This window comes from Moraxella sp. FZLJ2109 (genome assembly GCF_024296965.1).
GTDB lineage: Bacteria > Pseudomonadota > Gammaproteobacteria > Pseudomonadales > Moraxellaceae > Moraxella.
Genome location: NZ_CP101112.1, coordinates 1,671,875 through 1,729,545, shown reverse-complemented (window position 1 = coordinate 1,729,545; position 57,671 = coordinate 1,671,875). Strand labels below are relative to the sequence as shown.

53 protein-coding genes and 1 tRNA gene (2 of these 54 running past the window's edge) are annotated in these 57,671 nt (G+C 45.4%); 26 read left to right on the top strand and 28 right to left on the bottom strand.

Features of this window, described 5'->3' with window-relative positions; translation table 11 throughout:
* From NKU06_RS08365 to NKU06_RS08355, 3 genes are all read left to right on the top strand, one after another.
* Nucleotides 1–70: the 3' end of a YajQ family cyclic di-GMP-binding protein gene (locus tag NKU06_RS08365; RefSeq protein ID WP_254729984.1), read on the top strand. Its footprint begins 419 nt before the window's first position; 70 of the gene's 489 nt are visible here — the last part of the coding sequence; its start codon lies off the left edge, out of view; it ends in the stop codon at nt 68–70.
* 319 nt (nt 71–389) lie between these two features.
* Nucleotides 390–465, top strand: a tRNA-Glu gene (locus NKU06_RS08360).
* A gap of 111 nt (nt 466–576) precedes the next feature.
* On the top strand, nt 577–1,368 hold the full coding sequence (locus NKU06_RS08355) for an NRDE family protein (RefSeq protein WP_253223265.1): 792 nt from the start codon (nt 577–579) through the stop codon (nt 1,366–1,368).
* 4 nt (nt 1,369–1,372) lie between these two features.
* Here NKU06_RS08355 and NKU06_RS08350 read toward each other — a convergent pair whose 3' ends face one another.
* Together NKU06_RS08350 and NKU06_RS08345 are read right to left on the bottom strand one after the other, a co-directional pair.
* Nucleotides 1,373–2,446: a type I glyceraldehyde-3-phosphate dehydrogenase gene (locus NKU06_RS08350; RefSeq protein ID WP_371928005.1), complete on the bottom strand. Its 1,074-nt coding sequence runs from the start codon at nt 2,444–2,446 to the stop codon at nt 1,373–1,375.
* On the bottom strand, nt 2,439–4,301 hold the full coding sequence (locus tag NKU06_RS08345; protein ID WP_254729980.1) for a helix-turn-helix domain-containing protein: 1,863 nt from the start codon (nt 4,299–4,301) through the stop codon (nt 2,439–2,441). Before NKU06_RS08345 ends, NKU06_RS08350 begins: the two co-directional genes overlap by 8 nt.
* Before the next feature lie 238 nt (nt 4,302–4,539).
* On the opposite strand from NKU06_RS08345, the gene NKU06_RS08340 reads away from it, so the two are divergent.
* Nucleotides 4,540–4,971, top strand: coding sequence for a hypothetical protein (locus NKU06_RS08340; RefSeq protein WP_254729978.1), 432 nt, complete (start codon nt 4,540–4,542; stop codon nt 4,969–4,971).
* A 64-nt stretch (nt 4,972–5,035) separates the two neighbouring features.
* Here NKU06_RS08340 and tkt read toward each other — a convergent pair whose 3' ends face one another.
* Nucleotides 5,036–7,054 (bottom strand): transketolase, encoded by a 2,019-nt coding sequence (gene tkt, locus NKU06_RS08335; RefSeq protein ID WP_254729976.1) that lies wholly within the window; start codon nt 7,052–7,054, stop codon nt 5,036–5,038.
* Nucleotides 7,055–7,475: 421 nt separating this feature from the next.
* On the bottom strand, nt 7,476–8,747 hold the full coding sequence (gene serS / locus NKU06_RS08330) for a serine--tRNA ligase (protein WP_254729974.1): 1,272 nt from the start codon (nt 8,745–8,747) through the stop codon (nt 7,476–7,478).
* A gap of 269 nt (nt 8,748–9,016) precedes the next feature.
* Between serS and NKU06_RS08325 the strand changes: the two genes are divergently transcribed.
* Nucleotides 9,017–9,676 carry a YcxB family protein gene (locus NKU06_RS08325; protein WP_078253414.1) on the top strand — a complete coding sequence of 220 codons (660 nt, stop codon included), beginning with the start codon at nt 9,017–9,019 and terminating at the stop codon, nt 9,674–9,676.
* A 55-nt stretch (nt 9,677–9,731) separates the two neighbouring features.
* On the opposite strand, the gene NKU06_RS08320 is transcribed toward NKU06_RS08325, so the two are convergent.
* The 3 genes from NKU06_RS08320 to guaB form a co-directional block, all read right to left on the bottom strand.
* Nucleotides 9,732–10,823, bottom strand: a complete 1,092-nt coding sequence (locus tag NKU06_RS08320) for a WG repeat-containing protein (protein ID WP_254729972.1) — start codon at nt 10,821–10,823, stop codon at nt 9,732–9,734.
* Nucleotides 10,824–10,930: 107 nt separating this feature from the next.
* Entirely contained in the window at nt 10,931–11,584 is a 654-nt protein-coding gene (locus NKU06_RS08315) for an IS1595 family transposase (protein WP_254728721.1), read from the bottom strand.
* 68 nt (nt 11,585–11,652) lie between these two features.
* The gene (guaB, locus tag NKU06_RS08310) at nt 11,653–13,125 is read right to left on the bottom strand and encodes an IMP dehydrogenase (protein ID WP_078318128.1); all 1,473 of its coding nucleotides are present in this window, start codon (nt 13,123–13,125) and stop codon (nt 11,653–11,655) included.
* A 214-nt stretch (nt 13,126–13,339) separates the two neighbouring features.
* Here guaB and NKU06_RS08305 point away from each other — a divergent pair, with 214 nt between their 5' ends.
* On the top strand, nt 13,340–14,137 hold the full coding sequence (locus tag NKU06_RS08305) for a DsbC family protein (protein ID WP_254729970.1): 798 nt from the start codon (nt 13,340–13,342) through the stop codon (nt 14,135–14,137).
* Between the two features lie 314 nt (nt 14,138–14,451).
* Nucleotides 14,452–15,753 (top strand): homoserine dehydrogenase, encoded by a 1,302-nt coding sequence (locus NKU06_RS08300; RefSeq protein WP_254729968.1) that lies wholly within the window; start codon nt 14,452–14,454, stop codon nt 15,751–15,753.
* 199 nt (nt 15,754–15,952) lie between these two features.
* Here NKU06_RS08300 and cysS read toward each other — a convergent pair whose 3' ends face one another.
* From cysS to NKU06_RS08280, 4 genes are all read right to left on the bottom strand, one after another.
* Nucleotides 15,953–17,404 carry a cysteine--tRNA ligase gene (cysS, locus tag NKU06_RS08295; protein ID WP_254729966.1) on the bottom strand — a complete coding sequence of 484 codons (1,452 nt, stop codon included), beginning with the start codon at nt 17,402–17,404 and terminating at the stop codon, nt 15,953–15,955.
* Nucleotides 17,405–17,629: 225 nt separating this feature from the next.
* The gene (locus NKU06_RS08290) at nt 17,630–18,343 is read right to left on the bottom strand and encodes a phosphoribosyltransferase (RefSeq protein ID WP_254729964.1); all 714 of its coding nucleotides are present in this window, start codon (nt 18,341–18,343) and stop codon (nt 17,630–17,632) included.
* Between the two features lie 102 nt (nt 18,344–18,445).
* Nucleotides 18,446–21,022 carry an ATP-dependent chaperone ClpB gene (clpB, locus tag NKU06_RS08285; RefSeq protein WP_254729962.1) on the bottom strand — a complete coding sequence of 859 codons (2,577 nt, stop codon included), beginning with the start codon at nt 21,020–21,022 and terminating at the stop codon, nt 18,446–18,448.
* A 223-nt stretch (nt 21,023–21,245) separates the two neighbouring features.
* A complete protein-coding gene (locus tag NKU06_RS08280) occupies nt 21,246–21,818 on the bottom strand; it encodes a hypothetical protein (protein WP_253223253.1) in 573 nt (190 codons plus the stop codon).
* Nucleotides 21,819–21,991: 173 nt separating this feature from the next.
* Between NKU06_RS08280 and NKU06_RS08275 the strand changes: the two genes are divergently transcribed.
* The gene (locus NKU06_RS08275; protein WP_253223252.1) at nt 21,992–22,399 is read left to right on the top strand and encodes a helix-turn-helix domain-containing protein; all 408 of its coding nucleotides are present in this window, start codon (nt 21,992–21,994) and stop codon (nt 22,397–22,399) included.
* Between the two features lie 42 nt (nt 22,400–22,441).
* Here the strand turns inward: NKU06_RS08275 and dsbD are convergent, their stop codons facing one another.
* The 9 genes from dsbD to NKU06_RS08230 form a co-directional block, all read right to left on the bottom strand.
* Nucleotides 22,442–24,385 carry a protein-disulfide reductase DsbD gene (gene dsbD / locus NKU06_RS08270; protein ID WP_254729960.1) on the bottom strand — a complete coding sequence of 648 codons (1,944 nt, stop codon included), beginning with the start codon at nt 24,383–24,385 and terminating at the stop codon, nt 22,442–22,444.
* Nucleotides 24,386–24,768: 383 nt separating this feature from the next.
* Nucleotides 24,769–24,891 (bottom strand): cytochrome bd-I oxidase subunit CydX, encoded by a 123-nt coding sequence (cydX, locus tag NKU06_RS08265; protein WP_254729958.1) that lies wholly within the window; start codon nt 24,889–24,891, stop codon nt 24,769–24,771.
* 22 nt (nt 24,892–24,913) lie between these two features.
* Nucleotides 24,914–26,059, bottom strand: coding sequence for a cytochrome d ubiquinol oxidase subunit II (gene cydB / locus NKU06_RS08260; RefSeq protein WP_254729956.1), 1,146 nt, complete (start codon nt 26,057–26,059; stop codon nt 24,914–24,916).
* Nucleotide 26,060: 1 nt separating this feature from the next.
* On the bottom strand, nt 26,061–27,665 hold the full coding sequence (locus NKU06_RS08255) for a cytochrome ubiquinol oxidase subunit I (RefSeq protein ID WP_254729954.1): 1,605 nt from the start codon (nt 27,663–27,665) through the stop codon (nt 26,061–26,063).
* A gap of 134 nt (nt 27,666–27,799) precedes the next feature.
* Nucleotides 27,800–28,000 carry a hypothetical protein gene (locus tag NKU06_RS08250; RefSeq protein WP_253223247.1) on the bottom strand — a complete coding sequence of 67 codons (201 nt, stop codon included), beginning with the start codon at nt 27,998–28,000 and terminating at the stop codon, nt 27,800–27,802.
* Nucleotides 28,001–28,059: 59 nt separating this feature from the next.
* The gene (locus NKU06_RS08245; protein ID WP_254729952.1) at nt 28,060–28,797 is read right to left on the bottom strand and encodes a rhomboid family intramembrane serine protease; all 738 of its coding nucleotides are present in this window, start codon (nt 28,795–28,797) and stop codon (nt 28,060–28,062) included.
* A 152-nt stretch (nt 28,798–28,949) separates the two neighbouring features.
* Entirely contained in the window at nt 28,950–29,783 is an 834-nt protein-coding gene (locus NKU06_RS08240; protein WP_254729950.1) for an ion transporter, read from the bottom strand.
* Nucleotides 29,784–29,969: 186 nt separating this feature from the next.
* Complete coding sequence (locus tag NKU06_RS08235) at nt 29,970–30,512, bottom strand: NADPH-dependent FMN reductase (RefSeq protein ID WP_254729948.1); 543 nt, start codon at nt 30,510–30,512, stop codon at nt 29,970–29,972.
* Between the two features lie 454 nt (nt 30,513–30,966).
* On the bottom strand, nt 30,967–31,395 hold the full coding sequence (locus NKU06_RS08230; RefSeq protein ID WP_253223243.1) for a DoxX family protein: 429 nt from the start codon (nt 31,393–31,395) through the stop codon (nt 30,967–30,969).
* Between the two features lie 266 nt (nt 31,396–31,661).
* Between NKU06_RS08230 and NKU06_RS08225 the strand changes: the two genes are divergently transcribed.
* The 10 genes from NKU06_RS08225 (at nt 31,662) to NKU06_RS08180 (ending at nt 40,204) form a co-directional block, all read left to right on the top strand.
* Entirely contained in the window at nt 31,662–32,534 is an 873-nt protein-coding gene (locus NKU06_RS08225) for a LysR family transcriptional regulator (protein ID WP_253223242.1), read from the top strand.
* A 268-nt stretch (nt 32,535–32,802) separates the two neighbouring features.
* Nucleotides 32,803–33,645: an integrase core domain-containing protein gene (locus tag NKU06_RS08220; RefSeq protein WP_254729032.1), complete on the top strand. Its 843-nt coding sequence runs from the start codon at nt 32,803–32,805 to the stop codon at nt 33,643–33,645.
* A 33-nt stretch (nt 33,646–33,678) separates the two neighbouring features.
* A complete protein-coding gene (locus tag NKU06_RS08215; protein WP_254729946.1) occupies nt 33,679–35,328 on the top strand; it encodes an MFS transporter in 1,650 nt (549 codons plus the stop codon).
* 19 nt (nt 35,329–35,347) lie between these two features.
* Nucleotides 35,348–36,493 carry an HlyD family secretion protein gene (locus tag NKU06_RS08210; protein WP_254729944.1) on the top strand — a complete coding sequence of 382 codons (1,146 nt, stop codon included), beginning with the start codon at nt 35,348–35,350 and terminating at the stop codon, nt 36,491–36,493.
* A gap of 98 nt (nt 36,494–36,591) precedes the next feature.
* Nucleotides 36,592–37,341 carry a YebC/PmpR family DNA-binding transcriptional regulator gene (locus NKU06_RS08205; protein ID WP_253223239.1) on the top strand — a complete coding sequence of 250 codons (750 nt, stop codon included), beginning with the start codon at nt 36,592–36,594 and terminating at the stop codon, nt 37,339–37,341.
* Nucleotides 37,342–37,417: 76 nt separating this feature from the next.
* Entirely contained in the window at nt 37,418–37,654 is a 237-nt protein-coding gene (locus NKU06_RS08200) for a hypothetical protein (protein ID WP_254729942.1), read from the top strand.
* A complete protein-coding gene (locus NKU06_RS08195; RefSeq protein WP_254729940.1) occupies nt 37,641–38,018 on the top strand; it encodes a PIN domain-containing protein in 378 nt (125 codons plus the stop codon). The genes NKU06_RS08200 and NKU06_RS08195 overlap by 14 nt, the downstream gene beginning before the upstream one ends.
* 14 nt (nt 38,019–38,032) lie before the next feature.
* Nucleotides 38,033–39,574, top strand: coding sequence for a threonine ammonia-lyase, biosynthetic (gene ilvA, locus NKU06_RS08190; RefSeq protein WP_254729938.1), 1,542 nt, complete (start codon nt 38,033–38,035; stop codon nt 39,572–39,574).
* 19 nt (nt 39,575–39,593) lie between these two features.
* A complete protein-coding gene (locus tag NKU06_RS08185) occupies nt 39,594–39,809 on the top strand; it encodes a hypothetical protein (RefSeq protein ID WP_254729936.1) in 216 nt (71 codons plus the stop codon).
* On the top strand, nt 39,806–40,204 hold the full coding sequence (locus NKU06_RS08180; protein WP_254729934.1) for an RNA-binding S4 domain-containing protein: 399 nt from the start codon (nt 39,806–39,808) through the stop codon (nt 40,202–40,204). Before NKU06_RS08185 ends, NKU06_RS08180 begins: the two co-directional genes overlap by 4 nt.
* A 112-nt stretch (nt 40,205–40,316) precedes the next feature.
* Here the strand turns inward: NKU06_RS08180 and NKU06_RS08175 are convergent, their stop codons facing one another.
* Entirely contained in the window at nt 40,317–41,906 is a 1,590-nt protein-coding gene (locus NKU06_RS08175) for an inorganic phosphate transporter (protein ID WP_253223233.1), read from the bottom strand.
* A gap of 288 nt (nt 41,907–42,194) precedes the next feature.
* Between NKU06_RS08175 and NKU06_RS08170 the strand changes: the two genes are divergently transcribed.
* The 7 genes from NKU06_RS08170 (at nt 42,195) to NKU06_RS08140 (ending at nt 47,786) form a co-directional block, all read left to right on the top strand.
* Nucleotides 42,195–42,905 carry a hypothetical protein gene (locus tag NKU06_RS08170; protein WP_254729932.1) on the top strand — a complete coding sequence of 237 codons (711 nt, stop codon included), beginning with the start codon at nt 42,195–42,197 and terminating at the stop codon, nt 42,903–42,905.
* A gap of 292 nt (nt 42,906–43,197) precedes the next feature.
* Nucleotides 43,198–44,055 (top strand): bifunctional demethylmenaquinone methyltransferase/2-methoxy-6-polyprenyl-1,4-benzoquinol methylase UbiE, encoded by an 858-nt coding sequence (ubiE, locus tag NKU06_RS08165; protein ID WP_254729930.1) that lies wholly within the window; start codon nt 43,198–43,200, stop codon nt 44,053–44,055.
* 12 nt (nt 44,056–44,067) lie between these two features.
* On the top strand, nt 44,068–44,715 hold the full coding sequence (locus tag NKU06_RS08160) for a hypothetical protein (protein WP_254729928.1): 648 nt from the start codon (nt 44,068–44,070) through the stop codon (nt 44,713–44,715).
* A gap of 34 nt (nt 44,716–44,749) precedes the next feature.
* Nucleotides 44,750–46,390: an AarF/ABC1/UbiB kinase family protein gene (locus NKU06_RS08155; protein WP_254729926.1), complete on the top strand. Its 1,641-nt coding sequence runs from the start codon at nt 44,750–44,752 to the stop codon at nt 46,388–46,390.
* Nucleotides 46,391–46,459: 69 nt separating this feature from the next.
* Nucleotides 46,460–46,966 carry an adenine phosphoribosyltransferase gene (locus tag NKU06_RS08150; RefSeq protein WP_253223228.1) on the top strand — a complete coding sequence of 169 codons (507 nt, stop codon included), beginning with the start codon at nt 46,460–46,462 and terminating at the stop codon, nt 46,964–46,966.
* A 117-nt stretch (nt 46,967–47,083) separates the two neighbouring features.
* Nucleotides 47,084–47,404 (top strand): hypothetical protein, encoded by a 321-nt coding sequence (locus NKU06_RS08145; protein WP_254729924.1) that lies wholly within the window; start codon nt 47,084–47,086, stop codon nt 47,402–47,404.
* A gap of 88 nt (nt 47,405–47,492) precedes the next feature.
* Nucleotides 47,493–47,786 carry a hypothetical protein gene (locus NKU06_RS08140; RefSeq protein WP_254729921.1) on the top strand — a complete coding sequence of 98 codons (294 nt, stop codon included), beginning with the start codon at nt 47,493–47,495 and terminating at the stop codon, nt 47,784–47,786.
* A gap of 384 nt (nt 47,787–48,170) precedes the next feature.
* Here NKU06_RS08140 and NKU06_RS08135 read toward each other — a convergent pair whose 3' ends face one another.
* Nucleotides 48,171–48,461, bottom strand: a complete 291-nt coding sequence (locus NKU06_RS08135; RefSeq protein WP_254729919.1) for a YeaC family protein — start codon at nt 48,459–48,461, stop codon at nt 48,171–48,173.
* A 90-nt stretch (nt 48,462–48,551) separates the two neighbouring features.
* On the bottom strand, nt 48,552–49,526 hold the full coding sequence (locus NKU06_RS08130; RefSeq protein WP_253223224.1) for an NAD(+) kinase: 975 nt from the start codon (nt 49,524–49,526) through the stop codon (nt 48,552–48,554).
* A 247-nt stretch (nt 49,527–49,773) separates the two neighbouring features.
* On the opposite strand from NKU06_RS08130, the gene NKU06_RS08125 reads away from it, so the two are divergent.
* Entirely contained in the window at nt 49,774–50,496 is a 723-nt protein-coding gene (locus NKU06_RS08125; RefSeq protein ID WP_254729913.1) for a Bax inhibitor-1/YccA family protein, read from the top strand.
* 338 nt (nt 50,497–50,834) lie between these two features.
* Here NKU06_RS08125 and NKU06_RS08120 read toward each other — a convergent pair whose 3' ends face one another.
* The 5 genes from NKU06_RS08120 to NKU06_RS08100 all read right to left on the bottom strand — a co-directional run.
* Nucleotides 50,835–51,869, bottom strand: coding sequence for a low specificity L-threonine aldolase (locus tag NKU06_RS08120; RefSeq protein ID WP_254729911.1), 1,035 nt, complete (start codon nt 51,867–51,869; stop codon nt 50,835–50,837).
* Between the two features lie 174 nt (nt 51,870–52,043).
* Nucleotides 52,044–53,384, bottom strand: coding sequence for an NADP-specific glutamate dehydrogenase (gene gdhA / locus NKU06_RS08115; RefSeq protein WP_254729909.1), 1,341 nt, complete (start codon nt 53,382–53,384; stop codon nt 52,044–52,046).
* A 194-nt stretch (nt 53,385–53,578) separates the two neighbouring features.
* On the bottom strand, nt 53,579–55,036 hold the full coding sequence (locus NKU06_RS08110; protein WP_371928043.1) for a C13 family peptidase: 1,458 nt from the start codon (nt 55,034–55,036) through the stop codon (nt 53,579–53,581).
* A 174-nt stretch (nt 55,037–55,210) separates the two neighbouring features.
* A complete protein-coding gene (gene htpG, locus NKU06_RS08105; RefSeq protein ID WP_254729905.1) occupies nt 55,211–57,145 on the bottom strand; it encodes a molecular chaperone HtpG in 1,935 nt (644 codons plus the stop codon).
* A 98-nt stretch (nt 57,146–57,243) separates the two neighbouring features.
* Nucleotides 57,244–57,671 carry the 3' portion of a pyrimidine dimer DNA glycosylase/endonuclease V gene (locus NKU06_RS08100; RefSeq protein ID WP_254729903.1) on the bottom strand. 34 nt of this gene lie beyond the right edge of the window, so the window shows 428 of its 462 coding nt (coding positions 35–462); the start codon falls outside the window, past its right edge; its stop codon occupies nt 57,244–57,246.

Below are 57,671 nucleotides of genomic sequence, written 5' to 3'. Positions count from 1 at the left end.
AGCAGCGATGGCATTTTTAAAAGAAAAATCGTTTGGTGTACCGCTACAATTTAACAATTTTAAAGATTAATTAGCATTACACGACTACAAACCGTTCATTTTAGGCTTAGGCTTCACCCAGCCAAAGGATGAACGGTTTTTTATTGGCTGTAAATTGAGTAAATAAATTTGGTGACGAGAAATCTTCACTTGGTAGAGTGGATAAATTACATAATAAAATATCGATAAATCAATGACTTATAAAAATATTCTGAATTTTTGCGAAATTTTTAGAAAAAATACTTGACCACCATCAAAACTGTGCTATAATGTGCGCACTTTCGGAACAACGGTGAAAGCGCCGAAAGTTGGTAAAGCAAACTTGATTAAGATTGACTTTACAACCTAGTGTCCCATTCGTCTAGAGGCCTAGGACACCGCCCTTTCACGGCGGTAACAGGGGTTCGAATCCCCTATGGGATGCCAATATTCTAAAACGCACTTAAGTTTAACTTAGGTGCGTTTTTCTTTGTGCGTGTTTTACTTTTTATCAAAACCTGCTATACTCAAACCCATCTTTATCAATAATTTTTACCCATGTGTATCGTAGCTTTGGCGTGGCAAGTGTTGCCTGATTTGCCCTTATGTCTGATTTCTAATCGTGATGAATTTTATGCGCGCAAATCATTATCCTTGCACGAGTGGCAATCGGGGATTTTTGCAGGGCAGGATGAACAAGCGCATGGCACTTGGATGGGTGTGACGCGCGCAGGTCGCTGGGCGGTGCTGACCAATCATCGCAATGGCTTGGATAAAACCACTTATGCGACCAGTCGCGGTCATCTAGTGGCGCAATATTTACAAAGTGATGTCAGCCCTATGGCATTTGGCAGAAGTCTTAGTCCAAGCTTTAAGCAGTTTGCAGGGTTTAATCTAATCATCGGTGACAGACAGCAAGCAGTGTATATCAGCAACCGCGGTGATGGCATTGAGCTACTTGCCCACGGCGTCCATGTCGTCAGCAATAACCTTAAGAGCGAACATTGGCACAAATGCGCACATCTGCGACAGCGATTCGTCCAAGAGCTACTGCCCATCGCCCAAAGCACACAATATGAGAAGCTTAATGATTTATCAGACGCCCTATCGCCCATCGCATGGCAATTGTTAGAAGATGACAGGCAATTGCCTGACGACAAACTTCCTAATACAGGCATCGATGACACATGGGAGAAGATGCTATCATCGACTTTTATTGCAAGTAATCACTACGGCACGCGCGTATCAAACCTACTTTTAATGAGCCAAAACTCGCTACATTGGCAAGAAAAATCACAGCACGGCGATGATCGTGGACAGATTGCCCAAGTACAGTTTTCATTGGATTGAAAATTTAGCGATTTGCCAAAATATCACACATATCCAGCAGTCGATTGGCATAACCCCACTCATTATCATACCACGCGAAAATCTTCACAAGCTCGCCTGCTGCCATCAGCTGCGCGCCATCAATCACCAAAGAATGACTGTCGCCAATAAAATCACTCGACACAAGCGGTGCATCAGTATAGCCCATGATGCCTTGTAGCCGCCCTGTGCTTTGGGCTTGCAGACTGCGGCGGATTTGCTCAATCGGTACAGGCTGAGTGAATGTCACCGTCACATCGATGGCAGCGACATTAATGGTCGGCACACGAATCGAATGCCCATTGATTTTGCCTTGCATGGCAGGTAGCACGCGCTCAGTGGCGTTGATGCTACTTGATGTCGTCGGTATGATATTATGCCCACTGGCACGCGCACGGCGCAAATCGCGATGCGCTTGATCGAGCACACTTTGGTCGGCTGTCACCGCATGGATCTCTGTCATCATCACTGAGCGTATGCCAAATTCATTATCCAGCACCGACAACAGCGGCACCAATGCCTGCGTGGTACAAGAGACGCTTGAGATGATCGGCAAATCTCGGTTCAGCTCATCATTATTCACCCCAATCACGATACTGGCGTCAATCTCATCAAATGGCGCAGCACCAACGATCACCTGCGCCGCCCCCGCTCGCCTGTGGCGCGACGCATCGGCATAAGAGCGAAAATGCCCGCTGCACTCAAGCACCACATCGATACCAAGCTCTTGCCACGGTAAATATTCAGGATTTCTTTGGTTTAATAACAAAATATCAAAGGCTTGATTCTCATGACAAATGCACAGCTTTCTTGTACCATCATCGGTATCATCGATGATTTGCGCTGTCGTTGTGCCATCTTGGGATAACTGGCTAAAGCGTCCGTGCGTGCTGTCAAATTGCAATAAATGCAGCAGCACCTGCCAATCGGCGACATCATTAATCGCCACAAGCTCAATCCGATACAGTAAGCGATACCGCGCGACAAAAGCACGCAGCACATTACGACCGATACGCCCAAAGCCATTGATAGCAAGGCGAAGAGTAGGTTTATCACGCATCATCACCCGCCTTATCCGCACCTTGATCGGCTTTGGTATCAATAAAAATCAACGCCAAACGCACTTGGTTATAATTATATTTACTGTCTAATTCTTCGGCAATCGGGCGCAACTTCACCCCATCGACAAACTCCCCTTGGGCATCGAGCTGTTCATACACCGCTTGAATATCAGCCAAGACATCGGCATCAGGCTGATATTTGGCTCGGTCAATCTCTTTGCCCGCCTTGATCACATCATCCAAATGCCCAATCACCGTCGATAGCGCAAGACTGCGCTCAGCTGCGATATTCTCAAGCGTCATGCCTGTCTGTATCAGCCCATAAGTGGCGTTCACGGTGGCAGTCAGTCCATTAGACTGCACAGCGTCTTTTTTGTGCTGCGTGGCTTTGGCTTTGCGCTGGGCGGCGGCTTGTTTTTTGGCTGCCAGATGCTTTTCGTTCAAGGCGATCTTGGCAGGGTCGGTAATACCCCCACAAGCATCGATAAAGGCAGTGTAAATCTGCTCTAGCGCGTCATCATCCAATACACCAAACGCCTGCGCGTGCTCTTGTGACAACTCGATCAATCGCCGATCAATGAACTGCACCCATTCATCCAGTAATAGGCTATTAATCTTCAGCCCTAATAATTTTAGACCATCTAAGGAGCGCAGCCGTGACAACGCCACATAGCCCTGCCCCATCTCAAAGGTCTTGGATAGGTCAATCTCAGCGGCATCAAGCGTCATGCCTTGCGACTTATGCACGGTAATCGCCCACGCAAGGCACAAAGGCACTTGCGTCACGCTCGCCAGCACTTCGCCATCACGCCCTTCGGTCGTCCATTCTTCAGGTTCAGCCAAGACTTCACCGCCGTTATTGAGCTGTACGATCGGATACGCCACTTCATCGATCACCGCTTTGGCGTCTTTGTATTGCTTGCCTGATACACCCATAAATGCCTTGATCTCGCCCATCGTGCCATTATACACACCAAGCAGCGGCATATTTTTGACAAACATCACCTTTGCGCCAATTTTCAGCGTCAGTGTCTCAGGCGCGCGCACGCTTTTGAGCAAGGTTTCGCGCAGTGCTTTCTCGCCAGTACTCACCGCGACGAAGGATTGCGGCGTGGCATCAAGCTGATCGAGCTCTTTTTGATTGATCTTATCAACATCGGTATTGTGCGTGTATAGGCGCGTGCGGTTCATCGCAACCGTATGCATCTGCGTGCCACTTAGCACATCGACCGCCTGCTGAGTGACGGTCTGCGAGCGGATTTGGTTTAGGATATCATTGAGTGATAAGCCGTACTTTTCTCGCTCACCTTGTCCTGCCTGGCGATGCTGTTCGGTCAGATAGCAGATTTGAAAATTACATTCAAGCCAAGCCTTTGACATAAAAGCATATTTTTCTTTGGAAGTTTCGCCTTTTTCACCCACAGGGGGTAGCTGAAAAAAATCACCCGAAAAAATCACCTGCACCCCGCCAAACGGCAGCTCACTTTTGCGAAAATGGCGCATCACTGCATCGATGGCATCCACCTGCTTAAGATGCAACATCGAAATTTCATCAACAATCAATACCTTAGTATTGCGAATACGATCAAGATAATCCTCACGCCCTGCCAGACGCTGCAAATTTACTTTTTCAAAACTATCAGCAATGCCAATACCCGACCACGAATGAATGGTCATGCCGTTCATATGTGTAGCAGCAATGCCTGTACTTGCGGTAATCGCCACAGGAACGCCACGCACACGCAAATAGTCAATGTACTGATTGAGTACATAGGTCTTGCCTGCGCCTGCCTGCCCTGTCAAAAAGACATTTTGCCCTGTTTTTAGGATGGATAATGCGGTGGATTGTTTCATGCTGTGTGTCGATTTGGCAATCAAATAAATTGCTTAGGATAGCATATTTTTGGACTTAATTTGTAGAAATTAGCCATATCTTTTCGCAATAAACCCCAAATAGCTCATGCACAACCATCGAAATGGTTTAAAAATGGGCAAATTTCCATTAATCAATTTTATTATTTGCTAATAAGTTACTTGTATTAATCAATGCAATTATCTATAATAATATAACAAACCCATAAAAGGATTTTTTATGAAATCAGTTACCAAGCTTGCTCTAGCTACAGCCTTATGCAGTGGCATTGCCATGACTTCGACCAGTTATGCAGCATATGATGAAAGTAGCAATACTCAAACCACTTGCTATATTTTTAAAAACAACAAAAATATAGCAAAAAGCAAATGCACTTATGATTTTTCAGGTTATAGTGGTGGTGCTGGCACATGGGGTTCATACACCATTCGCATTCCGCAACATGGCACTTACGAGCTAGGCGTAACCGATAATAACGGTTCATCCAGAACGCTCATTGGCGATTTTAATGAAAAACCAGCCACTTACCAAAGACGCATTAAAAAATCATTAAAGTTGGCAAAAAACAAGGATTATTCTGAAACCACCATGCCATGCATCAAAAATCGTCAAGGCTTAGAGATTTGCTGGATTGACCATTCTATGCTTTAACAAATATAAGAAAAAAAAATCGGGCATATCACTCGATACGCCCGATTTTTATTGGTTTAGCGGATTAGACCAAAGATTTGACCGCATCCACCACAGCTTCGGTCGTGATACCAAAATGCTCGAACAAGTCCTTGGCAGGTGCTGACTCACCAAAGGTCGTCATACCGATGATTTTGCCATCCAGACCAACGAACTTATACCAATAATCGACGATACCCGCTTCAACAGCGACACGGGCACGCACCGATGATGGTAGCACTGATTCGATATAGTCGCTTGATTGCTTGACAAAGATTTCGGCACATGGCATTGATACCACACGCACGCCCACGCCTGCGTCGGTCAGTTGTTTGTGTGCATTCATCGCAAGCTCTACTTCTGAGCCTGTGGCGATGATGATGGCTTGTAGTGCGCCTTGCTCGCTTGCCAAGATGTAGCCGCCTTTTTCGATATTATTGATTTGCTCATCGCTGCGTGCTTGGAATGCCAAGTTTTGACGAGATAGAATCAGTGATGATGGCGCATTGGCGGTTTGTAGGGCTTTTTTCCAAGCGACAGCGGTCTCAACCGTATCGCATGGACGCCATGTGAAGTGATTTGGCGTGTTGCGTAGGCTGGCAACTTGCTCAACTGGCTGATGCGTCGGGCCATCTTCACCCAGACCGATAGAATCATGCGTATAGACATTGATGACACGCTGCTTCATCAGTGCTGACATACGCACCGCATTGCGTGCATATTCCATAAACATCAAGAAGGTCGCTGTATAAGGGATAAATCCGCCATGAAGCGCTACGCCATTAGCGATCGCAGTCATACCAAATTCACGCACGCCATAGTGGACATAGTTACCATCAGCATGATCTTGGACGCCTTTTGCACCCGACCATAGTGTCAAGTTCGAGCCTGCTAGATCAGCTGAGCCGCCTAGGATTTCAGGTAGATTTGGTGCTAGTGCTGCGATGGCATTTTGGCTGGCTTTACGAGTCGCGATGCTTTCACCTTTGTCATTGCAGGCTTTGATGTAGTCGTTCGCCACAGTTTCAAAATCAGTAGGCAACTCACCACTCAAACGACGGCTAAGTTCGGCCGCTTCAGCTGGATAAGCTGCTTGATACTTGGCAAATTGTTCATTCCACGCTGCTTCACGCGCATCACCCGCCTCACGAGCATCCCATGCTTGATAAATCTCATCAGGGATGGCAAATGGCGTACTATCTGCCCAGCCCATCGCTTCACGAGCCAATGCAATCTCATCAGCACCAAGCGGCGCACCGTGGCAGTCTTCTTTGCCTTGCTTATTTGGTGAGCCTAGACCAATGATGGTCTTACAGATGATTAGGCTAGGCTTGGTAGTTTCGGCTTTGGCTTCGATGGTGGCTGCACGAATGGCATCTTGGTCATGACCGTCCACATGAAGCACCTGCCAGCCATACGCTTCAAAACGCTTGGTGGTGTCATCACTGAACCAGCCTTCAACTTCACCATCAATCGAGATGCCGTTGTCATCATAATAAGCAATCAGCTTGCCCAGCCCCAAAGTCCCTGCCAATGAGCACGCTTCATGGCTGACACCTTCCATCAAACAGCCATCACCCAAGAATGCATAGGTGTAGTGGTCGATGATGGCATTGTCCGCTTTGTTAAACTGCGCTGCCAAAGTCTTCTCAGCCAAAGCAAAACCGACCGCATTGGCGATACCCTGACCCAATGGACCTGTGGTAGTCTCGATGCCATCAGCATAGCCATGCTCTGGATGACCTGCAGTTTTTGAATGCAGCTGACGGAACTTTTTGATGTCATCTAGACTAAGATTATAGCCGCTTAGATGCAATAGTGCATAAATCAGCATTGAACCATGACCATTAGATAATACAAAGCGGTCACGGTTTGCCCAGTTGGCATTGTTTGGGTTATGGCTTAGAAATTCACGCCACAACACTTCGGCGATATCCGCCATACCCATTGGCGCACCTGGATGGCCTGAGTTGGCTTGTTGAACCGCATCCATCGCTAGAATACGGATGGCATTGGCATTTGGTCGTTGATTTAATGATTGGGCTTGAACTGATAAAGAAGTCATAAACTCACTCTTGGTTAAAAAATTAGGTTAAAAACAAACATCAAGTAATTTAAAAAAATATTTGTCAGCTTGATAATTTTTAAAATCACCGCTGACTACCACTGCATAAAGGGGTGTATTTATGCACCATAAAGATAACAATATCCGTTCTGCCTCTTGGCACTCTGCCCTCTCTTTTAAAGTCTGCCCAAGCCTCATCCCAATGTGTATCTACATAATTCACTACACAATCTTTATAAGGGACGGGTGTACTGCTGTATAGATGATTTAAGAATCGTTGCTTTTCTGTTAGTGTCATGACAACATAAAAAATCACAACCAAACCACTTACAAACAGTACAGTCTTAAACAGTCTTTGCATTTATCTTTTTAATTCAGCGATACCATTTACTTATCAGAGTTAGATAGTAAGCCTTTGTTTTCAGCAAGATATGACAGTCGCACCGCCCATATAAGGCTGTAGCACAGCAGGGATAGTCACTGAGCCATCAGCGTTTTGATGGTTTTCAAGAATGGCAAGCAGCGTGCGACCGACTGCCAAGCCTGAGCCATTTAGCGTATGCACCAGCTCAGTTTGCTTGCCGTCTTTTAGGCGTGCTGACATACGGCGTGCCTGAAAATCACCGCAGTTTGAGCAGCTTGAGATTTCACGATAAGTATCTTGAGATGGTAGCCACACTTCGATGTCATAGGTCTTGACCGCACTAAAGCCCATATCGCCTGTACATAGCTGCACCACACGGTATGGCAGCTCAAGCGCTTGTAGGATGTATTCAGCTTGTGCAGTCATGTCTTCCAAAGCCTGCATGGATGTATCGGCTTTGACGATTTGTACCATTTCGACTTTTTCGAATTGATGCTGACGAATCAGACCACGAGTATCACGACCTGCTGAGCCTGCTTCAGAGCGGAAACATGGCGTATGTGCAGTCAGCTTAATCGGCAAATCACTTGGAGCTAAGATAGTATCACGCACGCTGTTGGTCAGTGGTACTTCTGATGTTGGAATCAGATAGTATTCTTTGTCGCCACGCAGTTTGAATAGGTCTTCTTCAAACTTCGGCAGCTGACCTGTACCCTGCAAGCTGTCGGCATTGACCATGTATGGCACATACATTTCGGTGTAGCCATACTTGGTGGTGTGTGTATCTAGCATAAACTGAATCAATGCACGATTTAGGCGAGCAACCGCCCCTTTTAGCACGCTAAAACGAGCGCCTGTCAATTTGGCAGCCATCTCAAAATCCAGCATACCAAGCTGTTCAGCAACATCGGTATGATCTTTGATTTCAAAATCAAAGGCTCTTGGCACGCCCCAGCGACGCACTTCAACATTGTCATTTTCATCGTTGCCCACAGGCACGCCATCGGCAGGGATATTTGGGATTTGTAGGCTTGCATTGGTGATGGTTGCTTGTAGATCACGCAGTTCGTTTTCGGCGGTTTTCATCGCTTCAGAGACTGCTTGCATCTGATTCATCAGCTCAGTAGCATCTTCTCCGTTACGCTTGAGCTCACCGACTTTTTTAGCACCTGCATTCTTTTGGGCTTGTAGCTCTTCGGTTTTTACTTGAATGGATTTTCGCTGCTCTTCCACTGACTGCCAAAAAGCGATGTCGAGCTCATAGCCACGAGTTGCCAATTTTGCCTTAAGTTCGTCTAAATTACCACGCAAAAATTTTGGGTCTAGCATATCAAAAATCCTATCAAAGCATTTTGGGTGATTGACAAAGCTAACAGCCCAAAATGTTTTTGTAAAGTTTATACTGTTTTTACTAAGTTTAAAAATTTATGTATGACACATAAATACTTGCCAATGATAGCAAATTTTCCCCAAAATTTCAGCCAATTTCATCATTTCGTGCCAATTTGCCCAAAAAATTTTTGCAAATTCCAAGTTTTGGTTTATTTTTTTGTATAAAATGGTAATATAAGCACAGTCTTTTTATGGAAATGAAAATTATGTCAAAAGCGTTGTACCCTTATACCCTAAAGCCTGTTGCCCTAAACATGACCGAAGCGGAGTTTCGTGCGGCACAGCTTGCCCTGTTTGACAAAAGCTCAAGCCATTATTCTATCAAGTCCATCAAGCCAAAAGAGTGGATTGTGATGGCGATTGCCGTGGCTGCTGCAATTGCTGGTCTTGTGTTTGTCAGTGGCTATTCAACCATTATTTTTTGGTTGATGCTTGTGCTTGTAGGCTTGTATCTACTGGCGCGCACATTGGGTCTAAAATGGTATATGCAAAGAGAATACCAAAAACAAGTCGCTAGCACCGAGATGCCTGAGCAGATGAGTGGCATTCAGCTTGGCGTGCAGTCGCATGGTTTGGTTATGGCAATCCCTGCACCGCAAACCATCATGAACTCACCACAGATGCGTGGTATGCAGATGAAAACCGCACCAACCCAATCAGCGGTGATTGGCTGGGATACAGTAACCAGTTGGGATGAGACGGATGAATTTTTGTTTATGATGTTTGAAATGAAAGGTCAAAAAGGCAGCCAAATCATTCCAAAACGCCTAGATAAGCAAGGTTTGCCAATTGACACCATCAAAAAACACCTAAGCGAAGTCAAACCAAAGGGTTTGGAATCTGTGATGCAAACTGCCAATAGCTGATTTATAAGCTTAAAATAAAAAGCGAGAATGGATGTTCTCGCTTTTTTGTTAAGAATCACTCACATGGCACCAACTTAGCCTGATGATCGATACACGCTACTTCATCAGGGATTGCAGTACTCACTTCTGCCTTGCCATCTCTAAAGGTAAACATCATCATCCCCATCATATTAACACTGTAGCGTGGTACGGTCTCATCTGGGTACTGAAAATCAATCACAGCATTACCATTTTTATCAATAAAACCCCAAACACCATCTTTCATCACGCCTGCCATGCCTTCGCTGAACGAGCGGACTTCTTGATACTGCGGCAGAATTACTTGTTTGCCAGCTTTATCGACAAATCCCCATTGACCAACATTATCACTGACCGCCAACAGCCCTTCGTTAAACCCATCATATCCAGTAAAATTAGCAAGAGTATCGGTAAAGTGCGATAAATCCATTCCATTACCGTTGGTATCAATCATACCCCATGATCCAGTATTATAAATATCATCTAAATTATCATCATAATAATGATATAACAAAATACCTTCTTCGCTAAAGTTGGTCAGATGATCATATTCAAATGGAATAAGAACTTGATTATCACGACTGATGACGCCAAATTTACCATCTTTTTTGACCACGATACCGTGCTTATTTGCAGGATACGCCCATTGTTCACTATATTTATTTTCAGGATCTTGCGTGCTGTCGTACATCAGAGGAATCACCGTCCTACCGGACAAATCGATATATCCCACTTTTTCATCTTGCATCACAGCGATCAGACCTTCACTAGCGATCATATCCACAGCTTCATAGCCTAAGATATCTACGATAACTTCACCTTTGGGATTGATAAGCTCATGCTGAACAACCTGTTGGCTTGTATCATATTTGATAGCATTATAAAGCCCTTTGACAAAACTAAGCCCAGTATCATCATATACACAGTTAATTTCATCATAAGGTAAATCAGGCACTTTGCAGTCTGGATTGCTAGACGATGTGCGTGTAAAGCTTGCAATTAACTGATCTGTCGCATCATCGACCTTTGTGGTTTGTTCGCTTGCATTCATCTCGCTTTGATTACCACAAGCAACCAACAACATCGCCATAGCCAAGCATGACACTTTACCCAACATTGCCAATTTCATAAGCACTCCATCACTCCAATAAGATATAATTGTAATTTAGATTAAAAATACCATTTATCAATCATAGATAAATGGTATTTTATAGAAGGGGCTGTAGTAGATAAGGTCTAAATCCCACACCATTTTCTCAATATTTTAAGCTGATTAGATGGTGTACTGTAGTTAAATCTAAACTCACATTCTTTGATAAAAAGATGGAAGTTTTTCTTGTCAATGCCATTGTATTTTCTAAGTACTCGTTTAGCTTGAGACCAGAAATTTTCAATGCCGTTGATGTGGTTGTGGTCTTTGACAAACTCTTTGGAATGATTGATGCGAAAGTGTTTAAACTCACTCACATCAAGAGCATTATAGCTTCTGTAACTATCTGTGTAAACGATGCTATCTGGCTTGATTTTGCTTGAGATGATAGGCATTAAGGTGCTTTGCTTGGTATCTTTTACCACAACAGTATAAACCTTGCCATTACGCTTCAAAAGACCAAATACAGCTGTTTTACCACCAGCGCCACGACCTCGCTTACCTTTGCGAATGCCACCGAAGTAGCTTTCATCAAGCTCTACTTCACCATCAAACAAAGTGTGAGCTTCAAGGTTGAGATTATATTCTATCACAAGTCTGATTTTGCGGTAAAATAAAGCTGCTGAATTGTGCTGAATGCCAAGCAAATCACTTGCTGTTCTAGCAGTAACTTGTGCAACAAAAAATTCAAGCAGTTTTATTTGAACTTTTTTACTTAATTTACAACGAGTTATCTTCATGTTTGTAGTATAGCATAAGTGCTAATCTACTACAGCCCCTTATAGAAAGCCAAACTTTATATCAAGAATTAATTCTGACGATAGTTCGGTGCTTCTTTGGTGATTTGGACATCGTGGACGTGCGATTCTTTCATACCTGCTGATGTCACTTTGACAAAGGTGGTATTAGCACGCATCTCTTCGATGGTACGGCAGCCTGTGTAGCCCATCGATGATTTTAAGCCACCTGCCAGCTGATTGATGATGCCTGCCACTGGGCCTTTGTATGGTACACGGCCTTCGATACCTTCTGGAACCAGCTTTTCAACACCGTCTTTGGCATCTTGGAAATAACGGTCTGATGAGCCGTTTTGACCACTCATCGCACCTAGCGAGCCCATGCCACGATATGCCTTGTAGTAGCGACCTTGGAATAGCTCAACTTCACCTGGCGCTTCTTCGGTACCTGCCAATAGACTACCCACCATGATGCACGACGCACCTGCTGCGATGGCTTTTGCCATATCGCCTGAGAAGCGGATACCACCATCAGCGATCAATGGGATGCGGTCTTTGAGTGCGGTGGCGACATTGTCAATCGCACTGATTTGCGGTACACCAATACCTGCGATGATACGCGTGGTACAGATAGAGCCAGGGCCGATACCGACTTTGACAGCGTTTGCACCTGCATCCATCAAGGCAAGTGCTGCATCGCCTGTTGCGATATTACCACCGATGACTTGGATGTTTGGATAGTTTTTCTTGATCCATGCCACACGGTCGATAACACCTTTTGAGTGGCCATGTGCTGTATCGACGATGATGACATCGACATTGGCATCAATCAAGGCTTCAACACGTGCTTCGGTATCTGCACCTGTACCGACAGCAGCACCGACACGCAGACGGCCACGGCTGTCTTTGGCGGCATTTGGGTTGTTTTCAGCTTTGGTAAAGTCATTGACGGTGATGAGACCTTTTAGGCGAAAATCATCATCAATCACCACGACTTTTTCGATACGGTGCTTATGAAGTAGCTCTTTGATACGCTCTTGAGACTCGCCTTCTTTGACAGTCACCAGCTTATCTTTTGGTGTCATGACATTTGACACAGGCTGATTCAGGTTGGTCTCAAAGCGTAAATCACGGTGGGTAACGATACCAACGACCTTATTGCTACCTGCTTCTACGACAGGTACACCGCTGATTTTGTGCTCACGAGTGATGCGTAGCAAATCGCCCACAGTGGCATCAGGATTGACAGTGATTGGGTCAGCAACAGTACCTGCTTCAAATTTTTTGACATGGCGGACACGGCGTGCTTGATGAGCGATGTCCATGTTTTTGTGGATGATACCCAGACCGCCAAGCTGAGCCATTGCAATCGCCATCTTAGATTCGGTGACGGTATCCATCGCCGCTGAGATGATTGGCAGATTTAGGTTGATGTCAGTGGTTAGGCGAGTACTTAGGTTGGTTTCTTTTGGTAGGACTTCTGAGTAGGCAGGTAGGAGCAAGACATCATCAAATGTCAAGGCATCGTAGGCAATGCGTAGCATAGGTTATTTCCTTTGTAGTGTGCCAAATTATCCAAAAATCAGATAATTAGGTTGATGAAATAACGCCGTATTGTACCAAAAATTACGGGGTGTTGGCAAGGTTTTTTCAACTTATAAATCACAGCCTGCTTTTATTTGTATCGATTATCGTTAAAAACTGGCATACAACCCAAAACTTTGCCATAATACATAAAACCAATCAATGAGTTATCGTATGAAATTATCTACCCGCTTCTTACTAACAAGTATGCTTATTAGCACCCTATTGCTTACCGCCTGTGGCGATAAAGCACAAACCAAAAGCGAAACAGGCGCACCGACGGCGACAGCGACACCTGCAAGCGACAAGACCGACACTGCTGTCATCAAAGCCCTACAAGATAATTTGGATAAATCTGGTGTCACCATCAAAGTCACCAATGCCATCGCCACACAGATGCCTGATATGTACTGGGTCAGCTTTGATAACGCCCCATCGATGTTCACTGACAAATCAGGCACCTATCTGATTCAAGGGCAGATTGCCAAACTGGGTGATGGCGAGCCTGTGGATATTGGTGCCGACCTATTATCCACCATTGCCAAAGACGCACTTGCCAAAGTCCCAGAATCCGAGCAAATCATCTTCACCGCTCAAGGCGATAAAAAAGCCCACATCTATGTCTTCACCGATCCGACCTGTAATTACTGCCAAAAGCTACACAGCGAGATCGATGCCATCACCGCAGGCGGTGTCGAAGTCCGTTACTTGGCTTGGCCACGTGCCCAAAAAGATGTCCCACTTGCCAAGGCCATTTGGTGTAGCAGCGACCGCCAAGATGCACTGGCTCAAGCCAAACAAGGCAAAGCCATCAACGCACCTGACTGCGACAATCCTGTCGAGCAGCACATGGCATTGGGGCATACACTTGGCGTCAGTGGTACACCAGCAATCTTTACTGCATCAGGTATGCAAATCGGCGGCTATGTACCTGCTGATGAGCTCATTAAATTAGCGATTGATAATCAATAAGCCAATGCTTGATTATCCGCTTAAATTGGCCAAAGCTCATCACTGACTTTAGGCTAGATCTGAGGCTTTGTTTGGTGAGATGTCAAACAAAGCCCTTATTTGTACTATTACAAATTCGGCAATCAAAACGCTTATTCCAAAAGGCTTAAGCGATTCACACCAAATTTCATAAAAAATTAGTAGCACGAAACCATAAGATGTGGTAATTTAGGCAGTTTATTAGGCTTGTTAAGTTAAGCCGCTATTTTTTCGATTTTTGGCTACATTTGTAGCGATTTTACTTTATTTCAAAGATATATCCCACGGGGCTATTTGTGAATAACACGATCAATCTTGCCGTACTTGGCTTAGGCACTGTTGGCACAGGTGTGCTAAATCTACTCAAGGACAACGCCGACGAGCTGTCACGCCGTACCGGTCATCAGCTCAAAATCACCCATGCAGGCACTCGCCGTCAGCGTGATGATATCGACCCTAGCATCAACCAAACTGCCGATTTGATGGCGATTGCTGCTGCTGATGATGTTGATATCGTCATCGAAGTGATTGGTGGTACTGATGTGGCTTATGATGTCATCACCCACGCCATCCGCCACAAAAAACACGTCGTCACCGCCAATAAAGCACTGCTTGCCAAACATGGTAACGAAATCTTTAAGCTTGCCGAAGAAAATGGCGTGCAAGTCCGCTATGAAGCTGCGGTCGCAGGCGGTATCCCAATCATCAAAATCGTGCGTGAAGCACTTGCTGCCAACAAAATCGACTGGCTAGCTGGTATCATTAATGGTACTGGCAACTTTATCATGTCAGAAATGCAGCTTAAGAACCGCAAATTTGGCGATGTCCTAGCAGAAGCACAAGCGCTCGGCTATGCTGAAGCAGATCCGACATTTGATGTCGAAGGTATCGATGCAGCACACAAGCTGTCACTACTGGCATCGATCGCCTTTGGTATTCCTGTGCAGTTTGATAAAGTATATTGCGAAGGCATCACCAAAATCAGCCTACAAGATGTCGTCTATGCCAAAGAGCTTGGCTATACCATCAAGCACTTAGGTTTTGCTATCCGTCGTGACAATGGCGTCGAGCTGCGTGTACATCCGACACTGATTCCAAATCAAGCACTACTTGCCAATGTCAATGGCGTCAAAAATGCCGTGATGGTCGATGCACACCCACTTGGACAGTCGCTATACTATGGCGATGGTGCAGGCGCAGGTGCGACTGCATCGGCAGTGATGGCAGATGTGATGGACTTGGTTCGTGCGATGAGCTCACACAATCACTTTGCTGTACCGCATCTAGCGTTCAAATCTGACCAACTGTCAGACACACGCATCCTACCAAGCGATGAGATGACTTCTGGCTACTATCTACGCCTGACAGTCAAAGATGAAGTCGGCGTACTGGCTGACACCACGCGTATCCTAAGTGATAATGGTATCAATATCGATGCTATCCTACAGCGTGATGCACACAAATCAGGCCTGGTGCCAATCATCATTCTCACCCTGCCTGTGGTCGAAAAACAAATGAACACCGCCATCGAGCAAATCGAAGCCTTGGGTGCGGTGGTCGAGCCTGTGGTACGCATCCGCCTAGAAAGCTTGGAATAATTGCTTGGCTTTAACTGTCGCGAAAACCAAAAAGACGGCCTGATGGTCGTCTTTTAGTTTATGCAATCGAATCAATCCACCGCCAATTAACCGGCAAACAAAAAAGCTTTTGTTTGATCAAAAGCTTTTTTGTTCTATTACATTCCATCTAAATTCTGCTGTCATTGCTGATTTACAAGCATAATTTATCAAGCCATCATCACACCCGACGCCAAGTCGTGCCTGCTCGGCTGTCTTCAAGCTCAATGCCCAGTGCTTTTAGCGCTTCACGGATGGCATCGGCTTTGGCAAAGTCTTTATTGGCTTTGGCTTCGGCACGCTCGCTGATTTTAGCTTCGATATCAGCATCACTTAGCCCATCTTCATCAGCACCGATTTTGGCTTGCAAAAATTCGGTTGGCGCCGCTTGGATGATATTAAGCACACTTGCCAAAGTCTTTAGGATAACCGCTTGATTCATCGCCTCATTGGCATCATCCGCTTTGATGGCACGGTTCAATTTGCCCGCCACATCAAACAGCACACTCACTGCCTTGGCGGTATTAAAGTCATCATTCATCGCTGCTGCAAATGCCTGCCCTGACTCGCTTGCCCATGCTGTATCGCTGATCTGGACATCGCCATAGCTTTCGGCAGATTTGAGCGCTTGGTATAAGCGAGTGAGTGCCGTGTGGCTTTCTTTGAGCGCTGCATCTGAGAAATTGACTGGGCTGCGATAATGACTGGATAATAAGAAAAATCGCACCGTCTCAGCATGGAATTTGGCAATGACATCACGAATGGTAAAGAAATTCCCCAATGATTTGCTCATCTTCTCGCCATCGATATTAATAAAGCCCATGTGCATCCAGTTGTTGGCGTAGGTTTTGCCACTAGCGCCTTCAGATTGGGCGATTTCGTTTTCGTGGTGTGGGAACTGCAAATCATGACCACCGCCATGAATGTCAAAGGTCTCACCAAGACAGCAGGTACTCATCGCACTGCACTCAATGTGCCACCCTGGGCGACCCACACCCCAAGGCGATTGCCAATGTGGTTCAGATGGCTTGGCAGATTTCCACAGCACAAAGTCAAACGGATTATGCTTATCATCTGTCGCACCGACACGCTCTGATGCCCCTGCTTGCATCTCATCGAGTTTACGCTTAGAAAGCTTACCATAACCGCTAAACTTATCCACTGCATAATACACATCACCGCCACTGCCTTGATAGGCAAGGTTTTTGGACATCAATGTATTGATAATCGCCTGCATATCATCGATATGGTCGGTAGCTTTAGGTTCTTGGTCAGGTGATGCACAACCAAGTGCCGACTCATCTTCGTGCATGGCTTTGATAAATCGTGCGGTCAGCTCGCCAATGCTCTCGCCATTTTCATTAGCACGATTGATGATCTTATCATCGATATCCGTGATATTGCGGACAAAATTCACCTCATAACCAATCGCTCTAAGCCAACGCACGATGACATCAAAACCAACCATCACCCGCGCATGACCCATGTGGCAATAATCATAAACTGTCATACCGCAGACATAGATGCCGATTTTACCATCAATCATCGGTACAAACTGGCGTTTGGTCGCCGTCAGCGTATCATACAGTGCAAGGTTTTTTTGGGTGGCGATCAAAGGATTGGTCGTGGTCATGGTCTGCCTTTTGAATGGTTTTTTGGGAAATAAATAAAAGTATCATCATACCAAAAATTCACAAAAATTGCCAAAAAAGCGAGAAATTTTGACAAACTTCGGGATAAAAAATAAGCCGACAAATTTTTTTGGCGACTTATTTTGATAAGCAAAAACTAAGATTGCTAAGGTTTTGACAATGTAAGCTTTCTTGGCTTGATATGCTTGATGGCATACTCATAAGCATCATTGAGATCTTGTCTTAATGAGTGTATCTCGGACTGTGTCAAGACCGTGCCGATGTATTTGCTTGGCAAGGTATCTGGCTTCGGACTCGGTAAATTTTGAGAAGTCATAATGAAATTCTTTTTGCCACCAATGTTCTAAATCTTGACCAGCTTGTTTGCGTAGCTGACCCAAAGTTGCCTTTGTAATAGGTAGTTTAGCAGAATTTGGTTTGCCATTCAAGGTAGAAACTGCAACCACTTTACCGCCATTTAATTCGATAAAACCACGCAAATCTGCCAAAGTACCGCCCTGTGTAATGACATCATCCACAATAAGATATTGTCGATTTGCAACCACCTTTCCATTAAATATCACTCGCTTTAGCAAGCGACCAACGCCATCTGATTGGGTTCTATATGCTTTACTTGCTTGCACAATATCTAAATCAATTTGCAAGCCAAGATTTTGTTGAATAATCGCAGCAAATGCCATTGGAATCTTATTTCTTCCAAGATATTCTTCAGCGTGTACTGGCAACACAAATACATCCTTACTGCTGTGAAGTACATTAAATAATTCTTGCAAGAAATTATCCGTGATGTATTCATCTACCAAAGCCAAAGCCGCACTCGTATCACCCGATTTTGCCAACAAGTATAGTTCATGCGTTGTAATGGTTGCAGCAGTATGAGCAATCAATACATTTGGCAAATCACGCCAATCAGTTCGCATATTATTTTCCAAAACAATTCTTTCAAGGAGCTATTTTAGCATATAAAATCAAAACCAACCGCCTACTATCGTAAACGGTTGGTTGGTTTGTTGGGTTATGAATTAGCTATAACGCAATTTGTTAAACGCAAACTTATCATCCACCCACTCAACGCTGATGACATCGCCTGCGACAAACTCGCCAGACAGTAGCAGCTGTGCCAATGGGTTTTCGATTTCTTGCTGAATGGCTCGCTTGAGTGGTCGCGCGCCAAATACAGGATCATAGCCAATCTCAACCAAATGTGTCATCGCATCATCACTCATCACAAGCCCCAGTTCACGCTCTTTTAGGCGAGCACGCAAGCGATCCAGCTGAATCTCAGCAATGCCTGCCATCTGTGCTTGTCCCAGGCTATGAAACACGACGATCTCATCGATACGGTTGATAAACTCTGGTCTAAAATGACCATTCACCGATGCCATCACCGCCGATTTGATGGTGTCATAATCTTCGCCTGCCATCTCTTGGATTGCATGACTGCCAAGGTTACTGGTCATAATGATGACGGTGTTTTTGAAATTCACCACCCGACCTTGACTATCGGTCAATCGGCCATCGTCTAGCACCTGCAATAGGATATTGAACACATCAGGATGCGCCTTTTCGACTTCATCGAACAGCACTACGCTATACGGCTTACGGCGAACCGCTTCGGTCAACACGCCACCTTCTTCATAGCCAACATAACCAGGGGGTGCGCCAACCAGACGGCTGACACTGTGTTTTTCCATAAATTCGCTCATATCAATCCGCACCAGTGCATCTTCAGAATCAAACAAGAAATTCGCCAGTGCCTTGGTCAGTTCGGTCTTACCCACACCTGTCGGACCTAGGAACAAGAATGAACCGCTTGGTTTATTCGGGTCAGACAGCCCCGAACGGCTACGGCGGACGGCATTTGCCACGGCGGTGACCGCTTCGTTTTGGCTGATGACACGCTCATGCAGGATGTCTTCCATCGCAAGCAGCTTATTACGCTCGCCTTGGAGCATCTTGGCGACTGGAATGCCTGTCGCTGCCGATACCACTTCTGCGATTTCGTTATCAGTCACCTTGTTACGCAAAAGCTTTGGTGCATTGTCTTCGCCATCATCACCCTGAGCTTCAAGTGCTTTTTCAAGCTCAATAATCTCACCATATTGTAGCTGTGATGCTCGTGCATAGTCACCTTCACGCAGTGCCTTATCCAGTGCGATACGCGCATTATCCAGCTTGGCTTGTAGCTGTTTGCTGTTTTCAACACCTGCTTTTTCAGTTTTCCAGACTTCTTCAAGCTCGCTGTATTCTTTTTGAGCATCATCGATTTGGGCGGTCAATGATTTCACCTGTGCTTTTGCACCAGCATCATCTTCATTTTTGACCGCTTCTAGCTGCATCTTGAGTGCGATGATACGACGATCCAGCTTATCCAAGCTTTCAGGCTTGGAATCCAGCTCCATCTTGATACGGCTTGCCGCTTCATCAATCAGATCAATCGCCTTATCCGGCAGCTGACGATCGGTGATATAGCGATGACTCATCTTGGCAGCTGCGATGATGGCAGAGTCCATGATTTTGACACCGTGATGCAGCTCATAACGCTCTTTGAGTCCACGCAAAATGGCGATGGTATCTTCGACACTTGGCTCATCGACGAGCACTTTTTGGAATCGACGCTCAAGCGCTGGGTCTTTTTCGATATATTGGCGGTATTCATCCAAAGTCGTCGCACCCACACAGCGTAACTCACCACGAGCCAAAGCAGGTTTTAGCATATTGCCTGCATCCATCGCACCACTGGTTTTGCCTGCACCGACCATGGTATGTAGCTCATCGATGAACAAGATGACATTGCCGTCTTGTTTGGCAAGCTCATTCAGCACGGCTTTTAGGCGTTCTTCAAATTCGCCATGATATTTCGCCCCTGCAATCAGCGAACCCATATCCAGTGATAGCACGGTCTTATTGCGCAGGCTCTCAGGCACTTCACCATTGACGATACGCTGAGCAAGCCCTTCGACGATGGCGGTCTTGCCCACGCCTGCTTCACCGATGAGCACAGGATTATTTTTGGTGCGGCGAGATAGCACCTGCACCGTACGGCGGATTTCGTCATCACGACCGATGACAGGGTCAAGCTTGCCTTGCAGGGCACGGTCGGTCAGATTGATGGTATATTTATCTAGAGCTTGTCGGTTTTGTTCGCTGTTTTGATTATTCACGGTTTGATCTCCACGGATTTTTGTAATGATGTTTTGTAAAGTCTCGGCGGTAATGCCTGCTGATGCCAATGCTTTGTGCGTGGTTTTTTCTTCAAATAACGCAAGCAGTAGCCATTCGATTGCCACATACTCATCACCAGCTTTATTGGCAAACTGCTCGGTCGCTTGTAGCACTCGGGCGGTATCAGGCGCCAATCCTATCTGAGCAGGTGGTGTCGTTGCCACTGCCAAATGCGACAGCAAAGTCTCACTTTGCTCTTGTAAAGTCTGCACAGCTGCCCCGCTCGCTGCCAGTATCGATACCGCAGTTTCGTTCTGTGTCAATACTGACAATAAATGTGCAGGGCTGATGGCGGTATGCTTGCGACTGATGGCAAGCTCATTGGCTTTACGGATGATGTCTTGTAAGGTGCGTGTATATTTATCAAAGTTCATGTTATTATCCTTATCAATGTTTGGTTGATTATTATATGGATAGCCTGTGGATAATTTTCAAGAACTGCGTTTTGTTATGGTGTAATAATTTTATAAATCATTGATTTTATTTATTTTATTTAAATTTTTGGGGAAATATTGTAAAGATAAAAATAATCCCCATCGGGATGGTGATGGGGATTTTCAAGGGGTGGAGTTCTAGGCTTAATTTGCTACAAATGGATTATTCCGCAAACTCAACACGGATATCCCCATTGTGATATTCCACAACCGCAATATCCACACTTTCATCATTATCTAGATATGCTGTGCCCAAATAATAATCTTCAACGATTTCTTCCAGTTCAACCCTGTCACACTCCGCTTCAGAATTATAATCATGCTCTAATATTTGATTAACCACTTCACAGCTTCTATTCTCAATACTGGTCGAATTAAAGAATAAGATAATTCCACAAATTACCACAAGTCCAAAAACCATCTCAAAGATAAGTGACTTAGCTTGCTTATCCCTACCTAATAATTGCTCACGACTTTGAATATAAAGCGGTGTAACAAATCTTTTCCACACAAAATTCTTATCTGAATAACCGTGAAATTTTAGATATTCCGCATCACAAATATTTAAAATGATCGATAGCACAACCGCAACAAATAAGAAATTAAACACACTGGAATTTGATCCATTAAATTCAGAAACAAAAGCCACTATCGCTGGCGCGCTTTGCAATACACCCGCACCCTTATTTAATATCAAATGGTGCAAAAAACCCTTGCTGCTTTCTACTTCTGACATATTTTGCTCGCTATATCTCAATCAAATATTACTAGAAAATTTCAATATTGTAAGTTTTATTGAAAACTTGTATTTAATACCAAATTATACTAAAATCATCAAAACCCACAATATTCAAACTCGGCTTATATTATCCGTGTTTTTACTTATAGCCACCTTAAAAGTGAGATTCCATGTCCATTCATGACAGTATTCGCCTTATTAGAGAATCCAAACACCTTTCACAAGAAGATATGGCGGAAGAATTGAATATGTCCGTCAGTGGATATGCTAAGATTGAGCGTGGCGTAACCAAACTACAATTTGATAAATTGCAGAAAATTGCTCAGATTTTTAACTTGGATATTGTCGAATTAATCACCGCAGGCGATAAAGGCGTCGTGTTTATTGCTAATGAAAATAAGGCGGATAATTCAAGTATTATCAACTCAAGCTATTACACCTGCAATACCGATGTTGCAATCGAAATCGAAAAACTAAATCTACTACTGACACACCAAAAAGAATTAGTCGCCCAAAAAGATGCAGAGATTGCCGCCTTAAAAGAAGTTATTCAGTTACTAAAAGCAAATCAGCAATAACAAAAAATCGCAGAACAAAAAATTCTGCGATTTTTATTTTATTCACTTAGCCAAAGCCGCTTCAAAATCCGTACGCTCAACTTGCCCTAACAGCACTTGCTCAAGCTTACCTTGGTGATAAATCAACAAAGCTGGTGGCCCAAATAACTGATAACGAGCCAACACCGCACGACTCTCATCGGTCGTCTCAGTGATGTCAAGCTTGACAACTTGATAATCAGACAGTAAAGCAGGACGATGGGTAAACAGCTCTCGCTCCATGATACGGCACTCAATACACCAATCGGCAGTGAGATCGACAAGCACCTTTTGGCGAGTGGCGAGAATCTGATCCAGCTCGTATAAAGTGGTGATATGCATATCAGGATATGTTTGGGTGTAGCCTGTGGCGGTATTTTGGCCAAGACTGAGTGGACGCCAAGCGTCGGTCGCTCCCATTGATGCCCCTGCCATCAGACAGCCTGCCCAAATCGCAGACAGCACCGATAGCACACGAAAGCCCATTTTTGATAATCGCCAAAACCAAAGGCACAATACCAAAAACCACACCGCCCACAGCACCAGCATCAACGAAGTTAGCAAGATTCGCTCAATCATAAGTAGTGCCACACCAAGTAGCATCAAGCCACCGAACTGCTTCACTCGATCCATCCATGCACCTGCTTTGGGCATATATTTGCCCTGCATCGCACCGACCACCATCAATGGCACTGACAAACCCAGTCCCAGAGCAAACATCGCCAAAAAGCCAAACACCGCACTACCGCTACCTGCCACAGCTGTCAAAGCCCCTGCCATCGGTGCAGACACACAAGGCGACACCACGAGTGCTGAGAGCATCCCTGCCAGATAGCTGCCTGTGATGCTCCCAAGCTTATCATCCGCTCGTGTGGCGTTTTGTTGTAACAGATTGACCAATGCTGATGGCAAACGAATCTGCACCCAGCCAAACATCATCATCGCATAGAGCACAAACAGCCCTGCGACGATGGCGAGCACCCAAGTTTTTTGGAACCATGCGGTGATGCCCAAAGCTTGACCAAACCATGCAATGATAAGACCTAGCACGCCGTAAGCTGTCGCCACGCCCACACCATAGGCAGATGCAAGCATAAAGCCGCGTTTGGTGCTGTGCTTGGCGTTGCCTTGTGTGATGTTGTTTTGCTTAGCGACGATATTAGCAACGATCGGGATCATCGGATAGATACATGGCGTGAAAGCCAATAATAAGCCTGCCAGGAACAGCAGCCCAATCAGCACAAGTCCACTGCTCGCACCCGTATCGGCAGGCGTGTAGCTGTGATCTAGGGTGAAGCCGTCCGTAATGGCAAGTGGCGCGGCTGACGCTGTTTGCGCGGTATCAATTGCCGCCTGGGTATCAAGTGCTTGACTGGTTTGATTATCCGCTGAACTGCTGTTTTGGTTATTATCTGTATTGCCATTTTGATCGCCGCCTTGTCCATCATCTGTGGCGCTTGGCAGCACCACGGATGGGTCGGCAGCCAGACTGATGCTTGTCTTCGTCCACTCAGGCGGATAGCACAGTCCTGCTTTGGCACAGCCCTGCCAACCAATGCTGATCTCAGTCTGATCAAGTGCGGCGGCACTTTTTAGCACGGTGGTCGCAGTGACATCAGTGTCAAACACCGCCACACGCCCAAACTGCGGATCATCGACCCAGCTTGGCGTTTTGTCAAATTGCCACGCGTCCGCGACCACGCCATCAGGCAGTTTTAATTTAAGCTTATCTTGATAGGTATAGTAGCCATCTGTGACCTTAATCTGTACCGTCAGCCGATCACCATCTACCGTCGGCATGACAGTAAAAGCTTCATGCACGGGCAAAATTTCTTTTTGTGCGCCGAACAATCCACTTAATGCACCAAATGCCCCAGCACTGCCCAAGCTTGCCATACTAGGCGTACTGATAGCAAGTGTCGCTGCGATAAGGCTGATAGCGGCATGGTGAAAAACGGTGCGGCGCATGGTCATGATCGATGGATAAATGATTGATAAAGATGGTGATATTTTAGCATTGTTTTGGCAAAATTTGGGGGAAATTTTGGACTTTATCATCAATATTTATAAGGCTTGGCAGTGATTTTGGTGGTTTATCAAGGCAAGTTTTATTCAGTGTCAATGCACCAAAAAAGATGGTAAAATTTGCGAAAATTTTCTGTAATTATTGGGAAAGGTTTGGCGGTGTACATTTAACATTCTGCCCTAGACCCCCTCCCAGCCTCCCCCTTGATAAGGGGGAGGTGTCGTATCTTTTTAAGCTGAAGTTTGCAAGATAACAAACACCCTCCCCTTAATTAAGGGGAGAGCCCGGGTGGGGTTGATTAAAAATCACCAAGATTTATCAACTATTACTGATCCTGCTCATCACCAAAGGATGCATTGCGCGATGCTTCAAACTCTACCCACACTGCACTTAAAATCGCAAGCAATACTGCAAATCCCAAGCCCAAAATCCAAGCAAAATACCACATTGTTTAACTCCTTTTTTTAAGCTTAGTACAAAGTTTTTTCGTTTTGCTTAATGTATGCCTTGGTCACTTTACCACGCATGATCGCATAACCCCAGCTGGTATAAGTCACCACCACAGGCAACAGCACAATCACCACAAACAGCATGATCGTCAAGGTCAAATGGCTTGATGTCGCATCCCATACCGTCAGGCTTGATTTTGGATCGATCGATGACGGCATATAAAATGGAAACAGCGCCACGCCTGCCGTCCCGATGATGCCAAGCAGTGCAAGACTTGATGTGATAAAGGCAAGCAAGGTGCGCGCCATTTTCAGTAGCGCAATGGTCACAAGCGGCATCACCACACCCAAGGCAGGCAATAGCCACAAGGCAGAATGCGCGTAGAAATTATTGAGCCACGCACCTGATTGGACAGCGACTGCCTTGGCGATCGGATCGATGGTGGCGTTGGTGTCAATATTGCTTGTGATGACATAACCATCTAGATTCACCACCCAAAAGCCTGCCGCGACGAACAGCACCACCGTGAGAATGGCGGCGAATTTGGCGGCGTTTTTTGAGCGTGTTTGAATTTCATCAACAGTGCGATGCGCCAGATACACACCGCCTTGCATGACAAGCATCGCCACACTGACAAGACCGCACAGCAGCGCAAATGGCGATAACAACTCAAAGAACGAACCTGTATAAGTCGATACCAAATGGCTATCTAGCGAAAACGGCACACCAAGCAAAAGATTGCCAAATGCCACACCAAAAATCAGTGTCGGCACAAATGAACCGACCAACAGCAGCCAATCCCAAGTATTGCGCCATGTGTCATTTTTAATCATGCTGCGGTATTTAAAGCCCACAGGACGGAAAAACAACGCCCATAAAGCGGCAATCAATGCCCAATAAAATCCACTGAACGCAGTAGCATAGACCAATGGTAATGCCGCAAAAATCGCGCCGCCTGCGGTGATGAACCACACCTGATTGCCTTCCCAATGCGGCCCGACTGTATTGACAATCACGCGGCGTTCGTCATCATCTTTACCCACAAAAGGCAGTAGCGTCAGCACGCCCATATCATGCCCATCCATGATAGCAAAGCCGATGAGCAGCACGCCGACAATCAGCCACCAGACGACTTTGAGCGTTTCATAATCTAATAGCGTAAGCATATTACACCCCTTGTTGCTCTGATGGATTGATGATGTGTGGCGATGTTTTTTCGCCATAATATTTGCCCGTGCCAAGCGATGCCGGCCCAAGCTTGACATATTTGATCATCAAATACATCTCAACAATCGCCAAAATCACATAAAACACCACAAAACCCGCCAAAGACAACAGCACATCATTGACATGGATATTTGATACTGACAAATGCGTCGGCAACACGCCATACACCGTCCACGGCTGACGACCGTATTCAGCGACGAACCAACCTGCTTCGATGGCAATCCACGGTGCAGGAATCATCAATACGGCGAATTTTAAGAGCCATTTTTTCTGCATAAAATTACCCTTGAGCGTGAAAAATAGGCACAAGCTGAATAAAATTAGCATTAAAAAGCCCATCGCCACCATCACGCGAAATGTCCAAAACATCGGCGTAACCGCAGGCACACTGTCATCGACCGCTTGAGCGATCATCTCAGGGGTGGCTTTGGTGACATCGTTTGTGTATTTTTTGAGCAATAGACCAAAGCCTAGATCCGCTTTATGCGCGTCAAACTCGGCAATCATCGCAGGATCAATGATGATGCCCTGCTCTTTTTGGGCGCGCATGGTGTCAAGCAGATGTACGGCAGTGATGCCATTTTTGATTTTTTCTTCATTGATTTTCTTAATATCATGAATACCAAGAATCTGCTGATCAAACGAACGGGTGCCGATGATACCCATCAAATACGGAATATGCACCGCCCAATCGTTTTTTTGCTCAGCTTCATTAATCCCTGCGATGATATTAAAACTCGCTGGCGCAGGCTCAGTCTCCCACATCGCTTCGATTGCTGCAATCTTGGTTTGCTGCGCGTGACCGATCGAATAACCTGACTCGTCGCCAAGCACGATCACCGAACAAATCGCCGCAAAACCAAAAGCCGATGCCACATGAAAACTGCGCTTGGCAAACTCAATATCACGCCCTTTAAGCAAATACCACGCCGACACGCCAAGTACAAACAGTGCGCCTGTCACATAGCCTGCCGAGACAGTATGCACAAACTTATTCTGCGCATCTGGATTTAGGAAAATCTGTGCAAAGCTTGTCATCTCCATACGCATAGTGTCGTAGTTGAACTCAGCGCCGACAGGGTTTTGCATCCAGCCGTTCGCGACCAAAATCCACAAGGCAGACAAGCTAGTACCCAGCGCCATCAATAGCGTGGTGGTAAAATGCTGCAATCGTGACATCCGATCCCAGCCGAAGAAAAACAGCCCCACCATGGTGGATTCTAAGAAAAACGCCATCAAGCCTTCGATGGCAAGCGGTGCACCGAACACATCGCCAACATAGTGCGAATAATATGCCCAGTTCGTGCCGAATTGAAATTCCATGGTGATGCCTGTGGTCACCCCAAGCACAAAGTTAATCCCGAAAAGCTTACCCCAAAATCGGGTCATGTCTTTCCAAATTTCCTTACCTGTGGTGAGATACACCGCTTCCATGATCACCAGCATCCATGTCATGCCAAGCGTCAGCGGTACAAATAAAAAGTGAAATAAGGCGGTCGCAGCGAATTGTAGCCGCGATATATCGACCAGATGCTCGGTAATCATACCAAACCCCTTTTGATCAGTGTGATGGTGAAAATAAAGACATTCTGCGTGATTGTTTGCCAGATACTTGCGATTAATTATTATGTGTAAAAATTGGTACAGTGCTATTACTACGAGATCAAATCAGCCAATTTTCATGCAATCACGATGAACGCCGCCATCATAACAGAGTATTTACCAAAACACCAACCGATATTATTACAGGCAAGATTGGCTTGCCAAATCACAAACGATGGGAAATATTTGGGTAAACTTTGGTGGGCAAGTGTGAGATTTGAACGCGTACGGGCGCATTGCATACATCCACGGATGATTTCGATTTGAATTTGCTGCATTAAAAAGAGCGTATTTGATAACGCCCTTTTTATCATATCCAAGCTGTATAAAAACACCATCAAACCACCGCTAGCACTTCGCCCTGCAGTACCCACCAGGCTGTAGTAAATGCAAACGCAAGCAACGCCACCACCGCCCAATAATAGCTAAAGCCATAGCTGCGGCCGCTTTGTAGGCGCACGGCTTGGCGTTTTTCGATCACAAGCCCCAAGCCCAATATCGCACCTGTGATCATCCCACCGATATGCCCTGCGTTATTAATCCCATCGATGGCAAAGCCCATCAACAGATTCAATCCCATCACCATTGCAAGGCTTTTGGTATTAAACACCATGCCGACAGGCGCGCGCGTCACCGCAAGTATTAACAAAAACGCACCGATGCCCATCAGACCACCCGATGCGCCCGCAGTAACAATCGGCATACCACCTGCCAAAATATCCTGCCAAGTCATGTAATTACTCAGCAGTCCACCGCCAATCACTGACAACAAAAACATCACCAAAAAGCGCACAGGTGACAGCACAAGCTCGCCTGCCTGCCCAAAATAATACATCGCAAAGCTATTAAACAGCAAATGCAGCACGCCAATATGCACAAAGCCACTGGTGATGAGTCGCCACGGCTCAAGCGTCATTGAATACGGCAAAAAATTCGCCCCAAAGCGCACCAAATCGCGCGTACTCGGATCATCAATCTGCACGCCCACAAGCCACTGATACGCCATCATACCCACAAAGCTTAGGATTAACAGCAAAGTGATGGGTGCGCGCTGCCACAATCGAGAGATGTTCATTATCGTGCCAATTTTTCCAAAAAAATTCACCCTATTAAACCAAAAATCCACACAAAAAACCACCCAAAATATTGAGTGGTTGAATCAAATGACAAATAGAGAGATTGGCACAAAAGCGTAAAGCGACATTTCAATCATTGCTATTTAATCGCTTATAAATGCAAATCATGACCACAGCGATCACAGTATTTGGCATTGGTCGCATGGCCGAATTTACCGCAGTTTGGACACGCCACAGGCTGTAGCTGTGGTCGCATGGTACGCGTAAGCTCGGCGGTGAACACCCCAGTCGGCACGGCGATGATGGCATAACCTGTGATCATTACCATACTTGCAATGGCTTGACCGATCGGCGTCTTGGGTGAAATATCCCCATAACCGACGGTTGTCAAAGTCACAACCGCCCAATAGATCGAGCGAGGAATACTGGTAAAGCCATTTTCAGGTCCTTCGACCACATACAGCACCGCGCCAAAGATGGTGACAAGTAGCAGCAAAGATAAGAAAAATACCGTAATCTTATGCTGACTGGTCTTAAACGCCGCCGCCAAAAAACCCGCCTGCTGCATATAGGATTTGAGCTTAAAGACGCGAAAAATCCGCAAAATCCGCAAAATCCGCACCACGAGCAGATAATGCATTCCCACAAAAAACAAGCTCAAATAGGTCGGCAACAGCGCAAGTAAATCCACCACACCAAAAAAGCTGAAGGCATAAGCGCGACGATTGGGCGCAGAATACAAACGCAAAATGTACTCGATGGTGAATAAAATGGTAAAAATCCATTCTGCCGCTGAGAAATAGCGACCATATGCTAAGCGTAAATCCAGCACACTATCAAGCATCACCACCAAGACACTGGTGATGATCGCCACCATGATCAGCACATCGAACAGCTTGCCGGCAGGCGTGTCCGTGCCTTCGATGATGATATGAATGCGCTCTTTTAACGAGACCGATTTGTGCGGCAGATAGTTAGATGGCATGGTGATGATTCGCTACGAAAATAGGTAGATATTTTAGCTTACTTTTGCACAATTTAAAATATCTGTGCATGATCTGTTACAGTCATGCTAATTATCATAAAATAAAGCATTGTCAAATATCACAAAAAAGCCAATCGCAATCGACTGGCTTTTTGGTATGGTAGGAGAGTTTATACCGTGGTTGAATTAGTATTTTTCAACAAATTCTGCATAAGCATTAATGAAACCATCCAATACCGCTTTGGCTTGTTCTGAAACCAACTCACCATGCTCATTGAACGCACCTGCAAAGATACCGCCGAAATAAGCACCGAATGGTAGCGTTGGCATATTCAACGCTGGGCTTGTGCTGATGGTACGCAATTGATCAGTGACGCGTGGACTGCCGTTAGTATTGACACTCAATAGACCAAGTGGCTTGCCGTTCCAGACGCTTTGACCCATTGGGCGAGAGCCGACATCGATGGCGTTTTTGATCATTGCTGATGGGCCGCCGTTGTGTTCTGGGCTCACCCACAAGATCGCATCTGCCGCTTTGATCGCTTCACGCACGCGAGTGTATTGTGGGATGTCTTGTTCATCTAGGTCGCGATCGTACAGTGGCAGATCAGAGATGTCCACGACATTTAGCTCTAGTGACGCTGGTGCGACTTTTTGAAGGTATTTCACCGCTAGGTGGTTGAATGAAGTTTTGCTTGCACTTCCGACAAATACTGCGACTTTTTTCATGAGGTTTTTCCTTATTTTTCATCGTGCCATTGGCACTGTTTTTGAGTTTTTGAAAGATTTGGCAAATGTGTCATTTACCGCTTGGTTGCTATTATGCTATTTTTTAAATTTTTGAACAAGATTGATTTTAGCAAAATAATTTTGCAAATTTGCAACGATCTTTGAGTATTTTATGAGTGATTGGTTGCTGAATTGGTTGCTGAAGTGGAATTTATAACACCCAAATCAAACAAAGCCAAACAAATTAACCGCTTAATCACAATTAGCAATCCACCAAGCCATCACAGCCGAACCAGCTTACACAATGCAGCTTGCACAAAAGCAACTTTGCACATTTAAGTATATTTCAGCCAACTAAGCATCAAATAGTGATAATAACAAAAAAGCACGAAATCAGTATTCGTGCTTTTTTAGCCCAAGTGAAACTAAACTATGATCACATTAGCGGTGATAATCAGTATTTTGAAAATTTGGCATCCAAAGAATACTTACCTGCACCCAATGCCCAAAATAGTAGGAAAATCATACAATACACCACTGCATTTTCGCCGCGGTTGGCACTTGGCAACAGCAGCAAGTCAATCCCTGCAGGAAATGCGTGATAAAAGAAGTATGCCACTGCCATCATTCCTGCTTGGATAAAGGCATTGAATCGCGTGAACAAACCGATAATCAGTAGCGCACCACCAACAAGCTCAAGCACACCACCAACGCCCATCATCGAAAACAGCTCAACTGCACCTTTATCACCCGCCATCGCAGCAGGCATGGCGAATAGTTTGGTCGTACCATGCAAAAGATACATATAACCGATGATGACACGCGTAAATAGCAAGAGCAAATCTTTTAGATTATATGAAAATTTTTCGAATGAATGATACATAATACACGCTCCATTATTATTTTATATAAGCTGTGAGCTTAAAGTTTGTACCTTTGTTGGTCATTGTGGCATTGTCAATTGTTGTCAATTTTGCGCCGTATCAAATTTTTTCCCTTGCTTTATTTTAATTGATTTTAGTCACTTAACAAGGTACACTTTTACAAAATTAATTTGCAATTATAGAAAGTTAATTATAAAATTTTCGCATATTGATATTTTATTTTTAAATTATCTATTTATCCCAACTTCTCAGACATGGCGCGTTTATGAACCACATCAGCCTTGATGACATTCGCTTGTTTGTATCGGTCGTACAAGCAGGCAGCCTAAGCTCAGCATCGGATCTGACAGGTGTGCCTGTCTCACGGCTGTCGCGTCGCTTGACTCAGCTAGAAAGTTCGCTTGGCACGCAGCTTTTGAACCGTGGCAAAAAAGGTGTCAGCCTAAACGATTTGGGCGAGCATTTTTTTGTTCATGCCCAAAATATGCTCAAAGAAGCCGATTCAGCGATCCAAAGCATTCATCATGGGCTCGAAAAACCCACAGGGCTGCTGCGCGTGTCAGCGCCTGTTGATGTCGCACATCGGTATTTGTTGCCGCATTTAGAAGAGTATCTGGAGCAATTCCCTGAAGTGTCCATCGACATCAATCTGTCACAACACAAGATCAATATGATCCAAGATGGCATCGACATCGCCCTGCGTGTCGGCTCGATCGAGAACGAAAATGTCGTGGCAAAACCGTGGATACAGATGCATTTTGGCATCTTTGCTACCCAAGAATATCTGGACAAAAACGGCGTGCCAAATACGCCGAACGATCTATATCACCACCAAGTCATCGCACAGACCATGAGCCTGCCGTGGCGGTTTTGTCAAGGCAATAAAGAACTGAAAATCTCGCCAAATCCTTATATCGGCTGCAATGATTTTACCATGGTTGATCGCATGATCGTGCGTGGTATCGGTATTGGCAAAATGGCACTTGAAAACGGTCGCCAACATGGTTTGGTGCAAGTGCTCCAAGACTGGGAAATGGATGTCAAGCCAATCTCGATGATTTATTATAAAAATCGCGGCTCTACACCTGCGGTGCGCAGCTTTGTGGAATGGTATTTGGCAAGGCTAAATTTAAATTGATTGGCTTTATTTAAATTGATTGGCTTTTGATAAATTTATTCAGCGAAAATCAGCGATGGTGAACATGACTGATTTTTTGTATTTTAAAAAGATCAAATAGACCACCAAGTACCCAACTGACATCAAAATACACTGATAAGTTCGCAAAATTTCATTGACCAACTCGGTGCACAGGCGTATATTTCTGCTGTTTTTTTCTTAACAATCATAACAATTTAATTGTAAGATAAACTACCGTTGTTTACAGTATTAAGGTAAAATACTGCAAATGAACATTCATAAAAATACACGATTGCTTCCCTACCAACGGGAAGCCATTTGGACTGCTTATCACAAGAACAGGCAGTCAGTTACTTCACTAGCATTGGAGTACAAAGTATCAAGACCTACCATTTACAAAGTCTTAAAACTTGCTCGTGTTAAGCTACTCAAGCCCCAAGCCAGTACCAACAATCGCTTTAAACAAGCCAAATATGGTATTAAACGCCTTGCTAAAGTTGAACAATCCATACAGGATAAGCTCAAAAAGCAAGCCAAGCGATACAATAAGTCCTATCCTGGTGAGATGGTGCATGTGGACACCAAACGCCTGCCCTTGCTCAAAGGACAAAATGCCAACAGTCCTAGAGAATATCTATTTGTTGCCATAGATGACTATTCTCGCGAATTGTATGCTGACATCATGCCGGATAAAACAGCCTTTAGTGCAACACAGTTTCTTGTAGAACAAGTGATAGAGCCATGCCCCTACAAAATTGATGTGATTTATTCTGACAATGGCACAGAATATAAAGGCACAAAAGACCATGAATTTTCTCAAGCCTGCTATCAAAACAACATCAATCAAAAATTTACCAAAGTAGGTAGGCCACAAACCAACGGCAAAGCTGAAAGGGTCATACGAACATTAATGGAGCTTTGGCATGATAAACATGAATTTGTCAGCAGTGAGCATAGAAAGCAAGAATTAACCAGATTTCTTAATTTCTACAACACTGTTAGACCGCACTCATCTTTAAGTAAGAAAGATGAGACTACTGGCAAGACTTTAACTTTTACTCCTTATGAGTGGTTAGAGTTTTATTTTAAGCAAAGTGTAAATAACGCTTGAGTTTCTTACAATTTAATAATCATAATAAGCACAATGCACACACCAAGATACCTTGAAAAACCGCCGAACTGGACGGCAGATGAGCGCCCTTCATTACCTGGCTCACCTGCTAATATCAAACATTCGCGCCCGATTGCCTTATTGTATTTTGTGATTGGGATGCTAATCGCTATCGCAGGCGGCATGGGTAATGGCTTTACTACAGCGAACCTGCCCTATATCCAAGGTGAATATGGCTTGACGCCAACGCAGTCAGCGTGGTTTGCCGCTGCCTATGTCATCGGCAGCATGAGTGCCAGTATTTTGACTTATAAGGCGCGTCAACAGCAAGGCATTCGCTGGTTTACAGAGGTGTCATTATTTGCTTTTTTGGTCATCACAGGGCTGCATCTGCTCACACACCGCTATGAACTCGCTATTTTGGTGCGTGGCTTGAGTGGTTTTGCAGGTGGTACGATGTCCACTTTGGGCTTGTTTTATATCATGCAAGCCTTTGATAAAAAACTCAAACTACACGGGCTGTATTTTGCCATGGCAGCTGGTCAGCTGGGTGTGCCTTTGGCTTGGGTGATCTCGCCCTACTTGTTCTCAGCTGAGAGTTGGTCACGATTGTACAGCTTTGAATTTGGCTTAACCTTGTGTGCTTTTGCACTGGTCATGATGCTCAAACTACCGCGCGGCGTACGCATCCAAGTGTTCAACACAGGTGATATCATTGCGTTTATCCTACTGACCACAGGCTTTGGCGCATTGGCAGCAGTACTGGTACAAGGCCCGATCGTCTGGTGGACGGACGATCCAAAGATTGCCTATTGGCTGATCATTGGCATGGGTGCGCTGATGTTGGCATTTGTCATCGAGCATCACCGCAAGCTGCCATTGGTTGATACCAAATGGCTAACCACCATCGGTTTATTGCGGTTTTTGTTAGCATCGGTATTGTTGCGATTTTTGATGGCAGAGCAGTCTTGGGCGACGGTCAATTTTTTGCGCAGCATGGGCATGAGTAGCGATCAATTCATTGGCTTATATGGCGTCATCGCGGCAGGAACTTTTATTGGTGGCATGGTCAGTGCAGCGACTTTTTCGCCCAAGATGGTATTTCCACAGCTACTGTGCGCAGGCGTGCTGATTGCGCTTGCCAGTTTCTTGGATGCTGACTTGACCAGTGATGTGCGTCCTGAGAATTTCTATGTCAGTCAATTTCTCATCGGCTGCGCTGGCGGTATGTTCATTGGTCCGCTGCTGCTGGTTGGTTTTGTCAAAGCCATGCTCAAAAGCCCCAATCACATCGCTATGTTCATTCTATTATTTACCGCCAGCCAAAACTTCGGCGGTCTGCTGGGTACGGCATTTTATTCCACCTATGAAAAGCAGCAATTTAACACCCATCGCCAAGTATTGCTTGCTGATATGCCATCAACTGATAGTGCAAGCAGTTATCGCTTGGCGCAGTATCAAGCAAGCACACGCCCAATACTGAGCGACCCTGTCCAAAATGCACAATCGGCACTCACAACACTCAATCAAACCATCAATCGTGAAGCAACCACGCTTGCTTTTGCTGATGTCATTCGAGTGAATTTATATTTGGCAATTTTTGGCATACTTTGGGGCATAATACAAATGTTCATTGTTAAGAAATATTTACAAAAAAATCCCTTACCAATTGGCAAAAAATAAAAAATACTAGGATATTCTTATGGATCAACAATCACAAAAACCGCAGGCAGATAGCCAAACCGACAACACCCAAGCATCAAACAATGTCCCAAAGCCTACCGCTGAGACGCCCAAGCTGATCCCTGCAAAAAAATCCACCATTGCCATCATGCTGCTCGTGTTCGCCATTGGTGTCGCGGTGATCTTGTGGGTATGGCAAATTCCACCTTTTGTTAGCCACAGTGAACAAACAGACAATGCCTATATCCGCGGCAATTCTACAGTGCTATCATCACAGATCAGTGGCTATGTTGATGAAGTTTTGGTTAAGGATTTTGATACCGTAACCCAAGGTCAGACCTTGATGCGCATTAATACTGCTAATTATGAGCAGCAAGTTATCCAAGCTCAGTCAAACATCACCGCTGCCAAAACCAATTTGGACAACCAAACCCAACTGATCGCACAGCGTAAAGCCGATATCAAAGTCGCTCAAGCCCAGCTGACCCAAGCACAGACGCAGCATTCTTTGGCGACATCACAGCTTGATCGACTCCAAAGCCTTGTCAGCATCGGTGCAGTCTCGCAAGCTGAGATCGATAATGCACGCGCCAATGTCAATAATACGCAAGCTGCCATCAGCCAAGCGCAAGCAGGCATCGAAGCAGCCGAGCAAGCACTCAAGACCGCTGAAGTGGCGCGCACAGGCTTACAAGCACAAGTCGATAGCGCAACTGCCGCCGCTAAGCAAGCCGAGACTTTTGAGCAATACAGCATCATTACCGCACCGATCTCAGGACAGCTTGGACAGGTGAATGTACATAATGGACAATATGTCAGCACAGGTACGCAGCTGCTTTATATCGTGCCCAGTGACACTTGGGTGATTGCCAACTTTAAAGAAACACAAATGAAAGACATTGCCATCGGTCAGCCTGCAACTTTCAGCGTCGATGCTTTGGGCGGCGCAACTTTTACAGGCGTGGTGGACAGCATCTCGCCTGCAACAGGTTCTGAGTTTAGTGTCATCAAGACCGACAATGCCACAGGCAATTTTACCAAAGTCGTGCAGCGCATCTCAGTACGCATTCGCATCAATCCCAACCAAGACGCACTGCATCGCTTACGCCCTGGAATGTCTGTGATCGCAAAAGTTGATACTACAAATACCAACAAAGACCCATAAAACCAGTAGAAAAATCAGCCGAACTTGCGTATAATATCAAGTTATTTTTGTTAATTTTCTTTCCTAGATTTGGAAATTTTTAGTTAAAAAGGTGCATTATGGCAGGTCATAGTAAATGGGCGAACATCAAACATCGTAAAGCCAAACAAGATGCCGCAAAAGGCAAAATTTTCACCAAAATCATCCGTGAAATCGTCTCAGCATCAAAAGGCGGCGATCCTGATCCAGCCAACAACCCACGCCTGCGCGCCGTGCTAGAAAAAGCCAACGCAGCGAACATGACCAAAGATGTCATCAAGCGAGCTATCGAACGCGGTCAAGGCGGTGGTGAAGGCGACAATGTCCAAGAAATCACCTATGAAGGCTATGGTGTGGGCGGCGTGGCGGTCATCGTTGAGACCATGACTGACAATGTCAATCGTACCGTCGGTGAAGTGCGCCACGCATTCAGTAAGCATGGCGGCAATCTGGGCACATCAGGCTCAGTTGCTTATCTGTTCACCAAGCGCGGTGAAATCATGTTCAACGACCTATCGCTCGAAGACAGCGTGATGGAAGTCGCCCTAGATGCAGGCGCTGACGACATCGAAAATGACGGCGAGAGCCTACTTGTCATCACAAGCCCAGCAGCATTCGGCGCGGTCGTCGATGCCCTACTGTCTGCCGAGCTTAAGCCTGACAACATGGAAGTCACCATGTCGCCAAGCACCACTGCTGATATTGATAACATCGATGATGCCCAAAAAGTGCTGAAGATGATCGATATGCTAGAAGATCTGGACGATGTCCAAGAAGTTTATACCAATGTCAATTTTAGCGATGATGTGATGGCGCAGTTGGATGCTTGATTTATCTGCTCATTGATTGGATAATTGGGTATGATAAATTCGTTTGTCATACCCAATTTTTGTTTGGTATCAAATCATGATTGTATTAGACCTACCCCCACAGACCATGCAAATCATCGAACAAGTTGCCCAAAAAAACGGACAAAGCGTGCATGATTTCATCACCATCAGTGCTTATGAAAAAGCCCTGCAGTCTTTTGCCAAGCCGAAAGATGAGATGCTATTGACCGATTTTATCAATACACTGCCCAATCGCACGCATCTTGGCGATGGCGTAGCAATTCAAAAGGCATTGCGTGATGAATGGGATTAAATACCTGCTTGATACTTGCTTTATCATCGAGCTTTATAATAATCATGCTGGTGTGCTTGATGCCATCAGACAGCGGCGCATTGAGTTGTCCGCTTGCGCTATCAGTCCCATCAATCGCATGGAAGTCTTAGGTTTTGGCAATTTATCAGAACATGACAGCCAAAACCTTAAGTGTCTATTGGACCACATGAGTGCCCTGCCTATCAATCAACAAACCGAAAATACCGTGATTGCACTGCGCAAACGCCATAAAATCAAACTGCCTGACGCGATTGTGCTTGCCACCGCTTTAAATTACCAACTTGAACTATTAAGCCTTGATCAAGGCTTGATGAAAAAATATCAAAAAGAACAACAGAATTAATCAAGGATTTTTCCATGCTCACCCCTTATGTTCGTGCCATTTTACAAGCCACCGTCTATGATGTCGCTGTACGCACACCGCTTGAGCCTGCGGTGAAATTATCAAACCGCTTTAATAACAACATCCGCATCAAGCGCGAAGATCTGCAGCCTGTCTTTAGCTTTAAGCTGCGTGGTGCTTATAATAAAATCAGCCAATTGACCGATGATGAAAAATCACGCGGTGTCATCTGCGCATCAGCAGGCAACCACGCACAGGGCGTCGCCTACTCTGCCGCACGCTTAGGTATCAATAATCTAATCGTCATGCCAACCACCACGCCCGACATCAAAGTACAAGCGGTGAAATCGCTAGGTGGCACGGTGCATCTGCATGGTGACAGCTTCGATGAAGCCAATCGCTTCGCCATCGCTAAAAGCAAACAAGATGGCATGACCTACATCGCCCCTTATGATGATGAACTGGTCATCGCAGGTCAAGGCACGATCGGACTTGAGCTGACTCAACAGTGGCGCGAGATTGATTATGTGTTTGCTGCGTGTGGTGGTGGTGGCTTGGTCGCTGGCATTGCAGCTTTTTTGGGTGAAGTTGCACCGCACATCAAAGTGGTGGCGGTCGAGCCTGAAGGCGCAGCCTGCCTAAAAGTCGCCCTAGAAAATAACGAACGCATCCGTCTGCCGCAAGTCTCGCTATTTGCCGACGGTGTGGCGGTCGCACAAATCGGCGAAAAGCCATTTGAAGTCGCTAAGCTGATGAAATCGGACAATTCAGGCACAGTGATCGAGCCTGAAGTCATCACCTGTAGCAACGATGAAATCTGCGCGGCGATCAAAGATATCTTTGAAGAAAATCGCTCCATCGTCGAAACCGCAGGCGCGCTGTCAGTCGCTGGCATGAAAAAATTCATCGCAGCTCACGGCATCACGGGTAAAAACTGCGTCGCCATCTTATCAGGCGCGAACATGAACTTTGACCGCTTGCGCTACATTGCTGAGCGTACCGAGATCGGTGAGCAAAAAGAAGCGATTTTTGCGGTGCGACTGCCTGAACAAACAGGTGCATTTTTGGACTTCTGCCGCGTACTACAAGGGCGCAACATCACCGAATTTAACTACCGCGTCGATGCCACCAATCCAGATATCGCCCATGTCTTTGTTGGTATCGGCCTAAAAGAAGGTCAAAAAGAGCGCGCCACCATCATGCAGCTGTTGAGCAATGGCGGCTATACCGCACGCGACTTGACCGATGATGAAGCCGCCAAGACGCACATCCGCTATCTGATCGGTGGACACGCGCGCCTAGATGATGAGCAGCTGTTCCGCGTGATTTTCCCAGAGCGCCCTGGTGCACTGCTGAACTTCCTTGAAAAACTCGGTCAAGATTTTAACATCACCCTATTCCACTACCGCAATCACGGTGCAGCGGAAGGTCGAATTTTGGTGGGACTGCAAGCATCCAAAGGCAGCAGCCGCCAAATCCTAGATGCACTCACCGAAATCGGCTATGAATGCGAAAGCTTGACCAATAATGTGGGTTATCAGCTGTTTTTGAAATAAATACAGGACGCCAGACCCTATGACTTTCAATAGCCATCAAACCAAAGATCAGCCAAATTCAGATTTAGACCTTGAAGTATTGCAAGCTAAAATCATTCGATATGAAGCTGAAATCGCCAAACTGCAAGCTGCAGAAGCATTGCAAAAAACCAAAGCAAAAACCTATCTTGGTTTGGCAATTTTCTTTGGATTGGTGGCAATTGTGACAATTATTTTTATGACAAGCAAACCATGACAACTGAACCCACCAAAGTGCGCGCTGATAAATGGCTATGGGCGGCGCGATTTTTCCGTACACGCAGCCTTGCCAAAGAAGCCATCGAATCAGGCAAAGTGCATATGAATGGCGCAAAAATCAAGGTCAGTAAAGAGCTGCAAGTCGGCGATACACTCACCGTCCGCCAAGGTCATGCTACGCGCCTAGAAGAAAAAACCATCGTCATCACCGCTCTATCAGACAATCGTGGTAATGCGACGATGGCAGCGACCTTGTACCGAGAAACTGAAGAAAGCCAGGTGCAGCGCGAGTTTTTCGCCGAACAACGAAAGCTGATGAACCTTGCACGCCCCGACACCAAGCCTGATAAAAAACAACGCCGAGAACTGAATAAATTTAAACATCAGTGGTAGAATTTGGGTGATAAGCTGTTGATTATTAAACCACTTTTTTTAAATACTATTTCCAATAAAAAATCCCTTGAACTTAGCATTCAAGGGATTTTATTAATCAATATCAATCGAATTACAGCACTGCATTAAGTACAACGAACGCGATCGCACTGATCAGAGCTGATGCAGGCAGCGTGATCACCCAAGCCAGACCAATCGGACGCATCAGTTTCCAGTTGGTATTCTTATTCACAAGACCAATACCCAATACCGCACCGACTAGGATGTGCGTACTTGATACTGGGATACCTAGGCTTGATGCACCCATAACAACTGCCGCTGCTGCAAGTTCCGCCGCAAAGCCTGAAGCTGGATGCATTTCGGTTAGGTTTGTACCGACAGTTTGGATAACTTCTTTACCGATGAACCACAAGCCGACGATCAGCGCAATACCGAAAGTCACCATCACAGGACCTGGTACCATCGCTTTGGCTTCGATGGCGTTATTTTTGATCACATCAAGGATAGCCACGAATGGACCGACAGCGTTAGCAATGTCGTTCGAACCATGACTGAACGCGAACGCACACGCGGTAAATACTTGCATCCAACTGAACAGAATGAATGTCGCCTTACCAAGGTCTTCTTTGTGCTTACCACGAATGGTCTTGGTGTAGATGAATGCCGCCAACCATACGATCGCACCCAGCATACCCATCACCAATGATGCTTGTAGCATACTTAGGTTTAAGCCTGTGTTTGACAGACCCTTGAACACAACCATCGCCGTCATGATCACCGCGCCCAATGCTGCGATCAACGGCACCCAAGTTTTCAGCGCTTTTAGAGTGTCGATGCTGTCGCGTTCACGCTCAAGATCAAATAGCGAACGATAATAATCCGTCTCTAGATCTTCGCGCGTGCAGTCGCTATCTTTATAGACTTCTTGGTCGCGCAGTAGCGCATTGGTGTATGGCAGCTTATCTTCTTCGCTTAGGTTGTCGAAGTATTCTTTTTGCTCACGCTTGAGTGTCTTTTTATTGGTCTTAATCACACGGACGCGTGCTTCCGCCACTTCGTTGTATGCCAAGATATTTTTCTTAATAATACTGTATAGAAAATATGACAACAAACCACCCAATAGCGGTGAGGCAACCCACGAAATGGCGATTTCACCGATTTTTGACCATTTTACAGTAGAAAACGCAAGCTCGCTGCCACCCATATTGATACCAAGTACGATCGAGCTACCGACAATACCGCCGATGATGGCGTGCGTGGTTGAGACTGGCAAGCCTTTTTTGGTGGCAAATAGCAGCCAAAACGCCGCCGCGATCAATGCCGATAGCATCAAATAGATGAACTGATCAGGCGATACACCCAACTTATTGATATCTACGATACCGCTACGGATGGTATCAGTCACCGCTGCACCTGCCAAGACCGCGCCCGATACTTCAAAAATCGCCGCAACTGCCAACGCTTGAGTGACGGTCAAAGTACCTGCACCAACCGAAGTACCAAATGAGTTGGCGACATCGTTACCACCGATGTTGAACGCCATAAAGATACCAAAAAAGCTCGCCACCATAAATAGCGCGACCTGCTGATGCATGGTGTAGTCAAGACCCCACCAAATAAAATAAATACTGACCGCTGCCATCATCAGACCAAATAGCAAATTACCTGCCATTGGTGTTGTTTGTTTTGCTGAATTTACCATAAATTAAGTCAAATTATTCATAAAGAAAGCCACTTGGGTGCGCTGTGCATCCTAGCAGTGGCTGAAAAGTTATAGGCGCAATATGACAACACACCCCAATCTTGTCATATTATAGAATCCTATTATGACAATATGATGACAATTTTATCATATTTGCCAAATTGTAAGAAGATGTTTTGGAAAATATCTCGACAGTTACGCTGTGTCATCAGAATGTAACCGCACCATGCATTGCCTATTTTATCCCAACTTGCTATGATAACCGCTCCTATTTTATCGAGAGTACCGATGTCATTAATCGCCGATATGGTCGCCGCACTCATGCGCTATCACACCTTGCCACACCACACCGATGCAGCACTTGCCGACGCCCTAGCACAGATTCAAGCATGGCAACGCGCGCGCATTCATCTCGCCAACGCTGAGCTATTTACTCACAAGAAAACCGCACCACTTGCCAGCTATCTGATCGATCGCATCTACAGTGCGGCGACTTTCGAAGTGCTTGCCGCACAGCTACTCACCGCAGGACAAAACGCGCTTAATGGCTCAGGCAAGCTTGAAAAACTCGTCCCCACTAAGACACTCACCGCAGGTCTACTTGGCGTATCGGCGACCATCACCGCCATTGAGCTTGATTTACAATTGGCGCAGCGTTATCTAGCAGACTTTCGCGACAAGCTCATCAATGATGCGACCATGAGCGCGCTGTATCAAGCGGCGAATGCCAAAGACGCACGCATCGCTCAGATTCGTGAGATTGAGCAAGTTTGCCAAGTGTCGTATCAAGAATTTGATTCATTCCTGCTCAGAAACGCCTTTAAACTTGCCAAATCCACCGCCTATGCCAATGGTTATCAACCGCTGTATGACTTTATTAGTGAAGGCTTGGATGCGATTCATGCCATTGATAAGATTGAGCGATTTACCACGCCTTTTGTTGCAACAGAGCTTGAAATCATTGAAAAAATCCATGCAGGCAAGCCGATTTTTGACTAAGTCAGATTGGGTGATTTTAAGGGTTGAGTAAATTGCTTTAATATGATTTATTTTAACCCTTAAAATCTTTGAAAAATATTGATAACTATTTGATTTTAAATGATGATTTAATATCACAATGCATATGCCAATTGATAACTTTTAAGCCAAATTCATCATAATCACACCCAAACCAGCAAACTTGCGCCCCATCCACAGACAAATTTTTGAAAACCTGCCTAATTTTTCCCAATTAACCTGCAAAATAGTGTATCATTAAGGGTTGAAATTTATCAAAAATTTAGGGCTTATCATGAGCAATCAAAATCATAACGACACACAATTTACCAATCCAAATATCCTGCCAACAGGCACGCCGCAAGGACAGAGCGAGCTGCAGCGACCACAAGGCAGCGAAACGGTTGGCGAAGAGACCACGCATTTTGGCTATCAGACCGTGCGTAAATCTGAAAAGCAAGCCAAAGTCGCTGAAGTATTCACTTCTGTGGCACGCAAATATGATGTGATGAATGATTTGATGAGCTTCGGTATTCATCGCCTATGGAAGCGTTATGCCATCAGCCTAACAGGAGTGCGCAGCGGTCAGCGCGTGCTTGACATCGCAGGCGGTACAGGTGATCTTGCCAAGGTGTTTAGCCGTGAAGTCGGTCGCTCAGGTCGCGTGGTGCTATCAGACATCAATGAAGCGATGTTGGAAGTCGGTCGCACACGCTTGATTAATGCTGGCTGTAATAATGTCGATTTTGTGCTTGCTAATGCTGAGACGCTTGAGCCATTTGCCGATAATTCGTTTGACCTAGTCACCATCAGCTTCGGTCTTCGCAATGTCACCGACAAAGACAAAGCCCTTGCCGCCATGCACCGCGTGCTAAAACCGGGTGGTCGCTTGTTGGTGCTTGATTTTAGCAAACCTGTCTTTGAACCGCTATCAAAAGCTTATGATTTGTACTCATTCACCGCCCTGCCAATCATGGGTAAAATCGTCGCAGGTGATGCCGAAAGCTATCAGTACCTAGCCGAATCAATCCGTATGCACCCAGATCAGGCGACACTTAAGGGCATGATGGAAAACGCAGGCTTTGTCAATTGTGATTATCATAACCTAACAGGCGGCATCGTCGCGGTGCATCGCGGCTTTAAAGCGCGCTGATTGGGGCGTTCCATGAGTATGCTTGGCGTCCTAAGCCTTGCGATGGCAGAAAAAGTGCTGAACACCGCCATCGCCACCGACACATTCACCCAAGATGCGCTGACCGAGCTGTCGGGCAAAAGCTTGCGAATTGTCATACATCGCCCAGAGATCGCGCTGGATGTGCTGCTTGGTGATGATCGTGTGCGCTTTGAACCTGTGATGCAGTCGATTTTTGAGCCACAAGGCGGACAAGTCATCACGCCACCTGATTGCACCGTGACGGTCGATGACCCAAGCCATCTGCTTGAACTGATCCAAAATCCTGTTGGCAATCTGCCCATCTCGGGTGATTATCAAGTACTGATGCGTGCCAAGACGATATTTGAACACTTTGAGCCTGATATTTGGTATCAGCTTGAGCAAGTGATTGGCACGGATTTGACCAGTCATCTGTATATGGTCGGTCGCGAGCTATCGCCTGTGTTTGCACCGATCATGCAGACGATCAAGCAGTCAGTGACAAGCCTAGTCAGCCCGATAAAACCTGCGACCAATGCCTTTGAAGAAGAGCTGTTAGATCAGCGAATTTTTGATAAAAAGCAAGAACTTTTGCGCTTACAAGCAGATATTGAACGCAGCCAAGCCAAACTTGCTCAGCTACAAAATCAGCTGGATTAATCATTTTTCTTTTTAATTATAAAACCATCCGACCATGCTCATCACTCATCGCAAACGCCTGCTTTCATTATATCGCATCGCAGCCAAATATCGCCTTGATACGCACTTTGCCGATATGCCTGAGCTTGCGTCTGTCGCTCGGCTCATTCGCCTGCACCCTGCTGCACTTGGCAAATCACACCAAGAACTCGGCGTCAAGCTTGCGCTTGAAGAGATGGGAACGCTGTTTTTAAAATTAGGTCAGCTGCTTTCGACGCGCTCAGATTTATTACCACCCGAGATCATCGCACAGTTATCTTTATTACAAGATAAAGTTGCGCCTTTTGATGTCGCCACCGCCAAAACAGTGATTGAACATCCCAAGCTTGGACTTGGCAAGCCGATTGATGAGCTGTTTGCGCGCTTTGATGATGCACCGCTTGCTGCTGCCAGTATCGCTCAAGTACATACCGCTGCCTTGCATGATGGTCGTGAAGTGGTGGTCAAGGTCGTGCGCCCTGACATTCGCGATGGCATTATCAGCGATTTTGAACTCTTGCGACAAATGGCAGCATGGGCATCGGCACGCATCGAAGCGGCGCGCGCGATTCACTTAATTGACATCGTCGAAGATTATCGCCAAATCATGCTCAATGAGCTGGATCTAACGCTCGAGGCCGCCAACAGCACCAAGATGCGTCATAATTTCACTGGCTCAAGGCTGATTTATGTGCCAGAAGTCTATGCGTCCGCCAAACAAGTGATGGTCGCTGAGCGTGTATTTGGTGTGCCGATTTCACATACCGACACTTTCGATCAGCTCAATTATGACCGCGCAGCCCTTGCTGAAAAAGGCTTGACAATCTTTTTCACCCAAGTATTTCGCGATAACTTCTTCCATGCGGATATGCACCCTGGTAATATCTTTGTGGAGACCTTGCCTGACGGTGGCGCAGTGGCTGAGCCGCGCTATATCGGGCTTGATTGTGCGATCATGGGTGAGCTTGCTAAAGAAGATCAGCTCGTAGTGGCGCGTCTGCTATTATCGGTGATGAACGGCAATTATACGACGCTTGTGGATATCATCGCTGCCGCTGGCTGGATTCCACCATCCGCCGATAAGCACGCCTTGATCCGTGACATGACGCGCACGGTCAGCCCGATGGTGCTAAAGCCGATTGATGAGATTGATTTTGCAGGGGTGCTGTTTGAAATTCTCACTATCGCACGCCGTCATCGCATGAGCATTCCACCGCAGCTGATGCTACTTTTAAAGACCTTGGTGCATGTCGAAGGACTGGGTCGTGAACTGTATCCTGATTTGGACATTTGGTCGCTTGCCAAACCGATTCTCACCGCGTGGGTCAAAGATCAGCTTGATCCTGTTAAGAATCTACAAGACATCAAAACGCAGCTGCCTGAGATTTTGCTTTCGACCACTGATTTGCCTAAGTTACTCAATCACAGTATCCAAAGCCTTGCCACACTGGGTGCAAGCCAAGACACCACCATCCGCGAACTGCAAGCCATGCGCGCAGATGCGCTTAATGAACGACGACATGATTGGATTGCCGCGACAGGCTTTGTGCTGATGTTGGCTTTGGCATGGTGGTCGGCAGTTGCCATTCATCTGTATCTTACACCACTGTTTATGCTGTTTGCCTTAGGCTTTGCACTGTGGCGTATCTTGATTTGATTTAATAAGATTATCTAATTAAATACCCTATCTTTGTTCGATTTATTTTGTTGTTTTTTTGGAAGTTTTATGACACATTCTCTTTGGTCACATATCCGTACTGTTGCCGATTTTCCTAAGGCAGGCATTGAATTTTATGACATCACGCCACTACTTAACGGCCATCATGATAAGCTCATCGATGCGATGATTGCTGCTGTGCCTGCTGATGTGATGGCTGACACGGATGCCATCGTCGGTATCGAGTCGCGTGGCTTTGTACTGGCAAGCCTGCTGGCTGTCCGCCTGCACAAAAAACTCATCCTAGTGCGTAAAGCAGGCAAGCTACCACCACCTGTACACGCCCAAAGCTATGGGCTAGAATACGGTCAAGACACTCTAGAAATCAGTGCCGAGCTTGACCCTGCCAAAGTACTCATCATCGATGATGTGCTTGCCACTGGTGGTACGCTCAAGGCTGCTCATTCACTATGTATCAAGGCAAACCTAACGCCACTTGGCTCATTGGTATTGCTGGATTTGCCGGCATTGCACGGGGATCTTGGGCTGAGCTATTGGACTGTGCTTGAAAAATAAACCCTACCAAAAAGCGTCTGCAACTTTGCAAACGCTTTTTTGTTGGTTGTGATGGTGTGTTATGCCATACCACTAAAAAATAAGTGTTGTTTCTTGCAATCCCAAAGGTCATTATTAATGAATATTTACTATGTTACATATTGCCTATCAAGGGCTTGCTTGGGTGAAATTAGTGAGAATTTTTCCAGAATTTATTGGTCTTTTGATAAATATAAAAATATTACTGTTTATTTTTATTTAATTTCTGAAATAGAAGAAGATGTGAATATAATTTTGGAAGAAATACTGCCCATGTTAGAATTTTATATTAATGAAGATTTAAAAATGATGGGGGAATACAGTTTGAATCATAAAATATTTTACGATGATTGCTATATTAATTGTGATGATTATTATTTCTGTATGGAATTTTTTAGAAAAAAAAGAAATAGTGCATAGGGTGCAAGCCATGTACAGTTGATTAAATGGAATTTGATGGTGCGTGGTACGCACTTCCAATAAACCAAAGCAGGTTTAAGAGTTATCAATGAGTCAGAAAGATATAGTTGTTGTATGTTTATTTCTAGCAATACTTGTATATACTGCATTCTATAATTACTTTTTATATAAACTGTGTAAAAATATAGGTATGGTTAAAAAATTCTTAGATTATTTGGAGCGTAGCATCACAATATCTAAATTTGCTTTAGATATTTTTTGGGGTAATATTAACTCTGATAACATCAAGAATGATAAAAATTTCCGCATTGCTCAAGCGTTCTTGAGATTTTTCCCAATAATTTTGTTAATATGGATTATTGTTCCTAGTCTATTCGTATAATCTGCACAGATTGGGGTCGAAGCGCATCGCATAGGGTGCGTATCATGCACCGTTGATTAAATGGAATTTGATGGTGCGTGGTACACATGCTACTTTTAATTAATTGAAATTTATGATGATTTTATATAGTATAGGGACAATACATGTTTAAGTCTATTATTGATGGCTTGGTGGCCGCTTTTTCAATCGCCATGTTGCTACTTTTCGCCTTTATCATCTTTGCGATTTTCTTGCTAATCTTGAACTTTTTGGGCGTAATTAATTAGTGCATAGGATGCACACGGCACACCACCAAGCCAATTTTAGTGGTGCATGATATCACCAACACCAACTCCACCCACTAAAAAGCGTTTGCACACTACAGTTGCAAACGCTTATCAGCCATCAGTGCTTAAACTTCACCACTTGCTCGGCATTTGGGTAATGATGGTCATGTTCAACATCACATTCTGCGCCGACCACCGTGCCATCTTCTTTGACAGGTTTATGAATATAGCCCGTGCGTTCAGTCGGTGGCAAATACTCATGCTCCCATACCATCACCGCTTGCATACAAGTCTCACGCTGTGCATCGGTCAGCTTTTCGCCATTTTCCCAGCGGCCAATCTCAATGGCGGTGCGAAATTTATCGACAATTTCAGGTGTTAGGCTATCTAAAATATCTTGCTTGTTCATTATTAATCCTTATAAAATTTAAAATCAATCAATTTATAATAAATATTGTTCAGCATTCTACAAATCACGACAAATCATTAAAGCCATAAATCATTTATCCAATGAAAATTCTTCACTGAATAAATTCCAACTAAGCTTAGTGCGGCAAGCTTCATAAAAACTGTAGCTATCAGGGTGCAAAAGCAGCAGCGTTTTATCATGCTTGGCGATCAATAGCGTCTGATCATTTTCAAGCGGTGCCGATGCCTTACCATCTGCACCAACCATCGGCTGTGTGCGGTTATCACGATGAATATTAATAGCGATACGACTGCTGCCTGCCACCACCAAAGGACGGCTCGACAGTGTGTGTGGATGCATCGGCACAAGGCAAATCGCATCCAGCGTCGGATGAATGATCGGGCCACCTGCAGATAAAGCATAGGCAGTTGAACCTGTCGGGGTGGCGACAATCAAACCATCCGCGTGCTGACGATAGACATCTTGATTATTAATTCTAAGTTTAAAATCAATCGTATGAACTGACTTACCAGCATGCAGCACAATGTCATTGAGCGCGACATCTTCATGGATGACTTCATCGGTCGGATTACCATGATCATCATTTTGGACGATTTGAAATTTGATCAAAAATCGCTCAACCAACCAATATTGACCATCCAGTACCTGACTGACCTTCTCGATCAGCTCATCAGGATTGACATCCGCCAAAAAACCCAAGCGACCGCGGTTAATCCCAAGCACAGGCACATCCGTCCCTGCCATCACCGATGCCGCTTGGAGCATTGAGCCATCACCACCAACGACGATGACCAAATCACAATGCTCGCCCATCTTTTGGCGTGGGACAATCTTGAGCGTCACACCATCAATTTTATCAAAATCAATCAACATCCCATCAATCGCCGCCGTCTCAGTATCAATCACCACCGACAAGGCACGCTCATTCATCAAGCCAATCAGCTGATTGAGCGTCTCAACGACACTGGTTTTGCCTGCACGCCCCATCAGTCCGATACGGCGAAATTGTGGGCGCTTTGGGTGATTGTTGATGAAATTTGACATAGTGAAAATTTGATAAAAATATTAGGCGTATGATACCCAAAATCGCCGCTTAACACAACACACAAGCCATCTTGGGGCAAAATTTCCTACAAACTTGACAAAACCGCTGGGATTTATCATAATCAGCCCCATATACATTAAAACAGTTTTTCAAATTTACGATAATTGATCACGGTTGCAAAATTTGACATAAGACTTAAGCTTAAGCTTCGTGTTATTTGAAATTTTACAACCATCAAGGAAATCTATGGCAAATCCAATTTTATCTCGCACCACGCTGATGACTGGCGCGGTAGCAATGAGCGTACGCGGCGTCGTCGCCAAAAGTGCGTTTTTATTAAGCCTTGCTGCCGTGGCGGGCTTTGGCGTTTTCTTCTATGCCTTGACAGCAGGTCTGTCATCAGGCATCTTGTACACCATGGCGATCGTCGCAGTATTCGCTGGCATGGGTTTGGGTTTGGTAAGCTCATTTAAGCCACATCTTGCCAAGACACTTGCCGTGCCGTACGCACTGACCGAAGGCGTGCTGCTTGGAGCATTTAGCCTGATCATGTACCGCATCTACCCAAGCGTACCACTGTCTGCTTTGTCAGCGACTTTCATCACCGCCGCTGTGATGCTGACTCTGTATGTCACAGGCGTGATTAAGGTGACGGCAAAATTCCGCTCAATCATCACTTCAGCCATCATCGCCATCGGTATTTTGTACCTTGTGCAGCTAGGCTTTCGCCTATTTGGCTCAAGCTTGCCACTACTGTTCGACGGTGGTTTGGTAGCGATTGGCTTTAGTGTTTTTGTGACTTTGATTGCATCATTTAGCCTATTGCTTGACTTTGATAACGTCGAGCGCGGTGTGGAATTTGGTGTCGCGCGCGAATATGAATGGGTATATAGCATCGGGATTTTATCAACCCTAGTGTGGATGTACATCGAGTTTTTGCGCTTGATTGGTTATTTGCAAAGCGAATAAGCAATCGGTAAAAAATCCGCTTAAGGCTTTATCTTAGGCGGATTTTTAATGCTTGTCATTTGTAACTGGTTTAAGATTTAGAAGATTTACTCTTATTTATCAATAAAATCTGTGAAATAATACAAAAGACTATTTATAAGAATGATGCACTGCGTTCTGATTTCACAGACCCCCTCCTAGCCTCCCCCTTGAAAAAAAAGGGGGGGAGGAGTTGCCATATGCAAACATCTGTATGCAAGTTACAGCTCCCTCCCCTTGTTTAGGGGAGGATTGGGGTGGGATTTATTCAAGGATATTTATTCAGTTGAACAAATAACACATTTTTTAAAACTTAAAAATCACATCGCCTTTTTAATCGCACCAACAAAAGCATCAATGTCCGATTGCTCAGTATCAAAGCTACACATCAAGCGCACCATACCCTCATTGTCCCAATCATAGAACATAAAATCTTGACGCACGCTGTCTGCCACCCCTTGTGGCAGCTTGGCAAAGACACTATTAGCTTCGACAGGATAACAAATCTTCACACCATCAAGCTGCGCCAATTGCTCTGCCAAATAACTTGCCATGCTATTTGAATGCGTGGCAAGCGTGCGATACAGCTCATCTTCTAGTAGCGTGATCAACTGCGCAGAAATAAAGCGCATTTTTGACGCTGTTTGCATCGACATCTTGCGCAGATAGCGCAGCTCATCACCTGTATTGCCCGTGACATCGATCAAGCATTCGCCGAACATCATGCCATTTTTGGTACCACCAAGTGATATCATATCCACGCCTGTCTCAGCAATCATCGTGCGAAAATCGGTATTGAGATGACACACGGCATTCGACAAGCGCGCACCATCGACGAATAATTTCATGCCGTAGCGGTGCGTGGCATCAGCAAGGTTTGATAGCTCATCTAGGCTATAGCAAGTGCCGCACTCGGTGGCTTGTGAGATATACACCACCGCAGGCTGTGAGCGGTGTTCGTTACCAAAGCCGTGCGCTTCTTTGGCAATGAGCTCAGGCGTAAGCTTACCATCGATCGCATCAATCAGCATCAGCTTACAGCCGCCGACCACTTGCGGTGCGTTACTTTCATCGGTGTGGATATGCGCACTGCTGGCACAAATGATCGCACCCCAACGCGGCAGCAGGCTTTGTAAACCCAAGACATTCGCGCCTGTGCCATTGAACACCGGATAGCCTTGCGCCTTATCACCAAAATGCTGCTTGATCAAGTGCTGCAATTCATGGGTAAAATAATCATCACCATAAGCCGCAACATGACCTTGATTAGCAACTTGCAACGCCTGCATGAACGCAGGATGTACGCCAGAATAATTATCAGATGCAAAATGTTTATTGGTATTAGAAAACTGCATGATTTCCCCCTTATAGCCCCTTTAGCCCTTTTTGATTCTTTTATAAAAAAGCAAAAACAGCAAGCAACAGTTTTCGCTGTCCACCTGCTGTTTTTTGGATTATACTAAACAAAACCAAAAGTTTTGTCAATCATAAATTTTTGATATAAGCTGTTTATCCAAGCTTAATTTGGCTTATAAAATGCCGTATGCTACCAGTGCATTTGCCACTTGGGTAAAGCCTGCGACATTCGCGCCTGTCATGTAGTCAATCGCACCTTTGGTTGTGCCGTATTTATCGGCAGCTTCGCGTGCGTTATCATGAATGTTTTTCATGATGTCTTTTAGCTGCTCATCAAGCTCAGCGAATGACTTGTACTGGCGCACTGAGTTTTGGCTCATCTCAAGACCAGATACAGCAACACCGCCAGCGTTGGCAGCTTTACCCGGTGCATAAGCAATGCCATTATCACGCACGACATCGATGGCTTCGGCAGTCAGTGGCATATTGGCACCTTCTGCGACATATTTCACGCCATTATCGACCAATTGCTTGGCTTCAGCATCGTTCACTTCATTTTGGGTGGCGCATGGCAATGCGATGTCTGCGGCAAACTGCCAAGGTTTCGCGCCTTCGATCCACTCACCGCCAAATGCGCTGACATAATCTGCCAATGGCTTGCGCGCGTCTTTTTGGGCTTTAATCCAGTCGATTTTAGCTTGGTCAAAACCTTGTGGATCGTGCAGCACACCTTGAGAATCTGAGAAAGTGATGACTTTACCGCCTAATTGTACGACCTTCTCAGCAGCGTATTGCGCGACATTACCCGCGCCTGAGACTAGGACAGTCTTGCCTGCCATGCTGTCATTATTTGCTTTTAGCATATTATCAAGGAAATACACCAAGCCATAGCCTGTCGCTTCGGTACGGATCAATGAACCGCCATGACCCACGCCCTTACCTGTCAAGACACCTTCAAATTCACGCGTCAAGTTCTTGTACATCGCGAACATATAATTCACTTCACGGCCGCCGACACCGATGTCACCTGCTGGCACATCCATATCTTTGCCGATATTTTTGTGCAGTTCGCGCATGAATGCATAGCAAAAACGGCGAATTTCGTTGTCTGATTTGCCTTTTGGATCAAAATCAGAACCACCTTTTGCACCGCCCATCGGCAGACCTGTCAGTGCGTTTTTAAAAATTTGTTCAAAGCCCAGAAACTTAAGCACGCCTTCATTGACTGTTGGGTGAAAGCGAATACCGCCCTTGTATGGACCGATGGCATTGCTAAATTGTACACGCCAGCCGCGGTTTACTTGCACTTCACCTTTGTCATTTTCCCAGTTCACACGGAAGCTGATGATGCGGTCAGGCTCGCACAGACGCTCAAATACTTTTAGTTCTTCAAATTTTGGATTGTCAGCATAAACCTGCTCAACGGTCATCGCAACTTCTTGCACCGCTTGGATAAATTCAGGTTGATGGGCGTAATTTTTTTTGACTTGCTCGACTGCAGATTGGATACTCATGGTAAATCCTTATTTTGGTGGAGAGTGATGATTTCATCAGATTGTTATCATAAATCATAAAATCAGATAAAGTTATCGGAATTGACAATATAACAACCTTAAACATAAATTACAAGTGATTTTTTTATTCATTTGACCGACTTTTTTTCAAGGCTGATTTTTGCCAAATTGACCATAAAAAACCCAGTGAATCATCACTGGGCATTCTCATTAATGGCGGCTGCATTACCGTCAGTAGTCGCGGTATCCGCATCATCAGCCAAGGCTTTTTGCAAATCGATCACAGGATTGGTGTCGTGTAAGAACAAAGCCTTTTCAAGCTCAGGCAAAGCTTTTTGCATCACTTCACCGATGGCGCGCTGTGGCTCTGATGGCTCAAAACCCATCAAAGTCTCACGCTCACCGACACGGCGCACTGCTTGTAAAAACGCCCCATCAAAGCTTTGTTGTTCGCGCATTCCTTCGGCAAAGAACGCACGCCCAAAATAGGTCAAATCCGCATCATTGGTACAGCCAAAGCTAGCACGATCGGCGCGCGATGCGGTGATGATCAGCGTATATGGATCTTTGAGCGCATCGATGAAAGTGCCTGCATAACATGCCGAGACGACGATCACCCGCCAGCGAATGCCTGAATTATCAAGCGCAGATTTTAGCCAATATGGGTCAATCGGCGGCAGATCCAATGGCTCATTGGTCACGGCAAGCTCACCAAGTGGTGTATCATGCTCATCGACGACGCCATGCGAGCTTAATGCCAAAAATAGCACATCTTCATCGGTGTCCATTTTTTTGGCAAAGGCATTCAGGCTTTGCTCAATGCTTGCGCGTGATGCAATCGGATAATCAAACCAAGTGTTCGGATTATTGATCAATGCCATCGAATGCCCTGCTGTGCCGAATTTGACATCGAATAACTGGCGCGCCTGCAAAATCTCACTCATAAAGACATCTTGCTCAGCATAGCTTGCCACGCCCAAAAAATACCACTCAGATACGCCTTTGCGACTGCGCGTGATGTTATCCAATGATTTTTGCATCACAGGGGCTTGGGCGAAAAACTGCGCTTCAGACAGCTTGGTTTCTTCGACATATTCCTTAAAAATCGGCTGATCGACGACATTGCGTTGCCAAACCAACAATAGCGCGATGGTCGCCACCAGCATCAGCACGCGCTCCCACCACGGCCAGTGCAAGCGCTTAGCAAAAATCCACAACAGCGATGTCGTCTGCCACACAAAAAGCAGCGCAAACAAGGTCGGCATCACATGATGCAGCCAATACGGTAGCAGACTTTCATTTTCCAAAAACTGGATTAGGCTTTGTAGCAAAACCAGCAAAGTATCCGCCGTCAGCCACAAAATCACAGGGACGAACAATAGCGAATAATTCAAAGAACGCTTGGCAAGAATAATCCCTGCCACCAAGATGATCGCAGGCCAAACCAAATAGCTGATTAAGCCTTGTTCATTAAAAAAGCTTAGGCTAGGTGCTGCCAAATAAGCAAATAAAATATTGGCAGAAATCGCCAAAATCAAAAAGATGGCAAACTGGGCAAAGGTCGGCTTGACACGAGAAAACGCCTTGGTGCTACCTAACAGCATCCACAGCGCCGCCGCCAAGTTTGAAAAAAAGTTGGACAAAAATCCCATCGAGCTACCGATTTTATTGTTATACAAATATGTGGCTATTGTAGCATAATGTAATTTATTGGGTATAAAATTTTTGTATCATAATATCAGTATGCATTTGATGACTGATTTAAAAGTAATTTTCATAAAAAACCGCCTGTATATCACAGACGGTTTTGCTCTATTTTAAGTCCATCACTTCATGAGCAATTTATTGACGCGTTTTAGATAACCCGCAGGATCATCCAGCTGTCCACCATCAGCAAGCAAGGCTTGATCAAAGATGACTTGCGCCAAATCATCAAATTCTGCCGATGCCTCAAGCTTGGTGATCAATGGATGCGCCGGGTTGATCTCAAGCGTTGGCTTGACATCAGGTACAGGCTGACCCATCGCTTTTAGCATCTGCACCATCTGCGGTGACAACTCGCCATCACCGACGACCAGACAAGCAGGACTGTCCACCAGACGGCTAGACACACGCACATCTTTGGCGCGCTCACCCAAAGTGGCTTTGAGCTTTTCGACCACAGGTTTTAGGTTCTCGGTGGCCTGCTTGACTTCTTCTTTTTCGGCTTCGTCGGTCAAATCACCCAAATCCACCGCACCTTTGGCGATGTTTTGTAGCGGTGTACCGTCAAATTCATGCAAGAAATTCATCGCCCATTCATCGACGCGTGCGGTCATTAGAATGACTTCGATGCCTTTTTTGTTGAACAATTCAAGCTGCGGGCTGTTTTTGGCAGCGGCTAGATTATCCGCAGTCAGATAATAAATCGCTTTTTGACCATCTTTCATGCGCGCTTTATAATCAGCAAAACTTGTCTCAACAGCATCATTTTGGCTGGTGGCATAGCGAAGCAATTTAGCAATGCGCTCTTGATTGGCTTGATCTTCACCCAAGCCTTCTTTTAGTACATCACCAAACTGTGTGTAGAACTGCTTGAATTTATCTTGTTTATCCGCATCTTCAGAATTAGCAAGACTTGCCAACAAAGTCAGCACGCGGCGCGCGTTACCATCGCGAATCGCCTTGACATCGCGGCTTTCTTGTAGAATTTCACGGCTGACATTCAGCGGCAGATCCGCCGTATCAATCACACCCTTGACAAAGCGCAGATACATCGGCAACAGCTGCTCAGCATCTTCCATGATGAACACGCGCTTGACATACAGCTTCAAGCCGCGCTGCTGCTCGCGTGCATATAGATCGTACGGTGCATTTTTTGGGATGTATAGTAGCTGCGTGTACTGCACACGCCCTTCGACACGATTGTGTGTGAAGGTCAGTGGATCTTCATAGTCATAGCTTAGATTTTTATAAAACTCGTTATACTCATCATCGCTGATGTCGCTTGGGCTGCGTGTCCATAACGCATTGGCTTGGTTGATGGTCTCATACTCATCGGTGGTGATGTATTCGCCCTTGCCTGCGACCACTTCGCCATTGTCATCAAGCTCATCTTGCCATTCTTGCTTGCGCATTTGGATTGGTAGGCTGATATGATCTGAGTATTTGTTCACCAGTGATTTGATGGTGTGGCGATCCAGATAATTGGTGGTATCTTCGCCGATACCTGCATATTCATCTTTTAGGTGCAGAGTAATGCTCGTGCCACGCGTTGGCTTATTAATGGTTTCTGTAGTGAAAGAACCCGTACCATCCGACACCCAGCGCACGCCTTGATCGCTTGGCTCACCTGCCTTACGACTCTCAACGGTAATGGTATCTGCAACGATAAAACCTGAATAGAAACCAACGCCAAATTGACCGATCAAATTGCCATCTTTTTTATCATTGTCTGATAGTTTTTCTAAAAAGGCTTTTGTGCCTGATTTGGCAATCGTACCCAAATGCTCAATGGCATCTGCTTCATTCATACCGATACCATTATCACTGATGGTGATGGTTTTGGCAACTTCGTCAAAGTCGATTTTGATGGCAAGCTCGCCGTCGTTTTCGTACAAGCTGTCATCAGCAGTCGCCAAAAAACGAAGTTTATCGCAAGCATCAGACGCGTTCGACACCAGCTCGCGCACAAAAATATCAGCATTTGAGTACAGTGAATGCGTCACCAAATGCAGCAGCTGTGCCACTTCTGCTTCAAAATGATGGTTTTTCGTCGTCATAGTTTTCTCCATTGATTTTAAAGTAAGAAATTTTATGGAGAAAAAGATAGGGGTTTAGATTGGGATTTTCAAGCACAAAACACAAGATAACCACAAAATCAACAAGCAATCACCTGCAGCTTTTGACAATACAACTCATCATCCATTAGCTGTCCATATAGCCGATACCAATTTGGCTTGGCAACCACTTTTTCAATCAACCGCCCGATGGATAAACGCACAGCATCCATGTCTGGCGTGTAATCTTGATAAAATCGCGCGTTAATCACTTGGCGAAAATCCACAATATCATCCTTGGGCGTGATATTAAACCCACGCGCCAGCACTTCATCTTTGAGCAGAAAATACCGCTTTTCAATAAAAGCCAATTTATCATAGAAAAATAGCACATGACCCGTCCCCAGTCGATAGGTTGGTGGGATTTTGGCAAGTACTGTCTTGGCAGGATATTTATCCAGTGCATTTTTGACCTGCACAAATAACCGCGTGATTTCGCGATATTCAGCAAACAGATGCTGATCGGTGA

Excerpts from the sequence above, each read along its gene's own strand:
- NKU06_RS08355 (WP_253223265.1), top strand. The coding sequence starts at position 577 with ATGTGTATCGTAGCTTTGGCGTGGCAAGTGTTGCCTGATTTGCCCTTA.
- NKU06_RS08350 (WP_371928005.1), bottom strand. The coding sequence starts at position 2,446 with ATGCGTGATAAACCTACTCTTCGCCTTGCTATCAATGGCTTTGGGCGT.
- NKU06_RS08345 (WP_254729980.1), bottom strand. The coding sequence starts at position 4,301 with ATGAAACAATCCACCGCATTATCCATCCTAAAAACAGGGCAAAATGTC.
- NKU06_RS08340 (WP_254729978.1), top strand. The coding sequence starts at position 4,540 with ATGAAATCAGTTACCAAGCTTGCTCTAGCTACAGCCTTATGCAGTGGC.
- tkt (WP_254729976.1), bottom strand. The coding sequence starts at position 7,054 with ATGACTTCTTTATCAGTTCAAGCCCAATCATTAAATCAACGACCAAAT.
- serS (WP_254729974.1), bottom strand. The coding sequence starts at position 8,747 with ATGCTAGACCCAAAATTTTTGCGTGGTAATTTAGACGAACTTAAGGCA.
- NKU06_RS08325 (WP_078253414.1), top strand. The coding sequence starts at position 9,017 with ATGTCAAAAGCGTTGTACCCTTATACCCTAAAGCCTGTTGCCCTAAAC.
- NKU06_RS08320 (WP_254729972.1), bottom strand. The coding sequence starts at position 10,823 with ATGAAATTGGCAATGTTGGGTAAAGTGTCATGCTTGGCTATGGCGATG.
- NKU06_RS08315 (WP_254728721.1), bottom strand. The coding sequence starts at position 11,584 with ATGAAGATAACTCGTTGTAAATTAAGTAAAAAAGTTCAAATAAAACTG.
- guaB (WP_078318128.1), bottom strand. The coding sequence starts at position 13,125 with ATGCTACGCATTGCCTACGATGCCTTGACATTTGATGATGTCTTGCTC.
- NKU06_RS08305 (WP_254729970.1), top strand. The coding sequence starts at position 13,340 with ATGAAATTATCTACCCGCTTCTTACTAACAAGTATGCTTATTAGCACC.
- cysS (WP_254729966.1), bottom strand. The coding sequence starts at position 17,404 with ATGACCACGACCAATCCTTTGATCGCCACCCAAAAAAACCTTGCACTG.
- NKU06_RS08290 (WP_254729964.1), bottom strand. The coding sequence starts at position 18,343 with ATGCGAACTGATTGGCGTGATTTGCCAAATGTATTGATTGCTCATACT.
- clpB (WP_254729962.1), bottom strand. The coding sequence starts at position 21,022 with ATGAACTTTGATAAATATACACGCACCTTACAAGACATCATCCGTAAA.
- NKU06_RS08280 (WP_253223253.1), bottom strand. The coding sequence starts at position 21,818 with ATGTCAGAAGTAGAAAGCAGCAAGGGTTTTTTGCACCATTTGATATTA.
- NKU06_RS08275 (WP_253223252.1), top strand. The coding sequence starts at position 21,992 with ATGTCCATTCATGACAGTATTCGCCTTATTAGAGAATCCAAACACCTT.
- dsbD (WP_254729960.1), bottom strand. The coding sequence starts at position 24,385 with ATGCGCCGCACCGTTTTTCACCATGCCGCTATCAGCCTTATCGCAGCG.
- cydX (WP_254729958.1), bottom strand. The coding sequence starts at position 24,891 with ATGTGGTATTTTGCTTGGATTTTGGGCTTGGGATTTGCAGTATTGCTT.
- cydB (WP_254729956.1), bottom strand. The coding sequence starts at position 26,059 with ATGCTTACGCTATTAGATTATGAAACGCTCAAAGTCGTCTGGTGGCTG.
- NKU06_RS08255 (WP_254729954.1), bottom strand. The coding sequence starts at position 27,665 with ATGATTACCGAGCATCTGGTCGATATATCGCGGCTACAATTCGCTGCG.
- NKU06_RS08250 (WP_253223247.1), bottom strand. The coding sequence starts at position 28,000 with ATGCAGCAAATTCAAATCGAAATCATCCGTGGATGTATGCAATGCGCC.
- NKU06_RS08245 (WP_254729952.1), bottom strand. The coding sequence starts at position 28,797 with ATGAACATCTCTCGATTGTGGCAGCGCGCACCCATCACTTTGCTGTTA.
- NKU06_RS08240 (WP_254729950.1), bottom strand. The coding sequence starts at position 29,783 with ATGCCATCTAACTATCTGCCGCACAAATCGGTCTCGTTAAAAGAGCGC.
- NKU06_RS08235 (WP_254729948.1), bottom strand. The coding sequence starts at position 30,512 with ATGAAAAAAGTCGCAGTATTTGTCGGAAGTGCAAGCAAAACTTCATTC.
- NKU06_RS08230 (WP_253223243.1), bottom strand. The coding sequence starts at position 31,395 with ATGTATCATTCATTCGAAAAATTTTCATATAATCTAAAAGATTTGCTC.
- NKU06_RS08225 (WP_253223242.1), top strand. The coding sequence starts at position 31,662 with ATGAACCACATCAGCCTTGATGACATTCGCTTGTTTGTATCGGTCGTA.
- NKU06_RS08220 (WP_254729032.1), top strand. The coding sequence starts at position 32,803 with ATGAACATTCATAAAAATACACGATTGCTTCCCTACCAACGGGAAGCC.
- NKU06_RS08215 (WP_254729946.1), top strand. The coding sequence starts at position 33,679 with ATGCACACACCAAGATACCTTGAAAAACCGCCGAACTGGACGGCAGAT.
- NKU06_RS08210 (WP_254729944.1), top strand. The coding sequence starts at position 35,348 with ATGGATCAACAATCACAAAAACCGCAGGCAGATAGCCAAACCGACAAC.
- NKU06_RS08205 (WP_253223239.1), top strand. The coding sequence starts at position 36,592 with ATGGCAGGTCATAGTAAATGGGCGAACATCAAACATCGTAAAGCCAAA.
- NKU06_RS08200 (WP_254729942.1), top strand. The coding sequence starts at position 37,418 with ATGATTGTATTAGACCTACCCCCACAGACCATGCAAATCATCGAACAA.
- NKU06_RS08195 (WP_254729940.1), top strand. The coding sequence starts at position 37,641 with ATGAATGGGATTAAATACCTGCTTGATACTTGCTTTATCATCGAGCTT.
- ilvA (WP_254729938.1), top strand. The coding sequence starts at position 38,033 with ATGCTCACCCCTTATGTTCGTGCCATTTTACAAGCCACCGTCTATGAT.
- NKU06_RS08185 (WP_254729936.1), top strand. The coding sequence starts at position 39,594 with ATGACTTTCAATAGCCATCAAACCAAAGATCAGCCAAATTCAGATTTA.
- NKU06_RS08180 (WP_254729934.1), top strand. The coding sequence starts at position 39,806 with ATGACAACTGAACCCACCAAAGTGCGCGCTGATAAATGGCTATGGGCG.
- NKU06_RS08175 (WP_253223233.1), bottom strand. The coding sequence starts at position 41,906 with ATGGTAAATTCAGCAAAACAAACAACACCAATGGCAGGTAATTTGCTA.
- NKU06_RS08170 (WP_254729932.1), top strand. The coding sequence starts at position 42,195 with ATGTCATTAATCGCCGATATGGTCGCCGCACTCATGCGCTATCACACC.
- ubiE (WP_254729930.1), top strand. The coding sequence starts at position 43,198 with ATGAGCAATCAAAATCATAACGACACACAATTTACCAATCCAAATATC.
- NKU06_RS08160 (WP_254729928.1), top strand. The coding sequence starts at position 44,068 with ATGAGTATGCTTGGCGTCCTAAGCCTTGCGATGGCAGAAAAAGTGCTG.
- NKU06_RS08155 (WP_254729926.1), top strand. The coding sequence starts at position 44,750 with ATGCTCATCACTCATCGCAAACGCCTGCTTTCATTATATCGCATCGCA.
- NKU06_RS08150 (WP_253223228.1), top strand. The coding sequence starts at position 46,460 with ATGACACATTCTCTTTGGTCACATATCCGTACTGTTGCCGATTTTCCT.
- NKU06_RS08145 (WP_254729924.1), top strand. The coding sequence starts at position 47,084 with ATGAATATTTACTATGTTACATATTGCCTATCAAGGGCTTGCTTGGGT.
- NKU06_RS08140 (WP_254729921.1), top strand. The coding sequence starts at position 47,493 with ATGAGTCAGAAAGATATAGTTGTTGTATGTTTATTTCTAGCAATACTT.
- NKU06_RS08135 (WP_254729919.1), bottom strand. The coding sequence starts at position 48,461 with ATGAACAAGCAAGATATTTTAGATAGCCTAACACCTGAAATTGTCGAT.
- NKU06_RS08130 (WP_253223224.1), bottom strand. The coding sequence starts at position 49,526 with ATGTCAAATTTCATCAACAATCACCCAAAGCGCCCACAATTTCGCCGT.
- NKU06_RS08125 (WP_254729913.1), top strand. The coding sequence starts at position 49,774 with ATGGCAAATCCAATTTTATCTCGCACCACGCTGATGACTGGCGCGGTA.
- NKU06_RS08120 (WP_254729911.1), bottom strand. The coding sequence starts at position 51,869 with ATGCAGTTTTCTAATACCAATAAACATTTTGCATCTGATAATTATTCT.
- gdhA (WP_254729909.1), bottom strand. The coding sequence starts at position 53,384 with ATGAGTATCCAATCTGCAGTCGAGCAAGTCAAAAAAAATTACGCCCAT.
- NKU06_RS08110 (WP_371928043.1), bottom strand. The coding sequence starts at position 55,036 with ATGGGATTTTTGTCCAACTTTTTTTCAAACTTGGCGGCGGCGCTGTGG.
- htpG (WP_254729905.1), bottom strand. The coding sequence starts at position 57,145 with ATGACGACGAAAAACCATCATTTTGAAGCAGAAGTGGCACAGCTGCTG.